The sequence below is a fragment of the Nocardia sp. NPDC059236 genome, assembly GCF_042754085.1.
In the GTDB taxonomy this organism is placed as follows: Bacteria; Actinomycetota; Actinomycetes; order Mycobacteriales; family Mycobacteriaceae; genus Nocardia.
This window is the reverse complement of record NZ_JBHZAF010000005.1, coordinates 451859-506740: the sequence shown is the minus strand read 5'-3', so window position 1 is coordinate 506740 and position 54882 is coordinate 451859. Positions and strand designations below refer to the sequence as shown.

At 69.4% G+C, this 54882-nt stretch carries 60 protein-coding genes (1 of these 60 running past the window's edge); 35 read left to right on the top strand and 25 right to left on the bottom strand.

Going from position 1 to position 54882, the window contains the following annotated elements:
* Positions 1-29 precede the first annotated feature (29 nt).
* Positions 30-650 (bottom strand): TetR/AcrR family transcriptional regulator, encoded by a 621-nt coding sequence (locus ACFXIV_RS17080; protein WP_379403219.1) that lies wholly within the window; start codon positions 648-650, stop codon positions 30-32.
* 60 nt (positions 651-710) lie between these two features.
* On the opposite strand from ACFXIV_RS17080, the gene ACFXIV_RS17075 reads away from it, so the two are divergent.
* Positions 711-1220, top strand: coding sequence for an SRPBCC family protein (locus ACFXIV_RS17075; RefSeq protein ID WP_379403218.1), 510 nt, complete (start codon positions 711-713; stop codon positions 1218-1220).
* Positions 1221-1280: 60 nt separating this feature from the next.
* Here the strand turns inward: ACFXIV_RS17075 and ACFXIV_RS17070 are convergent, their stop codons facing one another.
* Complete coding sequence (locus tag ACFXIV_RS17070; protein WP_354833038.1) at positions 1281-1907, bottom strand: TetR/AcrR family transcriptional regulator; 627 nt, start codon at positions 1905-1907, stop codon at positions 1281-1283.
* A 97-nt stretch (positions 1908-2004) separates the two neighbouring features.
* Between ACFXIV_RS17070 and ACFXIV_RS17065 the strand changes: the two genes are divergently transcribed.
* Positions 2005-2391: a DUF6221 family protein gene (locus ACFXIV_RS17065; protein ID WP_354833036.1), complete on the top strand. Its 387-nt coding sequence runs from the start codon at positions 2005-2007 to the stop codon at positions 2389-2391.
* Positions 2392-2487: 96 nt separating this feature from the next.
* Here ACFXIV_RS17065 and ACFXIV_RS17060 read toward each other — a convergent pair whose 3' ends face one another.
* A complete protein-coding gene (locus ACFXIV_RS17060; RefSeq protein ID WP_379403217.1) occupies positions 2488-2895 on the bottom strand; it encodes a hypothetical protein in 408 nt (135 codons plus the stop codon).
* 599 nt (positions 2896-3494) lie between these two features.
* Here ACFXIV_RS17060 and ACFXIV_RS17055 point away from each other — a divergent pair.
* Positions 3495-3935: a hypothetical protein gene (locus ACFXIV_RS17055; protein ID WP_379403216.1), complete on the top strand. Its 441-nt coding sequence runs from the start codon at positions 3495-3497 to the stop codon at positions 3933-3935.
* 29 nt (positions 3936-3964) lie between these two features.
* Here the strand turns inward: ACFXIV_RS17055 and ACFXIV_RS17050 are convergent, their stop codons facing one another.
* Both ACFXIV_RS17050 and ACFXIV_RS17045 read right to left on the bottom strand, forming a co-directional pair.
* Positions 3965-4279, bottom strand: a complete 315-nt coding sequence (locus ACFXIV_RS17050) for a winged helix-turn-helix domain-containing protein (protein ID WP_379403215.1) — start codon at positions 4277-4279, stop codon at positions 3965-3967.
* Positions 4276-4740 carry a hypothetical protein gene (locus tag ACFXIV_RS17045; protein WP_379403223.1) on the bottom strand — a complete coding sequence of 155 codons (465 nt, stop codon included), beginning with the start codon at positions 4738-4740 and terminating at the stop codon, positions 4276-4278. Before ACFXIV_RS17045 ends, ACFXIV_RS17050 begins: the two co-directional genes overlap by 4 nt.
* Positions 4741-4882: 142 nt before the next feature.
* Between ACFXIV_RS17045 and ACFXIV_RS17040 the strand changes: the two genes are divergently transcribed.
* Positions 4883-6139, top strand: coding sequence for an MFS transporter (locus ACFXIV_RS17040; RefSeq protein WP_379403214.1), 1257 nt, complete (start codon positions 4883-4885; stop codon positions 6137-6139).
* Here ACFXIV_RS17040 and ACFXIV_RS17035 read toward each other — a convergent pair.
* Both ACFXIV_RS17035 and ACFXIV_RS17030 read right to left on the bottom strand, forming a co-directional pair.
* Positions 6115-7983 carry a Na+/H+ antiporter gene (locus ACFXIV_RS17035; RefSeq protein WP_379403213.1) on the bottom strand — a complete coding sequence of 623 codons (1869 nt, stop codon included), beginning with the start codon at positions 7981-7983 and terminating at the stop codon, positions 6115-6117. The genes ACFXIV_RS17040 and ACFXIV_RS17035 overlap by 25 nt on opposite strands.
* Before the next feature lie 118 nt (positions 7984-8101).
* On the bottom strand, positions 8102-8419 hold the full coding sequence (locus ACFXIV_RS17030; protein ID WP_379403212.1) for a hypothetical protein: 318 nt from the start codon (positions 8417-8419) through the stop codon (positions 8102-8104).
* Between the two features lie 71 nt (positions 8420-8490).
* On the opposite strand from ACFXIV_RS17030, the gene ACFXIV_RS17025 reads away from it, so the two are divergent.
* On the top strand, positions 8491-9714 hold the full coding sequence (locus ACFXIV_RS17025; RefSeq protein WP_379403211.1) for a hypothetical protein: 1224 nt from the start codon (positions 8491-8493) through the stop codon (positions 9712-9714).
* Between the two features lies 1 nt (position 9715).
* Here the strand turns inward: ACFXIV_RS17025 and ACFXIV_RS17020 are convergent, their stop codons facing one another.
* The 5 genes from ACFXIV_RS17020 to ACFXIV_RS17000 all read right to left on the bottom strand — a co-directional run bounded on the left by ACFXIV_RS17020 (position 9716) and on the right by ACFXIV_RS17000 (position 15705).
* Positions 9716-11050 (bottom strand): pyridoxal-phosphate dependent enzyme, encoded by a 1335-nt coding sequence (locus ACFXIV_RS17020; protein ID WP_379403210.1) that lies wholly within the window; start codon positions 11048-11050, stop codon positions 9716-9718.
* The gene (locus ACFXIV_RS17015) at positions 11050-12471 is read right to left on the bottom strand and encodes a decarboxylase (protein ID WP_379403209.1); all 1422 of its coding nucleotides are present in this window, start codon (positions 12469-12471) and stop codon (positions 11050-11052) included. Before ACFXIV_RS17015 ends, ACFXIV_RS17020 begins: the two co-directional genes overlap by 1 nt.
* Entirely contained in the window at positions 12468-13718 is a 1251-nt protein-coding gene (locus tag ACFXIV_RS17010; protein WP_379403208.1) for a heavy-metal-associated domain-containing protein, read from the bottom strand. The genes ACFXIV_RS17015 and ACFXIV_RS17010 overlap by 4 nt, the downstream gene beginning before the upstream one ends.
* Positions 13719-13720: 2 nt before the next feature.
* Positions 13721-15001, bottom strand: coding sequence for an aminotransferase class V-fold PLP-dependent enzyme (locus ACFXIV_RS17005; protein ID WP_379403207.1), 1281 nt, complete (start codon positions 14999-15001; stop codon positions 13721-13723).
* Between the two features lie 128 nt (positions 15002-15129).
* Entirely contained in the window at positions 15130-15705 is a 576-nt protein-coding gene (locus tag ACFXIV_RS17000; protein WP_379403206.1) for a DUF2599 domain-containing protein, read from the bottom strand.
* 237 nt (positions 15706-15942) lie between these two features.
* On the opposite strand from ACFXIV_RS17000, the gene ACFXIV_RS16995 reads away from it, so the two are divergent.
* Positions 15943-16401 carry a hypothetical protein gene (locus tag ACFXIV_RS16995; RefSeq protein WP_379403205.1) on the top strand — a complete coding sequence of 153 codons (459 nt, stop codon included), beginning with the start codon at positions 15943-15945 and terminating at the stop codon, positions 16399-16401.
* A gap of 89 nt (positions 16402-16490) precedes the next feature.
* Here the strand turns inward: ACFXIV_RS16995 and ACFXIV_RS16990 are convergent, their stop codons facing one another.
* Complete coding sequence (locus ACFXIV_RS16990) at positions 16491-18221, bottom strand: GMC oxidoreductase (protein WP_379403204.1); 1731 nt, start codon at positions 18219-18221, stop codon at positions 16491-16493.
* A 100-nt stretch (positions 18222-18321) separates the two neighbouring features.
* Between ACFXIV_RS16990 and ACFXIV_RS16985 the strand changes: the two genes are divergently transcribed.
* Entirely contained in the window at positions 18322-18999 is a 678-nt protein-coding gene (locus ACFXIV_RS16985) for a MerR family transcriptional regulator (RefSeq protein ID WP_379403203.1), read from the top strand.
* Positions 19000-19019: 20 nt separating this feature from the next.
* Here the strand turns inward: ACFXIV_RS16985 and ACFXIV_RS16980 are convergent, their stop codons facing one another.
* From ACFXIV_RS16980 to ACFXIV_RS16970, 3 genes are all read right to left on the bottom strand, one after another.
* Positions 19020-20390, bottom strand: a complete 1371-nt coding sequence (locus tag ACFXIV_RS16980; protein ID WP_379403202.1) for a family 1 glycosylhydrolase — start codon at positions 20388-20390, stop codon at positions 19020-19022.
* A gap of 322 nt (positions 20391-20712) precedes the next feature.
* Complete coding sequence (locus ACFXIV_RS16975) at positions 20713-22035, bottom strand: glycoside hydrolase family 1 protein (RefSeq protein ID WP_379403201.1); 1323 nt, start codon at positions 22033-22035, stop codon at positions 20713-20715.
* A gap of 160 nt (positions 22036-22195) precedes the next feature.
* On the bottom strand, positions 22196-22744 hold the full coding sequence (locus tag ACFXIV_RS16970; protein WP_379403200.1) for a hypothetical protein: 549 nt from the start codon (positions 22742-22744) through the stop codon (positions 22196-22198).
* Positions 22745-22852: 108 nt separating this feature from the next.
* Here ACFXIV_RS16970 and ACFXIV_RS16965 point away from each other — a divergent pair, with 108 nt between their 5' ends.
* The 3 genes from ACFXIV_RS16965 to ACFXIV_RS16955 all read left to right on the top strand — a co-directional run bounded on the left by ACFXIV_RS16965 (position 22853) and on the right by ACFXIV_RS16955 (position 25011).
* Positions 22853-23611 carry a hypothetical protein gene (locus ACFXIV_RS16965; RefSeq protein ID WP_379403199.1) on the top strand — a complete coding sequence of 253 codons (759 nt, stop codon included), beginning with the start codon at positions 22853-22855 and terminating at the stop codon, positions 23609-23611.
* A gap of 116 nt (positions 23612-23727) precedes the next feature.
* Entirely contained in the window at positions 23728-24183 is a 456-nt protein-coding gene (locus ACFXIV_RS16960; RefSeq protein ID WP_379403222.1) for a helix-turn-helix domain-containing protein, read from the top strand.
* A gap of 84 nt (positions 24184-24267) precedes the next feature.
* Positions 24268-25011, top strand: a complete 744-nt coding sequence (locus tag ACFXIV_RS16955; RefSeq protein ID WP_379403198.1) for an aquaporin — start codon at positions 24268-24270, stop codon at positions 25009-25011.
* Here the strand turns inward: ACFXIV_RS16955 and ACFXIV_RS16950 are convergent.
* Positions 25008-25979, bottom strand: coding sequence for an aldo/keto reductase (locus ACFXIV_RS16950; protein WP_379403197.1), 972 nt, complete (start codon positions 25977-25979; stop codon positions 25008-25010). The two genes, ACFXIV_RS16955 and ACFXIV_RS16950, sit on opposite strands and share 4 nt — an antisense overlap.
* Before the next feature lie 88 nt (positions 25980-26067).
* Positions 26068-26817, bottom strand: coding sequence for an IclR family transcriptional regulator (locus ACFXIV_RS16945; protein WP_379403196.1), 750 nt, complete (start codon positions 26815-26817; stop codon positions 26068-26070).
* A 205-nt stretch (positions 26818-27022) separates the two neighbouring features.
* Here ACFXIV_RS16945 and ACFXIV_RS16940 point away from each other — a divergent pair, with 205 nt between their 5' ends.
* From ACFXIV_RS16940 to ACFXIV_RS16885, 12 genes are all read left to right on the top strand, one after another.
* On the top strand, positions 27023-28060 hold the full coding sequence (locus tag ACFXIV_RS16940) for an NrtA/SsuA/CpmA family ABC transporter substrate-binding protein (protein ID WP_379403195.1): 1038 nt from the start codon (positions 27023-27025) through the stop codon (positions 28058-28060).
* Position 28061: 1 nt separating this feature from the next.
* A complete protein-coding gene (locus ACFXIV_RS16935) occupies positions 28062-29042 on the top strand; it encodes an ABC transporter permease (protein WP_379403194.1) in 981 nt (326 codons plus the stop codon).
* Complete coding sequence (locus tag ACFXIV_RS16930; protein ID WP_379403193.1) at positions 29039-29809, top strand: ABC transporter ATP-binding protein; 771 nt, start codon at positions 29039-29041, stop codon at positions 29807-29809. The genes ACFXIV_RS16935 and ACFXIV_RS16930 overlap by 4 nt, the downstream gene beginning before the upstream one ends.
* Positions 29806-30831, top strand: a complete 1026-nt coding sequence (locus tag ACFXIV_RS16925) for an ABC transporter substrate-binding protein (RefSeq protein WP_379403192.1) — start codon at positions 29806-29808, stop codon at positions 30829-30831. Before ACFXIV_RS16930 ends, ACFXIV_RS16925 begins: the two co-directional genes overlap by 4 nt.
* A gap of 97 nt (positions 30832-30928) precedes the next feature.
* Positions 30929-32164, top strand: a complete 1236-nt coding sequence (locus ACFXIV_RS16920; protein WP_379403191.1) for an LLM class flavin-dependent oxidoreductase — start codon at positions 30929-30931, stop codon at positions 32162-32164.
* Positions 32161-33330 (top strand): LLM class flavin-dependent oxidoreductase, encoded by a 1170-nt coding sequence (locus ACFXIV_RS16915; RefSeq protein ID WP_379403190.1) that lies wholly within the window; start codon positions 32161-32163, stop codon positions 33328-33330. Before ACFXIV_RS16920 ends, ACFXIV_RS16915 begins: the two co-directional genes overlap by 4 nt.
* 46 nt (positions 33331-33376) lie before the next feature.
* Positions 33377-34324 (top strand): ABC transporter substrate-binding protein, encoded by a 948-nt coding sequence (locus ACFXIV_RS16910; protein WP_379403189.1) that lies wholly within the window; start codon positions 33377-33379, stop codon positions 34322-34324.
* A gap of 397 nt (positions 34325-34721) precedes the next feature.
* Entirely contained in the window at positions 34722-36251 is a 1530-nt protein-coding gene (locus ACFXIV_RS16905; protein WP_379403188.1) for an ATP-binding protein, read from the top strand.
* Complete coding sequence (locus ACFXIV_RS16900) at positions 36248-36682, top strand: roadblock/LC7 domain-containing protein (protein WP_354832976.1); 435 nt, start codon at positions 36248-36250, stop codon at positions 36680-36682. Before ACFXIV_RS16905 ends, ACFXIV_RS16900 begins: the two co-directional genes overlap by 4 nt.
* Entirely contained in the window at positions 36679-37026 is a 348-nt protein-coding gene (locus ACFXIV_RS16895; protein WP_354832974.1) for a DUF742 domain-containing protein, read from the top strand. The genes ACFXIV_RS16900 and ACFXIV_RS16895 overlap by 4 nt, the downstream gene beginning before the upstream one ends.
* Positions 37001-37597, top strand: a complete 597-nt coding sequence (locus tag ACFXIV_RS16890; RefSeq protein WP_379403187.1) for an ATP/GTP-binding protein — start codon at positions 37001-37003, stop codon at positions 37595-37597. The genes ACFXIV_RS16895 and ACFXIV_RS16890 overlap by 26 nt, the downstream gene beginning before the upstream one ends.
* A gap of 145 nt (positions 37598-37742) precedes the next feature.
* A complete protein-coding gene (locus tag ACFXIV_RS16885) occupies positions 37743-38534 on the top strand; it encodes an alpha/beta fold hydrolase (RefSeq protein ID WP_379403186.1) in 792 nt (263 codons plus the stop codon).
* Here ACFXIV_RS16885 and ACFXIV_RS16880 read toward each other — a convergent pair whose 3' ends face one another.
* Positions 38535-39323: a helix-turn-helix domain-containing protein gene (locus tag ACFXIV_RS16880; protein WP_379403185.1), complete on the bottom strand. Its 789-nt coding sequence runs from the start codon at positions 39321-39323 to the stop codon at positions 38535-38537.
* Between the two features lie 293 nt (positions 39324-39616).
* Here ACFXIV_RS16880 and ACFXIV_RS16875 point away from each other — a divergent pair, with 293 nt between their 5' ends.
* The 6 genes from ACFXIV_RS16875 to ACFXIV_RS16850 are packed head-to-tail and all read left to right on the top strand — an operon-like array spanning position 39617 to position 46348.
* Entirely contained in the window at positions 39617-40798 is a 1182-nt protein-coding gene (locus ACFXIV_RS16875; RefSeq protein ID WP_379403184.1) for a 2-deoxy-scyllo-inosose synthase, read from the top strand.
* A gap of 7 nt (positions 40799-40805) precedes the next feature.
* Positions 40806-42107, top strand: coding sequence for a DegT/DnrJ/EryC1/StrS family aminotransferase (locus ACFXIV_RS16870; protein ID WP_379403183.1), 1302 nt, complete (start codon positions 40806-40808; stop codon positions 42105-42107).
* Complete coding sequence (locus tag ACFXIV_RS16865; protein ID WP_379403182.1) at positions 42104-43309, top strand: GNAT family N-acetyltransferase; 1206 nt, start codon at positions 42104-42106, stop codon at positions 43307-43309. The genes ACFXIV_RS16870 and ACFXIV_RS16865 overlap by 4 nt, the downstream gene beginning before the upstream one ends.
* 27 nt (positions 43310-43336) lie before the next feature.
* Positions 43337-44476, top strand: a complete 1140-nt coding sequence (locus tag ACFXIV_RS16860; RefSeq protein ID WP_379403181.1) for a cytochrome P450 — start codon at positions 43337-43339, stop codon at positions 44474-44476.
* Positions 44477-44504: 28 nt separating this feature from the next.
* The gene (locus ACFXIV_RS16855) at positions 44505-46124 is read left to right on the top strand and encodes an MDR family MFS transporter (RefSeq protein ID WP_379403180.1); all 1620 of its coding nucleotides are present in this window, start codon (positions 44505-44507) and stop codon (positions 46122-46124) included.
* A complete protein-coding gene (locus ACFXIV_RS16850; protein ID WP_379403221.1) occupies positions 46121-46348 on the top strand; it encodes a tyrosine-type recombinase/integrase in 228 nt (75 codons plus the stop codon). Before ACFXIV_RS16855 ends, ACFXIV_RS16850 begins: the two co-directional genes overlap by 4 nt.
* A 135-nt stretch (positions 46349-46483) precedes the next feature.
* On the opposite strand, the gene ACFXIV_RS16845 is transcribed toward ACFXIV_RS16850, so the two are convergent.
* On the bottom strand, positions 46484-46768 hold the full coding sequence (locus ACFXIV_RS16845; protein ID WP_379403179.1) for a LysR family transcriptional regulator: 285 nt from the start codon (positions 46766-46768) through the stop codon (positions 46484-46486).
* 288 nt (positions 46769-47056) lie between these two features.
* On the opposite strand from ACFXIV_RS16845, the gene ACFXIV_RS16840 reads away from it, so the two are divergent.
* The 3 genes from ACFXIV_RS16840 to ACFXIV_RS16830 all read left to right on the top strand — a co-directional run bounded on the left by ACFXIV_RS16840 (position 47057) and on the right by ACFXIV_RS16830 (position 49290).
* Complete coding sequence (locus tag ACFXIV_RS16840; RefSeq protein ID WP_379403178.1) at positions 47057-48319, top strand: MFS transporter; 1263 nt, start codon at positions 47057-47059, stop codon at positions 48317-48319.
* A gap of 143 nt (positions 48320-48462) precedes the next feature.
* The gene (locus ACFXIV_RS16835; protein ID WP_379403220.1) at positions 48463-49113 is read left to right on the top strand and encodes a GNAT family N-acetyltransferase; all 651 of its coding nucleotides are present in this window, start codon (positions 48463-48465) and stop codon (positions 49111-49113) included.
* 12 nt (positions 49114-49125) lie between these two features.
* On the top strand, positions 49126-49290 hold the full coding sequence (locus tag ACFXIV_RS16830) for a hypothetical protein (RefSeq protein WP_379403177.1): 165 nt from the start codon (positions 49126-49128) through the stop codon (positions 49288-49290).
* A 484-nt stretch (positions 49291-49774) separates the two neighbouring features.
* Here the strand turns inward: ACFXIV_RS16830 and ACFXIV_RS16825 are convergent, their stop codons facing one another.
* On the bottom strand, positions 49775-50233 hold the full coding sequence (locus ACFXIV_RS16825; RefSeq protein ID WP_379403176.1) for a MarR family winged helix-turn-helix transcriptional regulator: 459 nt from the start codon (positions 50231-50233) through the stop codon (positions 49775-49777).
* A gap of 91 nt (positions 50234-50324) precedes the next feature.
* On the opposite strand from ACFXIV_RS16825, the gene ACFXIV_RS16820 reads away from it, so the two are divergent.
* Positions 50325-51116, top strand: coding sequence for a hypothetical protein (locus ACFXIV_RS16820; RefSeq protein WP_379403175.1), 792 nt, complete (start codon positions 50325-50327; stop codon positions 51114-51116).
* 50 nt (positions 51117-51166) lie between these two features.
* Here the strand turns inward: ACFXIV_RS16820 and ACFXIV_RS16815 are convergent, their stop codons facing one another.
* On the bottom strand, positions 51167-51376 hold the full coding sequence (locus ACFXIV_RS16815) for a hypothetical protein (RefSeq protein WP_379403174.1): 210 nt from the start codon (positions 51374-51376) through the stop codon (positions 51167-51169).
* A gap of 93 nt (positions 51377-51469) precedes the next feature.
* Between ACFXIV_RS16815 and ACFXIV_RS16810 the strand changes: the two genes are divergently transcribed.
* Positions 51470-51892, top strand: coding sequence for a pyridoxamine 5'-phosphate oxidase family protein (locus ACFXIV_RS16810; protein ID WP_379403173.1), 423 nt, complete (start codon positions 51470-51472; stop codon positions 51890-51892).
* Positions 51893-51940: 48 nt separating this feature from the next.
* Here the strand turns inward: ACFXIV_RS16810 and ACFXIV_RS16805 are convergent, their stop codons facing one another.
* Positions 51941-52378 (bottom strand): heme-binding protein, encoded by a 438-nt coding sequence (locus ACFXIV_RS16805; protein WP_379403172.1) that lies wholly within the window; start codon positions 52376-52378, stop codon positions 51941-51943.
* A gap of 154 nt (positions 52379-52532) precedes the next feature.
* Between ACFXIV_RS16805 and ACFXIV_RS16800 the strand changes: the two genes are divergently transcribed.
* Together ACFXIV_RS16800 and ACFXIV_RS16795 are read left to right on the top strand one after the other, a co-directional pair.
* Positions 52533-52844, top strand: a complete 312-nt coding sequence (locus ACFXIV_RS16800) for a DUF4158 domain-containing protein (RefSeq protein ID WP_379403171.1) — start codon at positions 52533-52535, stop codon at positions 52842-52844.
* 683 nt (positions 52845-53527) lie between these two features.
* Entirely contained in the window at positions 53528-53851 is a 324-nt protein-coding gene (locus ACFXIV_RS16795; protein WP_379403170.1) for an antibiotic biosynthesis monooxygenase family protein, read from the top strand.
* A 345-nt stretch (positions 53852-54196) separates the two neighbouring features.
* Here the strand turns inward: ACFXIV_RS16795 and ACFXIV_RS16790 are convergent, their stop codons facing one another.
* Together ACFXIV_RS16790 and ACFXIV_RS16785 are read right to left on the bottom strand one after the other, a co-directional pair.
* Entirely contained in the window at positions 54197-54373 is a 177-nt protein-coding gene (locus ACFXIV_RS16790) for a hypothetical protein (protein ID WP_379403169.1), read from the bottom strand.
* 225 nt (positions 54374-54598) lie between these two features.
* Positions 54599-54882 carry the final stretch of a dihydrofolate reductase family protein gene (locus tag ACFXIV_RS16785; protein WP_379403168.1) on the bottom strand. It continues 289 nt past the right edge of the window, so only the last 284 of its 573 coding nucleotides appear in the window; its start codon lies beyond the right edge, outside the window — the gene reads right to left on this strand; it ends in the stop codon at positions 54599-54601.

The following is a 54882-nucleotide window of genomic DNA, read 5'->3' as shown; positions in this document are numbered from 1 at the left end:
CGCCAGCCCTTAAGTCACTGGTATTGTGTCTAGCCCGAATCTTGCGGCGACGCCGCGCTCTCCGGCGCCGGTCCGTGCCCGGTCGGACCCGGGGCGGTCAGTACCCGCCAGATCTCGTCGACGTAGGACTCCCAGGCCGCCTGGTCGGCCGGTAGCGTGCCACGCATCGTCCGCCACAGCTGGCCCGTGCCCAGATACGCCGAATATGCCAGTGCCGCACGATGTTTCGCCACCGGGTCGGCGAAACCGAGCCGGGTGAACAGTTCGGCCAGATACTCGATGCGCCGCACGGTGACCCGGGTCAGCACCGGCTCCACCAGCGGATCCGTCGCCCCGGCCAGCAGCACCGCGAGCTTCTCCTGCGGATGCGCCAGCGCCGCGCCCAGTAGCGTCCGCAGCCCGACCGCCGGATCCGGTTCGGCCGACACCAGCGCGATCACCGCATCGGTCTCCTCGTGTTCCCAGCGCTGCAGGGCCGCCGCCAGCAACTCGTCCCGATTCGCGAAATGCCAGTAGGCGCTGCCCTTGGTCGCGCCCAGCCGCGCGGCCAGGGGTTCGATGGCGACCGCGCCCACGCCGCCCTCACCGAGCGCCGCCAACGCGGCCGCGACCCAATCGTCACGGCTGAGCCGTCGCCTCTTCTCCGCCATAGCTCCGTACGGTACCGTATGGAATCAGAACATACGGTACCGTACGGAACGGGTGAGTCGATGATCTGGAACATTCACCAGCGAGAACTGCCGGTGTCGGCGCAGCAGGCCGGTGCCCTGCTCGATGCGGTGGCCGAGCCGGGCAATCCGCTCTGGCCCGGCGAGCACTGGCCGGCCCTGATCCTGGACCGGCCGCTGCAGGTGGGCGCCGACGGCGGGCACGGCAGCATCCGCTACGTCTGCACCGCGTACGAACCCGGCCGCGCTGTCGAGTTCACCTTCGCGCCGGGCATGCCCTTCGCCGGCACGCACACCTTCGAGATCATCGATCGCGGCGAACGGGGTTGCGTGATGAGGCATCTCGTCGTCGCGCGGGCCCGCGCGCTGCGGGGCCGGCTGCTGTGGAGTCTCGCCATTCGCTGGCTGCACGACGCGGTGCTCGAGGAACTGCTCGATCGCGCGGCGACGGAAATGGGGCACCCACCCGCCGAACCGGCCCGATGGTCACCCTGGGTGCGCATACTGCGCCGATCACTGGACCGCGTCCACGCCGCGGTACCGGCCGCCTGACCAGCCCGGAACCGAACCCGCTGCGCCGCAGGCGGATCCGGGCGGGGCCAACCGCCCGGGTCAGCCGCGATACACGCCGCGATAGGCGTCGATGGTCTCCACCAGATGGTCGACGATCTGCTCGCGCGTGGCGCGCAGCGTGCCATTGAGCCATGCCGAGAACATGCCCGCATTACCGCTGGCCATGGTGACCGCCGCCAGCCGCCGCCGCACCGGATCCTCGATATGGGCGAACAGGTGATCCTGGATCAACCGGGTGAACGCGGGCATCACCGCGATCGTCGTCTGCCCCAGCCCCGTCGAGGAATACGGCTCCACCAGAAACAGCCGCGACTTGCGCGGATCCTCGAGCACCTTCGCCACCAGCGTCTCCGACAGCGCGCGATCCCGGTCCGGATCGTCGGCGACCGCGAAGGCCGTCATCGGATCCAGGAACTCCTCGGCGATCTGGCGATAGAGCACATCGAGCAGTTCGTCTCGGCTGGCGAAGGATTCGTAGAAGTAGCGGTCGGTCAGGTTGGCGCGCCGGCACACCGCGCGCATGGTCACCGCACCCGCCCCGGACTCGCCGATCAGGTCCAGTGCGGCCTCGAGCAACGCCGCCCGGCGCGCCTCACGGCGTTCGGTGAGGGTCGTTCCACCCCAGATACGGGGCTCGGCGTCGGAGGGAGGCTGCTCGGTGTGCACCGGGTCAAGAGTAATGCCCGGTGCCGGGCGGTATCGCACACCCGGCACCGGCGGGCGGATTCGCGGCGATCTCGACAGCGCCGACTACCGTGGGTGGATGGATATCAGCGCGTTCATCGCGGGCCGCCTCGACAAGCAGCAGGAAGCCGCCGAATTCGCTCTGAAACTCGAGCGCGACTTCCAGGACACCGGCCGCGAGATCAAATACGAATGGGTGCGTTACGTGCGCCGCCGCGGCAGCCGCACCGCCCCGTCGTCGGTGTTCCTGCCCGGCGCACCGACCCCGAAGGAACTGTTGCGGCACCAGGCGGCGCTGCGGCTGATCCTCGGCCAGCACACCCCCGACACGGGCGGCCATTGCTCGGTGTGCCGGCAGCCCGACTCCCGTGGCGGCCAGGAACCGGCGGCGTGGCCGTGCCCGACCGTCCGCGCGGTGGCCGGCATCTGGTCCGATCACCGTGACTACCCGCTCCCGCGTGATTGATCGGCGCACAGGGCCGAATCCATTGGCCGGGTGCCGGATGCGATCGCACACCCGGCACCGGACCACCGGGTACTCGCGCAGACGGGACCCGCGCCGCTAGCCGGTGACCACGCAGGCGCTGCCGAGGTTGATGCCGGTGTTGACCGTCACCAACGCCCACTGCGAGCCGTTGTAGGTCCAGGCCTGGATGTAGTGCACCCCGGTCGAGGTCGGCGTCCAGCTGGAGGTCCCGGTACCGCCGCTGCCGAGGCTGAACTGCTGCTGGCCGAAGGTGGCGGTGTTGCTGTCGTAGAGCCAGACGTATTCGTACGGGCTGCCGTTCACGGTGACCGTGTACGAGCAGTCGGTGCCGTAGCCACCGCCGCCGAGACCGATACTCGACCCGCTGGACACGCTGACGCTGGTGACGTACGCCGACGCCTGCGGCGCGGCGAGCACGAGCGCCGCGGCTGCGGCGGCGAAGGTGGTGAATGCGGTGAGGGCCGACTTCCGTGACCGGATCATCGTCGATCATCTCCCCAGATGAACGGAGCAATGGGATCTTTCGCGCCAATGGCGCATTCCACCAGTGTCGGCGTTCCGGACCCCCGGCACGCGCGTATCGGACTACTTGTTCCCGACCATCCGGGTGGTAGTCGCGGCCTTATGATCAGCGGTTATCGTCCAGCTGCATCCGATCGGCCCGAAAAGTCCGATGCCCCTAACGATCCCCTAATTCTCGCGCTCACCAAGCGATGCAGCTACCGTGTCGCTACCGTTCGTGTCGTCCGAATCGTGCCCGGGCGGACACGCGCAGACGCCCACGGCACCGGATGCCCGCGAGTCTCTTCCCCGAGCTCGCACCCGCGTCCCCGCATCAGGCGGCGCCGCGAAACGGCGGCGCCGAGGCCACCCCCGATCCCGGCCTCGGCGCCCCCGCACCGCAATTCGAAGCCGCGACACCTCCCCGGCATCACGACGGTGATCGACCACGATTCCGCCGCAAAACCATCGGAAACCGGCCGGTGCTGCGATGATCGACCCGGATTTGTCTTCAGTTCGGGGCGGCACCGCGAATCAACCTGTGCCCGTGGACTGTTCGAGGTGCAGAAGGATCGACCTGTATGACCGCAACCCGGTACGCCAGCAAACCCGTCGTCGCCGAGGTCCCCGAGCCTTCCAGCTGGGGACGGCATCTGGGAATCAACGAGGACGTCGCCGACGGTCTCGACGCCGGGCAACTCGGCGCACTGATCTTCGTCCGGAAATTGGTGCGCTGCTGGTACATCGCCAATGTGCTACTGGCCCTGTCGATCTGGGCCGCGATCACGCTGTGGGCGCGCCTCTACGGGCAGGCCACCTTCGGTGACTGCGCCGCGGTCAGCGGGTTCACCAGCCGCTGCGATCCCGGCTGGCAGTCGCTGATCATGGGGCTGGTCAGCGGATTCGTGGTCGCGACGGCGGTATTCGTGCTGACCTCGCTGCCCTGCTTCATGATCGGCTACGCCATCCGCTGGTCGGCGCGCGCCATGGCCGACCGCAACGAATGGCGAATCACCGACTGACCGCGCACACCCGGCCCGCCCGGTAGCGCCTAGCCGGCGGGAGTCTCCGGTGGCGTCGCCGCGGCGACGATCTCCCGCAGCGCTGCGATGTGGCCGTCGAAGGCGTCGCGCCCGGCCTGGGTCAGGCGGGCCCGAACCCGGCGGCGGCTGCCCTCGAGACGGCGTTCGGTCGCGACATACCCGGCGTCCTCCAGTGTCGCCAGCTGCTTCGACAACGCCGAATCCGACAGATTCAGCCGCTCCTTGAGGAAGGCGAACTCCGCCCAATCCGCGGCGGCCAATGTCGCGACCAGATTCAATCGCGTACTCGGATGGATCAATTCGTCGAAGCGGGCCACGCTCATGCGCGCACCCAGCGACGCCCCATCCGCAGCAGCTCCGGCCCGCCGAACCCGATGACAGCCGCGATCAACACCGCCGACCAGGTCCGCGGATGCCCGGCCCCGTCGGCGGCCAGCAGCAGGGCCGCCACCACGGTCAGCGCGACCAGGGTCAGCAGCATGGTGATCACGATCAGCGGTGTGCGCCGCCCGGCGACCTCCGCGCTGACCTGGACCCGGCCGGTGCGATGGCGCCCGTCCAGCAGTCGCGACGCCAGCGCCGAATGCCCCGCGCCGAACATCAGCGTCGCAACTGCCGTGAGCCAGCCCGGCCCGAAATCCCCGATCACCCCCAAAACCACCCAGCCGCAACCCATTCCCCACCAGTACCCCCGTGGCAGCCCGACCTCCTCGGCCACCTGCCGCCGCGCCCGCCCCGCCGCATCCAGCGCCGCCCGGGCCTGATCCGGAGTAATGCCGTCCATGCCGACCACCCACTTTCCTACTCGGAAAGTAAGCGTCCACTTTCCCGGCAGGAAAGTCAAGGGCGGCCGGTGGCCGGCCGGACACAACGACCCGCTCGCGACCACCCGGGCCGAGAGCGGCCGACAGGGGAGACTGTCGGTCATGGCGGATGGGATCGAGTGCGGGCCGGCGGATCGAGCGGCCGGGGTGAATCGGTTGTCGCCGCTGCGGTTCGTGATGGCGTTCGGTGTGGTGAGCATGCTCGCCGACGTCGTCTACGAGGGGGCGCGGTCGATCACCGGCCCGTATCTGGGCACCCTGGGCGCCTCGGCGGCACTGGTCGGCTTCGTCACCGGGGCCGGGGAGGCGGTCGCGCTGGTGTTCCGCCTGGTGACCGGCCCGTTGTCCGACCGCACCGGCCGGCACTGGGCATTGTCGATCGCCGGGTATGCGCTGACGGTGGTGTCGGTGCCGCTGCTGGCGCTGGCGACCTGGCTGTGGCCCGCCACGGGGCTGGTGGTCGCCGAACGGTTCGGCAAGGCCGTGCGCGCCCCGGCACGCGACACCATGCTCGCCCAGGCCGCCGGCTCGGGCATCGGGCGCGGAAGGGCGTTCGCGCTGCACGAGGCACTCGACCAATCCGGGGCGCTGCTGGGACCGCTGCTGGTCGCGGGCATGATCGCGCTCTCCGGCTTCCGGCTCGGATTCGCGGTACTCGCCATTCCCGGCGCGTTGGCGCTGCTCACCCTGGCCTGGCTGCGGCGCGCGGTGCCCCGGCCGGCGGCCTACGAAACCGACCATCACGACGCCGGGACCACCGTGCGAGCCGATGGCCGGTTACCGGGCCGATTCTGGCTCTACGCGGCGTTCACCGCGACCTCGATGGCCGGGTTCGCCACGTTCGGGGTGCTGTCGTTCCACTTGCAGGCCCGCCACGTGCTCCCCGACAGCGTGATCCCGGTCACTTACGCCGCCGCCATGGGTGCGGCGGCACTGGCCGCACTCGCCTCGGGACATCTCTACGACCGGATCGGGTTGCGGGGGCTGGTGATTGCGCTGCCGCTCTCGGCGGTGGTGCCGCTGCTGTCGTTCTCGAACCATGCCGGTCCGGTGTGGGCGGGAGCGGTCGTGTGGGGCGCGGCGATGGGCATCCACGAATCCACCCTGCGCGCCGCGGTCGCCGACATGGTCCCCGCCGCGCGCCGCGGCACCGGATACGGCGTGTTCACCGCCGTCTACGGTCTGGCCTGGCTGGCCGGCTCCACCCTGATCGGCGTGCTCTACGGTCATTCGGTGACCGCGGTCGTCGTGTTCACCCTCGCCACACAGGCGATCGCACTGATGTTGTTCGTGCCCTTGGCCTTCGGCCGCCCATCCCGCCGTCGACCTCGCGGTCAGCCCAGCAGCTCGTCCAGGTAGCACCAGCGCCAGGATTCACCGGGTTCGACGCTGCGCATCACCGGGTGACCGGTGCTGTCGAAGTGCTTGGTGGCGTGATTGCCGGGGGAGGAGTCGCAGCAGGCGACGTGGCCGCAGTCCAGGCACATGCGCAGGTGGACCCAGACCAGGCCCTCGTCGAGGCATTCACCGCAGGCGTCGGGGGTGTCGGGAGTGCGGACGCAGGGGGCCTCGCGCAGGTGCTCACAGGCGCCGGCGGTGACGGGGGAGCTCAGGGGGGTGCCATCGTCCTCGTCGGCCTCGGCGACCCGGTCGATGGTGGACTCCTCGATGTCGAGGGTGGCCATGACCGCCTGCAGGACCTCCTGATCGACCTGGCCCGAATCACGAATGCGCAGCACGGCTTCGCGTTCGGCGGTGAGCATGGCCAGGCGCAGGCGCCGGTACTCGCCGCTGGGGGTGACGCGCTGGGATTCGGAGCGGCCCAGCAACTCCCACGCCGCCTGGGCGCGCACCACCACGCGGTTGCGCAGGGCGTCGACCACGTCCGGCGGGGTTTCGGGGGCGATGTTCTCCTCGAGCGCCTTGAGTCCCGCGACCGTGGCCTGTTGCAGCAGATTCGCTTCCTGCAGCAGGTCTTCGGCCTTGCTGGGCCCGCGCAACCGGAGCACCCGCACCAGCCACGGCAGCGACAAGCCTTGCAGCAGAAGCGTTCCGCCCACCACCACGACCGCCAGCAGCCGCAGCGTCGCCAGCTCCGGGGTATCACCGGGCAGCAGCAGCGCCGCGGCCAGCGTCACCACCCCGCGCATGCCCGCCCACGCCACCACCGCCGGACCGGTCCACTCCGGCTTGGGTTTTCCCTGCCGCCGCCCTTCGACCCGCCAGGCCGCGTAGGTCGCCGGGAACACCCACACCGGGCGCACCACGATCACCGTCACCAGCACCGCCGCACAGGTCCACAGCAGCGTCGAATGCGACAGCCCGCTGTGCCAGGCATCCTCGACCAGATGCCGCACCTGCAGGCCGATCAGCAGGAAAACCGCGCTCTCGAGCAGGAATTGGATGGTGCGCCAGTTGGTGTGCTCGGCGATGCGCGAAGCCGCGCTCTGCCACTGCGGGGCGCCGTGACCCAGGATCAGGCCGCAGGTCACCACCGCGATCACACCCGAGGCGTGCACCCCTTCGGCGGGCAGGTACGCGATCCACGGCGCCAGCAGCGACACGCTCGTGTCCAGCACCGGATCGCTGATGCGCCGGCGCAGGAACGCCAGCACCATCGCCGCCACCCCGCCGATGAGCGCGCCACCACCAGCCGCGCCGACGAAACTCGCGCCCGCCTCCCACATCGTCACGCTGCCGGCCATGGCGGCCACCGCGGTGCGCAGGGTCACCAGCGCGGTCGCGTCGTTGAACAGCGACTCACCCTCGAGCAGCGTCACGATCCGGCGCGGCATCCCGACCCGGCGCGCCACCGCCGTGGCCGCCACCGCATCGGGCGGGGCCACGATCGCGCCGATCGCCACCGCCGCCGAGAACGGCACCGGCAACAGCCAATACACCACCCCGCCCACCGCGAACGCGGTGAACAGCACCAATCCCACCGACAGCAGGGTGATCGTGGTCTTCTTCGGCCGGAAGTCCACCAGCGACGTGCGGATCGCCGTCGTGTACAGCAGCGGCGGCAGCAACCCCAGCAACACCAGCTCGGGTGCGACATCGAACTCCGGCACCAGCGGCAGATACGAGCCGATCACCCCGGCGACGGTGAGCACGAACGGCTCACCCAGCCCCAGCCGGCGCGCACCGGCCGCCAATGCGACCGCCACCGACACCAGCAATACGAGTCCGAACGCCCACTCCACGAGATCATCGTGCCAGCCGCCATAACCGATTCCGGCATCGGCTCGCCACCAGCGAACAACCCCGCCCGCCATCGGCGTGCACGGACCCCGCCGGATCCACCGCGTCGGGCGACCGGAGCTACTCCGCGTGCCCGGACCGCGACCGGGTGATCGCGAAGACCCCGAACCGGGCGGCCAGCGCCACCAGCCACAGCACCACACCGACGAGGTTGAACACCGTCCCGGCATCGGTATAGGCACCGATCAGGATGGAGACGACACCCGCCGAGAAACACACGACGGTGGCGGCATGACAGACGGTCAGAGTGATGCGCAGGTCGGTGTCCGGACCGGCGGCTGGCTCGATGCTGATGGTGAAACTCCTGGCAACGCTGGTGAATTCGACCCCCGGCACCTTAGCGCCCCGCACGCCGAAGTGCAGATTCCACGAGTTCACCGACTTCGCACCGGCACGCGACCCGATCCCGGTTACCCTGTTGCTCAACACGATTCGCGGGCGGGGGACCGATGCACGTGGACATCGATCACTACTGGCCACTGGCGGCCGCCCTCGAGGCGGCACTGCTGGGCGGCTGGCTCGTCGTCGTCGCACGCACCGCGCGGCCCGGGGAACACACTGGGCCACACCGAGAACCCACCGGGGCACGCGGAGAAGGCACTGAGCCACGCGGAGATTGGGCGCCGGTGCTCACCCTGCTGCTGTGGGCCGCGCTCATCCCCGAGATCCTGCCGGTCCCCAGCGCCAACCTGGTCACCAAACTCCCCGGATTCATGCTGATGTACGGCGGCGCCGCGGTATTGGCGCGTGCAGCCGTGCGCACCCGCGGCCTGGGCTGGCCCGCCCTGCTGGGCCTCGCGACGGCCTGGTCGTTGCTCGAGGAGTTCGTGCTCTGCCAGACCTCCATCCATCACGTCTACTGGCCACTCACCTACGGCGGCAGCCCGTTCGGCGTCAACGCGATGTTCCTGCTGTGGGCGTTCAGCGTGGAAGCGGTCGGCGGATTCCTGGTGTCCACCCAGCTGACCGAGCTGATGTTCCCCGATCGGCGGACCAAACCCTGGCTGAGCCGGTCCGCGGCGTGGACCGGCGGCGTCGTCTGGCTCGTCGGTCTGCCCATCACCTGGTACGGCTGCGCGTATCTCGTCGAACGCGGCGTGCTCGGACGCCACATCACGCCGCCGCTGCCGCTGGTGGCGATTCCGGCCGTGCTCGCCCTCGCACTGGTCGCCGCCGCCCTCACCCGCCCGCGTGCGGGCCGGGTGCGGAACGTGCGGCGCTACGCGCCGCCGCCGTGGTCGGCCGGTGTGGTCGCCGCGGTGCTCGCGACACTGTGGCTCTCGACGCACATCCTGATTCTGGGCGGCGGCCCGGCGATCCTGTTCGGTCACCCGATCCCCGGGCTGCGCGAAATCCCGGCCTGGGCGATCTATCTCGTCGCCTTCGTCGTGGCGGTCACCGCCGTGACGTTGCTGCAGCGCTGGTCCGCAGCCCCGCGATGGACCGATATGCACCGATTCGCGGTGTGCGCGGGTGTGCTGGCCGCGGCCATGATCCAGGCCTGCGACGCGCTCGCGGGCACCGAAGCGAAAACCGGTCGATCGACCGTGGGCGACTGGGCCGTGCAGCTCGAGGTCAACGCCCTCGTCATCGCCGTCCTCGTCGCCCTCGGCTTGCGAATACGGCGCTCGTCCGCACCGGTCGGGACCGCCCGAGAAGCGGCTGCCCCGTAGCTCATTCGGGTCGCGGCGCGGATTCCATGGGTTTGCCCGCATCCCGCCACGCGGTGATGCCGCCCGCGAGGCTGTGCGCGTCGTACCCGGCGCGGCGGGCCAGGGCCGCGAAGCGCCGCGACACCTCACCGACCGGGCAGACGAAAACCACGGGGCGCGAACGCGAGAACGGGACTCCCTGGATGAGCATGTCGTCGAGGTGATCGTCGCGGATGTTCACCGCGCCCGGCACATGCGCGATCCGGTAGGCCATCGCGCCCCGGGTATCGACGACGGTCGGGCGGGCCGTGCGGTCGAGCTGCTCGAGCTCATCGGGGGACAGCACCGGGGTGGCCGACAATTCGGCCGCGGTCGGGGCCGGTGCGCGCCCGGGTTTGCCGAACAGTTCCGGGCGGCGTTTGCGGATGTAGGACAGATACGGTTCCAGGCGGTCGCAGACGATGACCACCGCGACGAGCGGATCGGCCTGGGCGGCGGGCTGTTCCAGGGTCCCGAGGAACTCGAGGGCCGCGGCGTAGGTCGCGCCGCTGGTGGGTCCGGCGAGCACACCGTGGGCCGTGGCCAGTTCGAGCGTCGCGTCGACCGCGCGCCCGGCCTCGACAGCCATGATGCGGTCGTAGAAATCGGGCTGGAACAGGCCCACATCCCACATCTCGGTCTCCGAGCGGATACCGGGAATGAAATCGGAGCGCTCCGACACCACCGCGATCGTCTTCAACTCCGGATTGTGTTTGCGCAGAAACGTCGCCGTGCCGCGCGTCGACCCGGTCGTGCCCAGCCCGCCGACCAGATAGTCGACCCGGGTGATGCCGTCACGCGCCAGATCCTCGTGGATCTCCCGCCCGGTCCCGTGATGGTGCGCTTCGATGTTCTTCTCGCTCGTGTACTGCGACGGGTGATACCAGCCCCCGGGCGTGCGCGCCATGGTCGATTCGATGACCGAGTACACGTCGTTGGGCGCGGTCGGATCCGGGCACTCCGACAAACCGGGCAGCTCCTCGATGTCGGTGCCCAGCAACTGCAACAGCTCCCGCACCTCGGCGACCCTGATCCGATTGGTCACCGCCCGCAACCCGATCCCGTGCATGGCCGCCAGAATGCGCAGCGCCTTGGCGGTATTGCCGCTCGAGGCCTCGATCAACGTCTTCTTCTGCGCGACGATGTCGTCCAGGTCGTCGCGGATCATGCCCCACGCCACCCGGTCCTTCACCGACCCGAACGGGTTGTAGAACTCCAGTTTCGCGTACAGCTCCACGTGCGCGAGCCCGTGCACGGCCGGATCCAGTCGCAGCAGTGGGGTATTGCCGATCAGCTCGGTGATGTGGTCGTAGCGCATCAGTGCACCTCGTGCCAGTCGACGTCGCGGCCCACCGAAAACGTCCCGGACCGCTGCACCACCGCCAGTTTCGGCGGCACCGGATGCATGGATGCACGCGCTGCCGACAAATCCATGTGGTAGGCAGCAGTATTGGGGAAGACGACGAAATCCCCGGGAGCGGGCAGCCGCGGCAGCCAGACCTTGTGATTGGTGATCAGATCCCGCTCGAGGCACAAACGCCCGGCCAGGAACACCCCCACCGCACCGGAATTCGTGCCGGCCGAATCGCGGGCGGGGACCAGGATCGGGTCCACCATCACCTCCTGATCGGCCGGGGTGACGGTGTCGCGACTCAGATCCAGATTCACCAGCGTGCTGCCGTCCGCGGTCTCCTTCACGAATTCCACCCGCGCCACCGTGATTCCGGCATGATCGACCAGCGCCTTGCCCGGCTCCAGCCAGATCTCGATCGAGTTCTCCCCAGCCAGCTGTGCAAAAGTGCGGCCCCCGTGGGATTCCAGCCCCGTATCCAGCAGATCTGCCAGCATCCGGTCGGCACTCACAATGTTGGCGTATTTGTGAAAAACCGGTGTCCCGTGCACCGCGCCGTCCTCGAGATGGAACCCGAAGGTGTTGCCGCCCCACGTCATCGGCTCACCACGCCCCACCAGCGATTCCCGCAACGCGTGCACATACGCATCGAACGCATCCGCGTCCGCGGTGAACACCTGCCGGAACCCGCCCCCGATATTCAGCACCGACGGCGCGAGCCCGTACCCGTAGGCGCGTTCGGTCAATGCCAGGCAGCTCTCCACCGCCCGCACCCGCTCGGCCGGTTCCCCCGAATCCAGGTGAAAGGCGAACCCGCGGAAATCGATCCGCTCCCGCTGCGCCGCCAGCAGCGCCAGCACGGCATCGACGCGATGCAGCGGCACCCCGAACCGGCTGACCGGCGTCCCCGCGAACCCGCACACCCGCACCTGCACCAGCACCCGCGCCGGCGCCAGCGCCGCAATGCGTTCCAGCTCCCACGCATTGTCCACGTTGATCGTCACCCCGCTGCCCACCAGCTCCCGCACGAACCCCTCACCCTTGGGTCCGGTCACCTCGATCCGCTCCGGCTCGAACCCCGCCTTCAACGCACTGTCGAGTTCCGCCGCCGAGGCCACATCGATCCCGGCGCCCGCCGCCCGCGCCGCCTCCACGAATGTCCGCGACTGATTCACCTTGTGCGCGTAGCAGATCCGGAAACCCGGCACCCGGGCGGCCAGCTCCGCGCGCAGCCGCTCCAGGTTCTCCGCGAACACCTGCGGAAACACCAGATGCGCAGGCGACCCGAACTCGGCCACCGCGTCGGCCACCGCGTGCGGCGCGGCCACGAACTCCCGCACCAGCGCATGCATCTTCGCCGGCAGTCCCGGCGATGCGGCAGCCGTCATACGGCGGATTCGGTGGTCGCGGGTGTGACCGCGGTCGGGTTGTAGCCGCTGTCGCGCAAGGCCTCGAACACCCGATGGCGGTTGCGGGGACTGCGGAACTCCGCGACCACCCGCTTGCTGTTCAGGTCGATGTCCTGCACGCCCACGCTCATCGACTCCAGCACTCCGGTGACGGTGCGGATGCAGTGCTTGCAGGTCATGTCGGGCACATAGAACACCTGGTCCTCGGCGGCGAGTTCCGCGGTGTCCGAACCGGTGTCGGCCGCCACCTCGGCGACGGTGACCCGGTCCACGATGCGGGTGAACACATCGGTGAACGTGTCGATCACCACCGGCAGGATGCTGTAGTGCTCCCCGTCGAGCTGATGCGGCATGGCCGCCAGGCACGCCGGGCGCGTCCCGGGCGGCAGCAGCGCGTACTGGCGCGAGATCAGATCCAACTCGTCGTGGTATTTCGTGATGGCCTCGGCCACGCTCAAACCCTCGGTGTGGGTGGCGCGGCGTATGACCCGGTGCGCGTCCTCGATGGTCATGTCCTTCATCGCGCGCAGCGTCGCCACCGTCTCGGCCGAATACCGTACGGTCCCATCGGGTTGGGTGGTCAGCGTCACCGCGATCATGCCGCGCCGGTAGCTCGAGGCCTGCAGCTCCCAGTACCAGCGTGTCGCCACCGCGCCGTAGATCCCCGAATCCCGCATGCCGACCGCGAATTCGGCCGGCGTCCGATACGGCGTCCACCGCGCCAGCAGCGCGTGCTGTGCCAGCGCTCGCCCCGCCGCCTCGATACCCACCCGGAAGATCTCGAACGGCTCGTGGTCGGTGGTGGTGCCCTCGAGTACCGCCTCGTCGCGCGGCGTCAGCTCCGAGATGCGCCGGGCCAGTGCGGTATCGGCCTGCAGCGCGTGCCACAGCGTCAGCACCGTCTCGCGCATGGCGATGGGCACGATCGCGCCCAGACCGCCCACCCGGTAGTGCCCGGTATTGGGGATCCCGTCGCTGTCGGTCCAGGCGATGCGATGGGTCGCGCTGGTCACCTGGTCGGCGCGGCACGGGCGCATGAACCGTTCCAGGTACAGCCGCTGCGACAGCGTCAGGTGCGAGCCCGGCTCCGATTGCAGTGCCGCGCACGTGTATTCGACGCGCCGCGGCGGCGGCAGCACCGGGGGCGCGCCCAGGCCGGGCCGGGCCAGCGCGGCCAGCACCCGGGAGGCGGCACGCCGGTCGTAGCGGGGTTCGGGGCCGGACATGGTCAAGAGACCTCCTCGGCAATCGTGGCGACACACTCGATGAACCGGTCGATCTCGTCGACGGTGTTGTAGACGTGGGTGCTGACCCGCACCGAGTCCTCGTCCATCGGCACATCGTCGGCGGGCACACAGTGCGCACCGGTGCGCACCAGGAACCCGAGCTCGCTCAGCACGAACCCGAGATCGGTGGCGCTGATCCCGTCCAGGGTGAAAGACACGATCCCGTAGCCGGTTTCGCACGGCGCGTGCGCCGGACCCGGCAGGAACTCCACGCCCGGTATCGGGCGCAGGCCCGCGATCAGCCGCTGCGTCAGCGCCCGATTGTGGGCCGCGACGGCATCCAGGCCCAGGTCGTCGAGCACCTCGAGGGCCGCGCCGAGCGCGAGGATGCCGGGGATATTGTGGGTGCCGCCCTCCAGCAACTGCGGCATCGAACCGGCCAGCAACCCCGAATCACCCAGCGACACCGCCGAATTGCCGCCCGGTAGAAACGGTGTCAGTTCATCGTGGCGCCGGCGGCGGCAGTACAGCACGCCGGTCCCGGGCGCCCCGAACATCTTGTGCGCGGAGAACACCGCGAAATCCGCGTCCAGCTCCGCCACCCGCACCGGCAGATGCCCGCCGGACTGGCTGCAGTCGAAACACAGCGCGATCGCCGGATCGATGCGCCCGCGCAACTCCTCGAGGGTGCTCAGCGCCCCGAACACGTGATGCAGATGCCCCACGGTGATCAGCCGGGTGCGCGGGGTGATCCGGGCGGCCACATCCTCGACATCGGCCTCGCCCAGCTCGGTGACCCGGTAGGGCACCAGCCGGATGGTGCGCCCGAACCCGGCCAGTATGCGCCGCAGGTGGTGCCACGGATACACGTTCGAGGCGTGATCGCGTGGGCTGTAGAGGATTTCGTCGCCGTCGCGCAGCGTGGTCAGCCCCCATGACAGCGCCACCGCATTGAGACCGGCCGTGGACCCGCCGGTGAACACCACCTCATCCGGTGCGGCCCCGATGAATTCGGCCATCCGCTCGCGCACCGTCTCGATGCGATGGGTCAGGCTGCTCGCCCACGGGTAGGTGCCGCGTCCGGCATTGGCGGTGCGCTCACTGTGATAGCGGTGCACCGCGCGGATCACCGGCAGTGGCTTCTGGGTGGTGGACGCCGAATCGAGGTAGACGTCGGAGGTTTCGGTCAGCGCGGGGAAGAGCCTGCGCAGGGGCGGGCGCGCCGGTCCCCGGGCGGCGGCGGGCGGCGTGGGCGTAGAGGTCGCGGCTGCGGAGGCGCGCACCGGAACCCTCCCTCCCAGGAGTTCGCGCTGGACGTCACCAACGATACGCACATTTGCCGGTGCGCTCGAAGGTTCTCGCGGGCAACCGCTTTCGTCGGTACGGCTTCGTTACCGCATCGAACGACCGCTCAGCGGTCGGGTCCGCCCGGATTGCACAGGGCCGCCACGGTCGCGTCATACCCCACCGCCGGACGCCACGGTTCGAGATTCCAGCTGGTCTTGTCCGGTTGGACCACCCGTGCCCACTCCCAGTGGCAGCGGAACTGGTCGTACATGCCGGGGGAATCGGCGTCGGGCACGGAGGAGAGCACCTCCTGCCAGGCCCGCCCGAGCGCGGCGGGGAAGGTGTCGGAGCGCCCGGCCTGGGTCGGATAGACCCGCAACCGGCGGCCGTCGGAATCGTCGGACCATTGGGTGTGGTCGATGAGCGGCTGATCCGGGAACGGATCCACCGCCGGCACCCCGGGCGTGGTCGGCGACGGATTCGCGATCGGCGCGGACGAACCGGTGGGCTGGGGTGTGTCGGTGGCCTGGGAGGAGGCGGTGGGCGGGGAACCGGCGACCGTGGAGGGGTGCGGCGCCAGCGTCAGCGAACTCACCACCACCGGCGGCGAATCCTCGGCCGCCCCGCAACCGGTCAGTACCAGTGCCAGCGCGAGCACAGGTGGGCCACCCGCGAGCTTCCAGCGCCGCCGCATGGGCATTCGCCCCTTTCTTCCGATCCGTCGGGCCTGGATCCGACGCTACCAGCGGTGATTACGCACATACCGTACTCGCGAGTAGATAGGAACTTCGGCGTTCCGAATCCGCCCGCGCTGGTGCATTGGCCCAGACAGCACCTACGATGTCACGCGCGGGGCGGTTCGTGAAAGAGAGGACCGTCCGGCACCCTTGGTACCGGATGGTTGCTGACTGGCAGGGGAACAATGAACGCCGCGACTGTGAAATTGCTTGTGTGGGAGTGCGACAACACCCTGTGGGACGGGGTGGTCTCCGACTCCACCGCAGGCGCGCTGCGCGCCGAGGCCGCGCGCTCGCTGCGCATCCTCAACGAGCGCGGCGTCATGCACGCCGTCGCCTCCCGCGGCGAATGGGCCTGGACGGTAGAGCAATTGCGCCGCCACGGCGTGGCCGAGCGTTTCGCCGCCGTCGAGGTCGGCTGGGGCCGCAAGTCCGCGGCCATCACCCGCATCGCCGAAACCCTGGGCGTGGGCCTGGACCAGGTCGGCTACATCGACGCCGAGCCGCTCGAGCGCAGCGAGGTCGCCCACGCTCTGCCGCAGGTGCGCTGCTACGCCGCCCGCCACGTGGATGTGCTTGCCGCGCTGCAGGAATTCCGCGCCCCCGTCGGCGACGTCCCGCCACCCACCTCCCCGATGGCCCACATCCACGCCCGCTGACCAGCGCGGTTTCATAGCGCTGACCAGCGCAACGTCACAGGCCCGCCGATCGGAAACGATCGACGGGCCTGCGCTGTAGCCGGTGTGGATCAGGCGGGGGTGGATTCGGTCCCGCCGCTGCGGATCTCGACGATGGGCAGCACCAGCGCCGCCGGGGCGGTCGCCGGGACCATCGGCTGCACCGGTGCAACGGGTGCAATACGGGCGTAGCCCGCGGCCTGCGACGGGCGGGTGTCGGCCTCGCCCTTGTTGGGCCACAGCGCCGCCGCGCGCTCGGCCTGCGCGGTGATGGTCAGCGACGGGTTCACGCCCAGGTTCGCCGAGACCGCCGCACCGTCGACCACGCTCAGGGTCGGATAGCCGTAGACGCGGTGGTAGGGGTCGATGACACCGTGGTCGGCGTCCGCGCCGATCGCCGCGCCGCCCAGGAAGTGGGCGGTCAGCGGGATATTGAACACCTCGCCCCAGGAACCGCCGGCGACACCGCCGATCTTGTCCGCGACGGCGCGGGTGACCTGGTTGCCGACCGGGATCCAGGTCGGATTCGGTTCGCCGTGGCCCTGTTTGGAGGTCAGCTTGCGCCCGAACACCCCGCGCTTGGTGTAGGTGGTGATGGAGTTGTCCAGATGCTGCATGACCAGTGAGATGATGGTGCGCTCGCTCCAGTTGCGCACCGACAGGAACTGCAGCAGCGTCAGCGGGTGCAGCAGCACCGTCCACAGGAACCGCAGCCAGCGCGGGATCTTGCCGCCGCCGTCGACCATGAGCGTCTGCAGCAGGCCCATCGAGTTCGAGCCCTTGCCGTAGCGGACCGGCTCGATGTGGGTGTCGGGGGTGGGGTGGATCGAGGAGGTGATGGCCACGCCGCGGGTGAAGTCCACATCCGGGTTCACCTTGCGGGTGGCCGCGCCCACGATGGACTCGGAGTTGGTGCGGGTCAGCACGCCCAGCCGCGGCGAGAGCTGCGGCAGCACGCCCTTGTCCCGCATGGCGAACAGCAGCTGCTGGGTGCCGCGGGTGCCGGCGGCCAGCACCACGTGCTTGGCGGTGTAGGTCCTGGGCTGTTTGCGCAGCCAGGCGCCGGTGCGCTCGGTCTCCACGTCCCAGGTGCCGTCGGGCAGCGGGCGCACGGTGGTGACCGTGGTCATCGGGAAGACCTGGGCGCCACCCTTTTCCGCCAGGTACAGGTAGTTCTTGACCAGGGTGTTCTTGGCGTTGTGGCGGCAGCCGGTCATGCACTCGCCGCATTCGATGCAGCCGGTGCGGTCCGGGCCCGCGCCGCCGAAGAACGGGTCGGGCACGGTCTTGCCCGCCTCGCCGAAGAACACGCCGACCGGGGTCTGGACGAAGGTGTCGCCAACGCCCATGTCCTCGGCGACCTGCTTGAAAACCTCGTCGGCGGGGGTCATGTGCGGGTTGGTGACCACGCCGAGCATCTTGCGGGCCTGGTCGTAGTAGGGCATGAGTTCGTCGTGCCAGTCGGTGATCTCGCGCCACTGCTGGTCCTGGAAGAACGGGGCCGGGGGCACGTAGAGAGTGTTGGCGTAGTTCAGTGAGCCCCCGCCCACGCCCGCGCCCGCGAGGATGAGGACATCGCGCAGCGGGTGGATGCGCTGAATCCCGAAGCAGCCCAGCTTCGGCGCCCACAGGAACTTGCGCAGGTCCCAGCTGGTGTCGGGGAGCTGGTCGTCGGCGAATCGCTGACCGGCCTCGAGTACACCGACGGTGTAACCCTTCTCGGTGAGGCGCAGTGCGCTCACACTGCCGCCGAATCCTGACCCGACGATGAGCACGTCGAAATCGGTGTCGCGTTGGGTCATGGATTCTCCCTTGTCGTCGTCGACAGTGTGGCGGCGGTTACGCTAATGCGGACAGTTGTAACTGTCAACGTTCGCCGGTAGCGGTATCTATGCTGTTCGGGTGGATCGATACAGCCGTCTGCAACTCGCCGAACTCAGCGGAGTGGCCGCCCGCACCATCCGGTACTACCACTCGGTCGGCGTGCTGCCCAGGCCCGGCCGGGCCGGCAAGGAAGCGGTCTACGGTCCCGAACACCTCGAACGGCTGCACGCCATCACCGCCATGCAGGCGCGCGGGCTGCGCCTGGACGCGATCCGCGAGGTGTTCGAAGCCGAGGTACCCGGCGACGGCGACTGGCGTGAGGTCTTCGATCCGCGCTACAGCGCCGAGGCCGACACCGGCACGATCCTCGACGACGAGGCCCTGACCGAATTGCTCGGCGATCGCCGCCCCGAGATCCTCGACGATCTGCTCGCCGCGGGCTACCTCGAGCGCGTCGGCGAGCGCTGGCGGGTGCCCGAACCGGCCATGCTCACCGGAGCGCTCATCCTCTACGACGTCGGCACCGACATCGCCCTGTCGGGCGTGCTGCGCAAGCTGATCCGCACCCATATCGCCGCCCTGGCCGACGAGATGGTCCGCGTCATCCGCGAGGCCGCGGGCGCGGAGTACAGCGGCGAGGGCGTGGACCTGGATCTCGATCGCTTCCGCGATCGGTTCCGGGCCGCGGCCCGGGAGGTCGGCGGGGTCACCCTGGTGGAGGAGATCGAACGCGCGGTGGGTGAACTCGACCGCTGAACCCCGCCGCGGCGGCTGTGTCAGGGCGCGGGGGCCGGGGCCACGCTCGGGACGGTGACGGGGGAGTCGCAGCTGGCGGGCGGATCCACCAGGTGGCAGTCCGAGGGGAAGCGCACCGGCTCGTAGCCGGCGGGCACGCCGCCCGCGGTGATGATCTGGCGGTAGGTGCCCACGGCGTCGGTGGGCTTGCGGGTCAGGCTCGGATCGGTGAGCACGTCGACGGTGTAGAGGCCGAAACGTGGTGTGTAGGAACCCCACTCGTAGTTGTCGGTGAGACTCCAGTAGTTGTAGCCGATGAGGTTCATGCCGTCGGCCTTGGCACGCTGCAGCCAGTAGACGGTGTCGCGCAGGTGATCCGAGCGGGTGTAGCCGTCGGCGCGGGGTTTGCCGTTCTCGGTGGGCATCCCGTTCTCCACCACCCACAGCGGCTTGCCCGGGAATTTCTGCGAATAGTGTTGCAGCGCATAGTAGATGCCCTCGGGCCGGATGGGCAGCTCCCACATCCCGGGCGGCGGGGCGGCCGAACCGTCGGGCAGGTTGACGGCATTGGTCTTGGGCGGCTCGAGGCCGAAGTAGTAGTCCACGCCGATGAAGTCGAGCTTGTCGCCGATGCGGTCCATGAGCGGGCCGTTGACCTGCGACTCCGAACCGGCCACGTACCCGACATTGCTGGTGACCAGCGCCTTGGGCTGCACCTGGTGGATGTAGTCGTAGATCTGGTTGTGCACCTGGGCGACCTTGTCGAGCATCTGGTCGGCGTCGGTGTCGTTCTGGCGCACCTCGTGCATGATGTAGGCGACCGGCTCGTTCACCGTGACCCACACCGGATTTCGCGAGGCGTAGCGGTCGACCACCTTGCGGGCATTGGCCAGCCAGTCGTCCACCATGCCCGGATTGCGCCAGCCGCCGCGCTCGGCCTCCCAGCCCGGATACACCCAATGGTCCAGTGTCAGCATGGGTTCCATGCCGTTGGCCACGATGTCGTCGACGAGCCGGTCGTAGAAGGCGAACCCGTCCTCGTCCCAGACCCCGGGCTCGGGCTGCAGCCGCGCCCATTCGATGCCGATGCGGAACACCTTCGACCCCAGGCTCGCGGCCAGGGCGACGTCGCCGGGGTAGCGGGAGCGGAAGTCGATGGAGTCGCGGTAGCGGTCCCAGCCGGGATTGGCGTCGATGTAGTGCATCCAGTTGCTGTCGGGCGCATGCCCCTCGGACTGGAATCCCGATGCGGCCACGCCCCACAGGAAGTCCGGGCCCAGGCTGCCGCGCGTGCCGGCCGCGGCCGCGGGCGGGGGCGTGGCCGGGGTGGCGTGGGCGACGCTCGCCACCGGGAGCAGCATCGCGGCGGCCGCGAGCCCGGCCAGGACGAGGCGGTGCAGTCGTCTGCGCATCGGGGCTCCTCCTCGGGGACGGGTGGTCGGAATGTCCCGAATCGGAGCGTAGCTGCCGGTTAACTGAATTTCGGGGCAGCGGCGGGCGTGTCGCGCTGTGCGACCGGTCTCCCCGAGCCCCGGTCGGTGTCCGGTTTTCCGGTCCGGAAAACCCGTTCGGGGCCGTCACCAGCCACTTTACCTGCCTGCGCGCGATCTGCGGTGTGGGTGCCGGTCGGTGGACGGCTACCGTTTCGAGTCGTACCGGCCTGTGGCCCAAGCAGTTCCACGAGGGGGAGTCACAGTCCGGTGCAACCAGCCGGCTGTCGAGCGTGTTGCGGAGTCAACGGGGCAGGGTGACCGGGTCGGCGCAGCTGTCGAGGGCGTCCACCAGCGAGCAGGTCGCGGGCGGGCGGGTCGGCAGGTAGCCGGCGGGCACGCCGGAGTCGTGGGTGATGGCGCGGTAGGCGTCGACGGCGTCGGTGGGCTTGCGGGTCAGGCTCGGATCGGTGAGCACGTCGACGGTGTAGAGGCCGAAACGTGGTGTGTAGGAACCCCACTCGTAGTTGTCGGTGAGACTCCAGTAGTTGTAGCCGATGACGTTCGTGCCGTCGGCCCTGGCCCGCTGCAGCCAGTAGACGGTGTCGCGCAGGTCGTCGGCGCGGGTGTAGCCGTCGGCCCGGGGCGCACCGTTCTCGGTGGGCATCCCGTTCTCCACGATGTAGAGCGGCTTGCCGGGGAAGCGGTGGGCGAAGTGGCGCAGCGTGTAGTACAGGCCGTCGGCTTGCAGCGGCAGCTTCCACAGCGCCGAGGAGGCGAAGTTGGTGTACTCGGCGGCCGTGTCGGGCGACAGACCGTAGTAGTAGTCGATGCCGACGAAATCCAGCTTGGCGGCGATCGCATCGAGCATGGCGCCGTTGACGATCGGGTCCGCGGCGGGCACGTAGGCGACATTGCTGGTCACCATGGCGTCGGCCTGACGGGCATGGATGTAGTCGTAGATGCTGTTGTGCGCCTGCGCGAGTCGGGCCTGCATGGCCGGCACGTCGGCGGCGGGCAGCCCGCCGTTGCGGACCTCGTTCATGATGTAGGCGAAGGGCTCGTTGATGGTGACCCACATCGGATCGGCGCCGGCGTAGCGGTCGACCACCGTGCGCATGTTCGCCAGCCAGTCCTCGACCATGCCCGGATTCGCCCACCCGCCGCGATCGGCTTCCCATCCTGGATACACCCAGTGGTCGAGGGTGATCATCGGCCGCATCCCGGCGGCCCGGATGGCCGCGATCACCCTGTCGTAGAAGGCGAATCCGTCCGCGTCCCACACCCCCGGCTGCGGCTGCACCCGCGCCCATTCGATGCTGAGCCGGTAGGTGTCGACGCCCAGATTCGCGGCCAGCGCGATATCGGAGGCATACCGGTCGTAGAAGTCGACGCTGTCGCCGTAGCGGTCGTAATCCGGGTGGGTGTCCACGAACCGGCGCCAATTGCTGTCGGGCGCATGGCCTTCGTTCTGGAACCCCGCCGCGGCCACACCCCAGTGGAAGTCGGCGCCCAGTGCGGGCAGGTCCGCTGCCGCGGGCACCGCACCGGCCGGAGCGCCGGTCGCGAACAAGGCGGTGGCGGCGGCCAGGATGGCGACGGCATGGCGGCGGGAGTGCGTGCGCATGGGCTCCTCATTCGGCGGGCAGCGAATCGGGCAGGCGTCCGGCATTATTGCCGATGCGCGCCCACACAACCCGGGGTTCGACCGAATAGTCCGGTCCGGATCCGCGCGGACGATGACGAACGCGGACTGCTCGGGACGGAATCCCGGTGTGTGTCGACGCTCACTCGGCGGGCTGGTCGCCGTGCGGATTCGGGCCCCAGCCCGGCCGGCCGGGGCCGCGGTGCCGCGGGTGGTCCGGACCGCCCGGTTGTCCGGGTCCGCCGAAGGGCCGGCCCGGAATCTTCGGCATGCCGGGCATTTTCGCCCAGTCGGGCGGCTCCGGCATGGGAGGCAGATGTGGCATCTCGGGCATGGGAGGGACCGGCGGCACCGGCGGGATCTGGATGCCCGCGGGCGGGACGGGCGGGATCTGGATGCCCGCGGCGGGCCCGCCGAAGCGCTGGAACGCGGCTTGGCGTGAGGTGCCGAAGATTTCGCCGATCTCGGCCCAGGTGCGGCCCTCCTCGCGGGCCTGGCGGACCAGGGAGCGCAGCACGTCGTCGACGACGCCGTCGAGGCTGCGGGCCGCGCGCAGCGCCGCCATGACCGACGGCGCGGGCTTGCCGTCGCCGGGCCGCAGCACCTCGGCGACGAATTCGGCATTGGTGGACAACAGTTTTGCCAGGACCGCGCGTTCGTCGGCGGGGTCTCTGTGTCGGGGATCAGTCATATGTAAATGCTGCCTTTACGTGAAAGCCTGTGTCAAGGAACGATTTACACGCTCGCGGATACTGGTCATTAGCTGAAAGAGGGGCGGCGGGTTTGCCACACCTATAACGTGTTCGTCAGAGATCAGGAGGTGCTGGGTGAGGACACCGACGACATGACCGATCCCGAGAGATGCGCGGCCGAGCACGAGCTGTTCGAGCTGGTCCGGAAGGCCGGATTCGAGGGGCCGGCCTGGAAACTGCTGGCGGACAGTCTGGTTCGCCACGCATTGGCGGTGCTGGGGCCATGGGTGCGCACCGGCTGGATTTTCTCGGTGGCCGAGCAGAAGCGCATGCCGCTGCGCCCGACCGCGCAGGAACGACTGCTGGTGGAGACCCGCTTCGCCGAGGACTTCGTGCAGGTGACCATCACCCGCGCGCTCGAGCGCTTCCGCCGCAATGCCCGCGACGGGGACGGCTGGAATGCCGACGGCGGCCTCAGTCTGGGCAGCTACTTCATCGGCGCATGTGTACTGGCCTTCGTCGAGCACTTCCGCCGCAGCCGCCGCACCGGCGACCTCTATCAGTTCCAGGCCGCGGCCTCGGTGGCCATCGTGACCGAGGACGGCCCGGACCTGATGGAGGTGCTGGCCTCCACCGAGGACGTGGCCGGTGCGGTGGTGGACCGGCTGGCCTTCCGCAGCCGCCTGGCCGGGCTCGGCGACCGCGACCGCGGGCTGGTGTGGGGCAAGGCCATGGGCCTGACCGGCCGTGAAATCCAGCACCTGTTCGACTTCCCGTCCGTGAAGGCGGTCGAACAGCGCTGGGCCCGATTGAAAGGCGACCACGGCTGGATGACCGGCCTCGACCGCAAGGAGGCGGCCGAATGAGCCCCGACCACGCCCCGGACCCGGTGGCCCGCGTCGCCGAACTGCTCGAGCGGTCCTCGCTGAACGAGCCCGCGCTGCAACGGCTCTACGCCCGCATCCCGCACCGTGCCGCCGAACTGCACGTCACCCCGACCACCGTCCCCGCGCCCGCGTCCGCGTCCGGATTCGCGGCCCGCCTCAACAGGCTCTTCGAGGTCGTGCCCGCCCCGGGCGAGCGCCCGCACACCAACGCCGAGGTGGCCGCCCAGCTGACCGCGTGGGGCCACCCCATCTCCAAGCCCTATCTGAGCCAGCTGCGCTCGGGTGTGCGCACCGATCCCTCCCGCGAGACGATCGCCGCCCTGGCCCGCTTCTTCCGGGTCCGGTCGGCCTATTTCGCCGACGACGCCTATACCACCGCTGCCGACCGGGACTCCGAATTGATCGGCCGGCTGCAGTTCCACGGCCTGCGCAAACTGTCCACGCGGGCCTTCGATCTGAGCGAGGAGTCCCAGAACCTGCTGACCGCCATGGCCGATCGCCTGCGCGTCACCGAGGGTCTGCCCGAGGTGGGCGGCGGCGGGGTCGATTGATCGCCGAACCCGGCCGCGCCTGATATACGAGATATGTTGCGGCGACGCGGTCCTGCGCGAGCGCCGGTCTGTCACTGTGTGCGGGTGCCGAACCACGAACGTCCGCTGATCGATCCCGCCCTCGACACCGTGCCCGCCGAGGCCGGACTGTCGCTGGCGCGGCGGTCGGTGGCCGAGTTCGCCGGAACCGCGGCGCTGGCGGCGGTCGTGATCGGCTCCGGGATCGCGGCCGAACAGCTCTCACCCGGCGATCTCGGACTGCAGCTGCTGGAGAACTCCACCGCCAGCGCCTTCGGCCTGGCCGTGCTGATCCTGGCGTTCGGCCCGATCTCGGGCGCCCACTTCAATCCCGTGGTGTCACTGGCGGATTGGCTGGGCGGACGGCGGCAGCGCACCGGGCTCGGCACCCGGGAACTGGGAGCCTATGTGGCCGCACAGTGCGCGGGCGCGATCGTCGGCGCCTTGCTGGCCAACGCCATGTTCGACCGCACTCCACTGCAGATCGCGACCCACCATCGCGTCACCGGCGGCCACCTGCTCGGCGAAATCCTCGCCGCCGCCGGCCTGATCGCCGTGGGCTTCGGGGCCGCCCGCCACGGCCGCGGTGCGAGCGCCGCAGCCGTGGCCGCCTACCTCGGCTCGGCCATCTGGTTCACCAGTTCGGGTTCCTTCGCCAACCCCGCACTCACCGTGGGCCGCATGCTCTCCGACTCCTTCACCGGCATCGCCCCGGCCTCGGTCACCGCGTTCGCCGCGGCCCAGATCCTCGGCGGCCTGGCCGGTTTGAGCTTGATGACCCTGCTGTACCGGCCGGCCGGAGCCGACTAGGGGTTACGCGTGGTCGAGGGGACCGCGAAGGAGGTGCGGTCACCCGACCAGCCTTCGGGCGGGACCAGCTTGTCGAGCTCAGCGAGATCCTCGGCACTGAGCTCGACCGCGGCGGCCGCGGCGTTCTCCAGAATGCGCGCCGCACGGCGGCTGCCGGGAATCGGCACGATGTCCGGTCCCTGGGCCAGCAGCCAGGCCAGCGCCAGCTGCCCGGCCGAGATGCCCAGGCGCGCGGCCAGGTCCCGCAGCGCCGCCACCTGTGCGAGGTTCTCGTCGAGATGCTCGCCCTGGAAGCGCGGGTCGTTGCGCCGGAAGTCGCTGTCGGCGACCGTGGCCGAATCCAGTGTGGCAGTGAGCAATCCGCGCCCGAGTGGGCTGTAGGGCACGATCCCGACCCCGAGTTCGCGTGCCACCGGGACGATATCGCGCTCGGGCGCGCGCCACAGCATCGACCATTCGAACTGCACCGCCGCGATCGGATGCTCGGCCACCGCCTCCCGCAGTTGCTGCGGGGTGGCCTCGGAGATGCCCAGGTGCCGCACCTTGCCTGCGTTCACCAATTCCGCCATGGCTCCGACGGTCTCGGCCACCGGCACCTCCGGGTCGATCCGGTGCAGGTAGTACAGGTCGATCGCGTCGCGCCCGAGCCGCTGCAGCGATTCTTCGCAGTACCCGCGCACATGCTCGGGCCTGCCGTCGAGTCCCACGCCGGTCTCGGTCCGCACGATCCCGAACTTGGTGGCCACCAGGGCGTCCGTCCCCGCCAGCGCCTGCCCGACCAGCCGCTCGTTGTGCCCGCGCCCATAGCTCATCGCCGTATCGAACACGGTGATTCCCGCCTCCACCGCGTCCCGGATGGCCGCGGCGGACTCCGCGTCGTCGGCTGCCCCGTACCCCTGGGAGAACCCCATGCACCCCAGGCCGATCGCCGACACCGTCAAACCATTCCCGAGCCGCTGTGCACGCATGCCGCCCATCGTGTCAGCCGCGCCCGCCGTCGACCAATCGGAACTCGAATGAAATCCATTGATTGCCAGATGAATCGGTGTATCCGGGTCAGTCGGCGGCGGCGAACCGGGCGGCGATGTCGGCGGCGGTGATCTTGGCCAGATCGACCAGGAACGGGAGCCGTTCGGGAATCATCAGCGTGGTCGTTCCACGCAGCCCCAGCGCGAACCGGCAGGGCGCGCCGGGCGTCAGGATGGGGACGGCCAGCGTGCGGAAGCCCGGATCGAGCTCCTCGTCGTTGTAGGCGTAGCCGCGTTCGCGGGTGCGGACCAGCTCGCGCCGGAGTTCGGCCGGGGTGGAGACGGATCGGGCGGTGCCCTCGTCGTAGGGCAGCGCGGCCAGCTCGTCGTCGCCGGCGTCGTTCCATGCCAGCAGGGTCTTGCCGAGCGCGCTGGCATGCAGCGGCAGCCGGACGCCCTGGAGCCGATGGCCGTCGGTGTCGCGCCAGCGGCTGGTGGCCAGCAGCACGGCGTGGATGCTGTGGCGCAAGGCGATCGAGACGCTGGCGCCGGTGGTGGCGGCGAGCTGTTCGAGCGCGGGTTCGGCCAGATAGATGCGGTGCTGGCGATAGGCGATCTGACCGTACCCGGCCAGTGCGCCGCCCATGCGGTAGCGGCCGGAATCCTCGCTCTTGTCCAGGAATCCGGCCTGCACCAGCGCGGTGAGCAGCCGGTGGGTGGTGCTGACCGCCAGTCCCTGCTGTCGTGCGACCTCCGAGACGCCGCGCTCCGCACCGTCGCGGAAGCAGTCGAGGACCGACAGGGCACGGGCGACGGTCTGCACTCCGGAGGCTTCCACGGTTGGGACGGTAGCACGGCGTGCCGGTCCGGTAGACCCGAGCTTTCCAGTATTTGGAAAGCCGAAAGGCAAATGGCCATAAGGCCTTCGGTGGAGGCCTGTCAACCCTTCCAATCCTCGGAATGGATTACCTCGCTCCGGTCGCGTGGGATCCCTACTGTCCCAGGGCATCGCTGGACCGTTCCGAATCGAAGAGGTGCCCACCATGTTCCGCACGCGCCGGCCACACCGTTGGCGTCACGCCCTCGTCCTGGCTCCCGTCGTCGCCCTGCTCGCCGCGTGTGGCTCCGGCTCGACCGACACCGGTTCCGGTGAGGTGGTGCTCAAGGTCGTCGACCCGGGCAATGCCGGGCCACTGGCCGTCGGCAAACGCGACGGCACCTTCGACAAGGCGCTCGCGCCACTACGCGCCCGCGTCGAATGGGTCACCACCACACCGGGTTTCAGCTCCATGCTGAAGCTGTTCAACACCAGGGAGCTCGACGTCTCCGACGCCGCCTTCAGTCCGGTGGTGGGCGCGCTGTCCAAGGATGTCGCCGTGCGCATCGTGTCGGTCTCCGATCCGGCGGGCAAGGATCAGAGCGGCATCCTGGCCGCCCCGAACTCGGGCATCCACTCCGTCGCCGATCTGGCCGGCAAGCGGGTCGCGGTGAATCCGGCGGGCAAGGGCGAATACATCCTGCTGCAGGCCCTCGCACAGGCCGGGGTGCCCGCCGACAAGGTGACGCGAGTCCCCTTGCAGCAGAAGGACGCCGCCACCGCCTTCGCCACCGGCAAGGTCGACGCGTGGGCCTCGTTCCTGGTGCCCTATCAGGAGGCCAAGGCCAACGGTGGCGTCGAGATCGCCACCGAGCAGTCCATCGGATCCAAGGACAACACGGTGTTCGTGTTCCGCACCGAGGTCGCCGACAAGCACCCCGACATCGCCGCGAAATTCCTGCAGACGGTGCAGCAGCTCACCACCCGGCAGCGTGGCAATCCCGCCGACTTCCAGAACGTCTTCGACAAGACCGGTCCCCGTGCGCTGAGCGGCCCGCGCCTGACCGACGCCATCCGCCTGGGCGGCGATGCGACCGTGCCCCATCTCCCGACCGACAGCGACGCCGCCGACCTCGCCACCATCGTCAAGCTCTTCCGCGACAACGGCGTCATCTCCCGCGACATCACCGCCGCCGACATCTTCTACGACCTGAAGTCCAAACTCACCCCGGACCAGCTGGCCGGGCTGCAGCCGGGACGCTGACATGGCCACTTCCGCCGCGCCCGCCCCGCAGCAGGTCTCGGGTATCGACGACGATCCACCCAGCACGACCGAAAACGAGAACCTTTCGGCCGCAGCCGATCCCGCCTCGGACGCGATCGATGACAACGCGGCCGGGCGTGCGACCGCGGCCGCCCCGGATCCGGGCGCGGATATATCCGGATTGGCCCCGCCCCGGGCACGGATCGAACGGCGCAGGCCCGCATGGGTTTCGCTGCCGCTGCGATTCGTGCTGCCCGCGCTGATCATCGCCGCCTGGTGGATCGGGTCGGCCACCGGGGCATTGTCGCCGCAGGTACTCGCCGGTCCGCCCAAGGTGTGGTCGGCGCTGCTCGAGCTGGCCCGCAACGGCCAGCTGACCGACTTCGCGCTGGCGTCGTTCACGCGCGCCGCGCTCGGCGTCGCGCTCGGTGTGACAGTCGGCATGGCGCTGGGCCTGCTGGCCGGATTGTCGAGTCTCGGTGAGGAACTGGTGGATTCGACCCTGCAGATCGTGCGCGCGGTGCCGTTCCTGGCACTGGTGCCCTTGTTCATCGCCTGGTTCGGCATCGACGAGCTGTACAAGGTACTGCTGATCGCCGTCGCGACGGTCGCCCCGATGTACGCCTACACCTACCTCGGCGTCCGCAACGTGGACCGCAAGATGGTGGAGGCCGCGCGCGGCTTCGGGCTCACCGGAGTCCGGCTGGTTGCCGAGGTGATCCTGCCCGCCGCGCTGCCGGGGGTGCTCATGGCCCTGCGAGTGTGCCTGTCCATCAGCATCACCGGCCTCATCGCCGCCGAACAGGTGGGCACCACCGAGGGCGTCGGCTATCTGGTGACCCTCGCCCAGGAATACAACCGCACCGACTACATGGTGCTGTGCGTGGTCCTGTACGCGCTGCTCGGACTGGTTTTCGACGGCGCGGTGCGGCTGGTCGAACGGCTGGCCATGCCGTGGCGGCGACAGGTGGCCATGCGATGACGACCCCGCACGCGACGACCATCCCGCCCGACACCGCGTCGCCACTGGCGGTCTCGATCACCGGACTGCGGAAAGCCTTCGGCGAGAAGGTGATCCTCGCCGGTGTCGACCTGACCATCCGCCGCGGCGAGTTCGTGGTGCTGCTGGGCCCCAGCGGCACCGGCAAGACCACCCTGCTGCGCCTGCTGACCGGACTCGAGCAGCCCGGCGCGGGCGAGGTGCTGGTCCCGTCCGCCCGCACCACCGTCTACCAGGAGCCGCGCCTGGTTCCGTCCAAGCGGGTGCTGGCGAATGTGACCATCGGGCAGCGCCGTTCGCGTGCGACCCGCGAAGCCGGGCTGCGCGCGCTGGCCGAGGTCCAGCTCGCCGGCAGGGCCCGCCAATGGCCCGCCACGCTCTCCGGCGGGGAGGCACAGCGGGCCGCCCTGGCCCGGGCGCTCGTCCGCGAGCCCGATCTGCTGCTGCTCGACGAGCCGTTCGCCGCACTCGACGCCCTCACCCGCCTGCGCATGCAGGACCTGGTCGGCGACCTGGTGGCCCGCCACCGCCCGGCGGTGCTCATGGTCACCCACGACGTGGACGAGGCGGTACGGCTGGCCGATCGGGTGCTCATCCTCGACCGCGGCCGCTTCGCCGTGGATCAGGCCATCGACCTGCCGCGACCGCGCGACCGCACAGATCCGGCCGCCCTGCGCTACCGGGCCGCCTTCCTCGCCCAGCTCGGCGTCGACCGTCCGGACACCGAAAACCCCAGGAGCACTCCATGACCGACACCCTCTGGTACACCCGCTGCCCGGTCCCCACCGCCAGCGGCCTCGCCCACAGCCTCGGCTGGCTCGGCGACACCGCCGAACACAACGGACTGGCCTTCGGCGTCCTCCAGGACGCCGCACCCGAACTCGCGATCCGCCACTTCGACCACGATCTGCCCGGCCTCATCCGCGAGGGCGGCAATGTGCCCGCCCTGGCCGCCCGCGCCCAGGGCTCGCCGACCCGGCTCATCGGCCTGACCTGGATCGACGAGGCACAAGCCATTGTGGTGGGCCCGGATTCGCCGGTCACCTCCGCCGCCGAGCTGGCCGGGCTGCGCGTCGGCATTCCGGCCTGGGCGCGGGACCGGGCGCGCAGCTTCCCGCGCGCGATGGCGCTGCACGGCTTCGCCAGTGCCCTGCGCCTGGGCGGCCTGACGCTGGCCGACGTGCGCGTCATCGAATTCGGCGTGGAATCGAATCCCCAGGTGCGCACCGAGATCCAGCAGCGCGACCGGAGCCTCACCTGGGGCGTGGCGGAGCTGCTCGACGGCACCGTGGACGCCATCTACGTCAAAGGCGCACGCGCACAGGAGGTCGCCCAGCAACACGGGCTGCGGATCGCGGTCGACCTCGACGCCACCGAGTCCAAGCGGCTACGCGTCAACAACGGCACACCCCGCCCGCTGACCGTCCACCAGTATCTGCTCGACACCCGCCCCGACGTGGTGATCGGCTTCCTCGCCCAGACTCTGCGCGCCGCCGACTGGGCCACCACCCACCGCGACGACGCCGCCGAGGTCCTGCAACGCGAAACCCTGTCCGGCCCCGAGGGTGTCACCGCCGCCTACGGCACGGACTTCAACATCGGCCTGCACCCCTCGCTGTCCGACGAGCGCCTCGAGCTGCTCGCCGTCCAGCAGCAGTTCCTCTACACCCACGGCTTCCTGGCCGCCGACTTCGACCTCGGCTCCTGGATCGCCCCCGAACCCCTCGAGCAGGCGCGCGCCCTCGTCGCCGCCGGACAGGCCGCGGCATGACCGAACCCCATTGGCGCTCAACGGCTCCCGCCGACCTCGCCGCGCGCCACAAGCGCGGCGCGCGCAGATCGACCAGCGCGGCCGCGGAGGTGCGGGCATGACCGAATACCTGTGGCGGCTGCCCAGCCGTGGTGATGGCCGCCGCGCCGATGCGGGGCTGCGGCACCGCGGCCGGGGCGGCAGTCCGATCCCCGCCGTCGATGCCGAGCGGAATCGTGCCGGGCGCAACGGTATCGGCGGCGTGCCCGACAACGGCCGAGAACCCGCTCTCGGTGTGGTCGGCGCGGATCCGGCCGAGGTGGGCGGCTCGGCGAGCGTCGAGGCCCACACGGTGGATCGTGCCGTGACCGATGTCCGGGCCGGGCGGTTCGGGCCGTTCGACGACCTGCACCAGGTGGTGCACGCCGCCGAGTTGTCCGGTCTGGACGGGGTACTCGCGCCCTACGACCCGGCAGGCGAAGAGTCGTGGATCGTGGCGGGTGCGGCGCTGCGGGCCACGCGGCACGCGCGCGTCGTCGTCGACTTCCATCCCGGCTTCGGGACACCGGTTTACGCGGCGAAGGTTTCGGCGTCCCTGCAACGGTTCTCGGCGGGGCGACTGGGCTGGCGGCTGGCGGTGGACGCCGACGCCGACGACGCGCGACAGCGTGGTGACCGCGTCACCGGGGACGATCGGTACGCGCGCGCAGCGGAATTTCTCACCGTGGCGCGCGGTGTCTGGAACGAGAACCCGGTGCCCGCGGCCGGATTCCGCGGCACCGGGTTCGACTACGCGGGGGAGTACTACGACGTCATCGACGGCGGATTCCGGGGGATCCTGTCCGGCCTGCCCTTCCCGGCGGTGTACCTGAGCGGGGATTCGACCGCGGCGCTGGAACTTTCGGCACGTCACGGCGATGTGCACGTGTTCACCGAGACGCCACAGGGCCTCGATGCGTCCCTCGCCGAACTGCGGGCGCTGTCCGCCGCGGCCGGGCGCACCGTGCGCGCGGGCGTCGAGGTGCCCGTCATCGCCCGCGAGACCGAGACCGAGGCGTGGGCCCGGGTCGAAAGGCAATGGCGCGAACTGTATCCGGACGGGCCGGGTGCGGAGGCGCTGGACCTCGGCGACGGGCGCTGGGCGGGCTTCACCCAGTTGGGATATCCGCAGGCCATCGGCTTGGTCGGCAGCTACGAGCAGGTGGCGCGGCGATTGCGGGCGTACGCCACGGCCGGCGTCGACACCGTGGTGCTGTCCGGGCATCCGCACCTCGAGGAGGTCTACCGCGCCGGCGAACACCTGCTGTTCCTGGCCGACCCGACCGGCCGCACCCTGAAGGAGGCCACCGCATGACCATTGACATCTATTGGCGCATCGGCATGGAGGGCGATCACGCCTCGCTGCGCACCCCGCGCCGCTACAACCGCGGCCACGCGGGCGGCTACGGTCCCGGCAATATCGCTCCGGCCGTGCGCGCGGGCGAACTCGACGGCTACAGCTACCTCGATCACGCCGCGGCCGTCGCCCGCGCCTCGGAATCGGCCGGGTTCCTCGGTGGCCTGCTGCCGTCGTTCCCCATCACCGAGGACCCGTGGGCGGTGGCCGCCGCCCTGGCCCGCGAGACCACCACCTACCGGTTCATGGTCGCCTTCCAGCCCGGATTCCTGCACCCGGTGCAGGCCGCGCGGATGTCGGCCAGCCTGCAGCGCGCCACCGGCGGGCGGCTGGTCTACAACATCATCAGCGGCGGCGGGGGACCGGCCCAACTGTGGTGGGGCGACAAGGTTTCCCACGACGACCGCTACGCCCGCACCAGCGAATTCCTCGAGGTGCTGCGCGGAGTATGGGACGGCGAACCCCTCGACCACGAGGGCCGCTTCTTCCGCACCGAGGGCGCGGCACTGCCGCCCGCCCTGGCCGGGCAACCGTTCCCGGAGGTGTACTTCTCCGGCTCCTCACCCGCCGCCGTGCAGGCCGCGGGCCGCCACGCCGACTACTACCTGTCCTGGCTCGAGCCCTTCGCCGACCTGCGCGCCAAATTCGACGGCGTGCGCGCACACGCCGAACGCACCGGCCGCACACCGAAGTTCGCCGTCCGCATCGACATCGTGGCCCGCCACACCGCGGAGGCCGCCTGGGCCGAGATCGAGGAGGGCTGGGCCTTCGTCGATCGGGACGCCGCCAACCGCGCCGCCCAGGGCGATTCGGTGGGTGCGGCCCGCATCCAGGGCTGGGTCCCCGAAACCATTGCCGGCTACCGGGATCTGGAGGTCCAGCCCAATGTCTGGTGCGGGTTCAGCCTGATTCGCGGCGGCCCGGCCTTCGGCCTGGTCGGCAGTTACGAGCAGGTCGCCCAGCGCCTCGACGAACTCATCGACCTGGGCGTGGATGCGTTCATCCTGGCCGGGAACCCGCACCTGGAGGAGGCGTACCGGGTCGGTGAGGAGGTGCTGCCGCTGCTCGGCCGCTCCCGCCTCACCGTACCCGGCCCGGCCGCCACTCTCGCCGCCACCCGCTGACCACCGCGACCACATCCCCGAAAACCCGCATTCACCAGGAGATTTCATGAGCATCCGCGTCGGGTACTTCCCGCACAACAACTCCCTGTTCGTCCTGCGCCACCGCGGCATCCTCGAACACGCTCTGCCCGAGGTGGAATGGGTCGATCTGCGAGCACTGCCCAAGCCCGCACCTGTCGACGTGAAAGCCGCCCTGCCGTCCCAGCATTCGGACTGGCTGTTCGCCGAGGGCGGCTACGACTTCATCGGCACCGGCTTCACCCCGCCGATCACCGCCCTGGGCAACGATCGCGACATCGTCTACGTCGGCATTTCCGGCCCGCGCATCGAGAACGGCCGCCTGGTCGCCCCGGCCGGGAGCGGCATCGAGACCGTCGCGGACCTGAAGGGCAAGCGGGTGGGCATCGCCCACGGCTCCTGGCAGACCACCCTGCTGCTGTTCGCCCTGGACCGCGCCGGCCTCGGCTGGGCCGATATCGAACCGGTCGACACCGATATCCACGATGGTGGAAACCTGCTGCGCACCGGTGAACTCGACGCCTGGGTCGGCGCCTACCCCGCGCTGGCGGCGCTCGAGGCCACCACCGGACTGCACACTCTCGTCGACACCGAGTCGGTGTTCAGCCACCCGTCACTGTGGTTCACCCGCCGCGGGTTCGCCGAGCAGCACCGTGCGGAACTGGAGGCGATCATCGCAGCCCTGCAGGAATCCGACGCGTGGATCGCCGAGAACCCGCGCGCGGCCGCACAGTACTTCGTCGACGATATCGTCGCCCGCGGCGGCACCGCCGACCTCGATGCCTGGGAGGCCGCCCTGCGTGGCCGGCCCTTCGGCGTCGGTCCGGTGACCGCGGAGTTCCTCGATGAGCAACAGCGCGCGGCGGACCTGCTGACCGCCAACGGCTTGCTGCCCCGGCGGATCGATGTGCGCGCGGCGGTCGTTCCCTGGATCGCCGATGCGGTCACTGCCACGACGGTGGCCACCGCCGGCTGAGGCCCGCGCGAGCAGTGCCGGTTGCCGCGTGGCATCGGGTGGAGACGATTTGCTGGAGCGGTCTCCACCGGGTGCCACGCGGTGTTTTGCTGCGGGAACCGGGAGGTTGCCGGCGTGCAGGCAGGGGCGGGGGCGCAGGTGAGGGGCGGGGACAGCATGGAATCCGGGTTGGTGGTCGAGTGACCAATTGTCGGGCCGTGGACCTCGGGTTCGGATCGCCCGGGTGACCGGGTCCTTCCGCATCGGGGCTTCGGGGGGCAAATCGCGGTGAAATGCTGTGAGCTGCATGGGCTCCGGGTTGCGGTTTGCCCGGAGATACCGAAAGGTTAGGGGAGACAGAGGATTCTGCTATGGTGGCTCCGCCGATTTCAGGATCGGCCGGACGACAAGAGAATTGATGAATCAAGACAACGCCGTGCTGCTTTCCTGGGTTCTCGCTGCCGCGCTAGTATTCGCCGTGGTCGGGCTGCTGTTTCTGTGGCGTGCCATGCGCGCCGAACGCGGGCGGGTTGCTGCCCTGCGCGCCGAGCAGGCCAACCGTGACGTCGCGGTCGAGGACATGATCGTGAACCTGACCGAGAACGTCGTGCCCGCCATCGGTGCCGCCGTGCGACGCTCGGACCCCGACAACCCCACCGTGGATCTGCCGATCGTGCTCGAGCAGTCGCGCATCGCGGAGCTGGTGTGGCAGTGGACCGCCCGCTGCGGCGAGGAGCTGCAGAAGGTGGCCGTCGAGACCCGCGACCGGGTCCGGCGCGAAGCCGAGACCGAAACGCAGCTCGCGGTGGCGCAGGCCGAATCCGAGCGGGAGACCGCGGTGGCCCAGGCCGAGGAGGTGGCCCAGCTGGCCATCGCCCAGGCCGAGGAGGCCGCCCGCGTCGCCGTTGCGCAGGCCGGGGAGGCCTCGCGCAGCGCGGTCGCCGAGGCCGCCGACACCGCCCGCGCCCAGGTGGAGGGCTCCGCCCGCGAGGCCACCTCGGCCGCGGTGCGCGCCTTCGGCGCCTCGGTGGTGAGCCTGGGCGCGGACGTCAGCCAGGTGCTCAGCGCCGCGCTGCGTCAGCACCGCAACGACGAGACCTTCGAAACGCTCACCCGCATCGACCATTCCGTGCAGCAGATGATCCGCCAGGCGCAGTCCTATGTGATCGTCTGTGGTGGTCTGCCCGGCCGTCGCTGGCCGCAGCAGACTCTCACCGACGTGGTGGGCGGCGCCACCGGCCGAGTCCGCGACTACACCCGGGTGCGCGCCACCGAGCTGGACCGCCCGGTCGTGAGCCGCGCGGTGGAACCGCTGGTGCACACCGTCGCGACCCTGCTCGACAACGCGCTGCGCTACTCGCCGCCGACCTCGTACGTGGACATCGGTTTCCAGGAGGGTCACCACGGCATCACGGTGATCATCGACGACGCCGGTGTGCGGATGAACCCCGAGCAGCTCGAGGAGACCCGCCGCGTCCTCGCGGGCGACCAGCTCGTCGACATCCACGCGCTGGGCCCGACCCCGCGCGTCGGGTTCCCCGGCGTGGCCGCACTCGCGCGCCGCTACGGCTTCTCCGTCTACATCGACGGCCCGAATATGTACGGCGGCATGCGCGCCATGGTCTTCATTCCGGAGACCCTGCTGGCCGCGCCCGCCCCGACACCCGTGGCCGTTGCCGCCCCGACCCCCGTGCCGGCGCCCGCCCGGATTCCGGCACCCGACCCGGAACCCACGGTGGTGGCCATGGATTCGGTGCCTCAGGAACTCACTCCCGGCGGCCTGCCCAAGCGGCGCCGTCGCTCGGCGTCGGTGTCGGTGGCGGCACCCGTGCGCCCGGTCGTCGTGGATGAGACATCCGCGCGACCCGATATCGCCGCTGCCTGGCACAGCGGCTCCCAGCGCGGTCGAGCGGCCGCGTTCGAGCACTCCGAAGGGATGACATCGTGACCGGTACGCCCGCGACCGCCGTCAGTGACACCAACCGGCTGGCCTGGTTGCTCGACGATCTCGAAGCGCCGGGGGTCCGGTTCGCCGTCCTGCTATCGGAGGATGGCCTGCGCATCGCGCACACCGGGGGCGTGAGCATCGACGACGCCGAGCGTTTCGCCGCGGCCGCCTCCGGCCTGCGGGCCCTGGGCAAGGCGCTCGCCGAGTTCTGCGGCGGCACCTCCGACAATGCGGTGCGCCAGAACATGACCGAGTACGCCGACGGTATGATCTTCATCACCGCCGCCGGAGCCGGTGCGCTCCTGGGTGTTTCGACCACCCAGGACGTGGATGTCAGCCTGGTCGCGCACCGGATGAACGAACTGGCCCTGCGGGTCGGGCGTGAGCTCGGCAGTATGTCGCGGACCAGGGCGGATCTGCCGCGCTCATGAGCCGGCCGCGGCGCGACCCCGATCTGGTCCGGGCGTATGTGCGCACCGGCGGCCGATCGCGCCCCACGCGGGTGCTGGATCTGGTCAGTCTGGTTGTCGCGGTGGCCGATCCGGCCCCCGGCGCGTCGGCCGACGCCCGCCGCATCATCCAGCTCGCCCGCCGCGGCGTGCTGACGCTGGCCGAGTTGGCGGCCTATCTGGACCTGCCGCCCTCGGTCGTGAAGATCCTGGTGGCGGACCTACTGGACAGCGGTCATCTGGCCGTCCCGACCCCGGTGGAAGCGCTGCCGGGCAAAGCCCTCTTGGAGGAGGTACTCGATGGACTCCGCGCTCTCTCCGCATGAGCGCGTCGTCGACTATGTGCCGGAGACCGTCACCCGCACCGTAAAGTTGCTGGTGGCGGGGAACTTCGGCGTCGGGAAGACCACGTTCGTGGGCAGCGTGTCGGAGATCCGGCCGCTGCGCACCGAGGAGACGATCACCGAGGCCAGCGTCGGCGTCGACGATATGGCCGGGCTGCCGGGCAAGACCACCACCACGGTGGCCATGGACTTCGGCCGCATCACCCTGAATCCGCGGCTGGCGCTGTACCTGTTCGGCACGCCCGGCCAGCGCCGGTTCGTGCCGATCTGGGAGGACCTGGCCGTCGGTGCGCTGGGCGCGCTGGTGCTGGTCGATACGCGCCGGCTGGAGAAGGCCGACGAATCGCTGTCCATTCTCGAGGAGCGCGGTGTGCCGTTCGCGGTGGCCGTCAACGACTTCGAGGGCGCGCCCAAGCATCCGCTCGACGAGGTCCGCGATGCGCTCGACCTCGACCAGGGCACGCCGCTGCTGCGGCTCGACGCCCGGGACCGCAATCCGTGCCTGCAATCGCTCATCACCCTGGTCGAGTACCTGTTGGAGCCGCGCGTCTAGCCGTATTTTCCACGGGCAGAACATCATTCGTGGTGAAAGGCCCGGCCGGGCCGCTCGCGTGACGCATCTCGCAACGCCATCCATCCGAGCTGGAATCTGCGCTACGGTGAGCGCTTCCTGCCGGGTGAAGCGAAAGAGTTTCGGAATGCCGTTTGCGAGCCGCGGATCGGTCAAGATCCACTACACCGATACCGGCGGGCCGGGGCCGGCGGTGGTGTTCGGACACAGCCTGTTCATGGACCAGGAGATGTTCGCCCCGCAGATGGACGCGCTCGCGCCCGACTACCGGATCATCGCCATCGACTCGCGCGGGCACGGGGCCGGCGAGGACGATGAAACCCCGTTCAGCTACTGGGATCTCGCCCGTGACGCCTGGGTGGTGGTGGACGAGCTGGGTCTGGAGCGTGTCGTGGTGGGCGGGGTCGCGCACGGCGGGTTCACGGCCGTGCGCATGGCGCTGCTGGCGCGGCCGCGGGTGGCGGGGCTGATCGTGATCGGGTCGAGCGCGGCGGCCATGACGCCGCAGCGGCGTGCCGGGTACCGCGAGGTGCTCGACATGTGGGCGAGCAGCGCGACCCCGGGGCCCACCATCAGAATGGTGTGCTCGCTCATGATCGGGGGCACCGCCGCCGATCAGCAGCCGTGGCGGGCGAAGTGGGCCGCCGCCCCGCGCAATCGGATGCGGTTGGCGGGCGAATGCCTGGTCAACCGTGACTCGGTGCACGAGCTGCTCGGTGACATCGACTGTCCGGCGCTGGTGATCCGCGGGCTGGCCGATCAGGCCACCAGCGCCGAGGAGGTCGCGGAACTGGCTGCGGCGCTGGGCAGTCCGGCCCCGGTGCACACCATCGCCGGGGCCGCCATGACACCGAACCTCACCCACCCCGGCGAGGTCAACGCGCTGCTGCGGGAGTTCCTCGCCGCCCTGCCGTCCTGATCAGGTCTCGATCAGTCCGAGGAACAGCTGGTGCGCCGGACCCGGCGCGGTCCCGCGATAGCGCTGCACCCGCACGTCGAACACGGTGGCGGTGCGCGGATCGCGCAGCGTGAAGGTGGGGTCGTGGCGGCCGATGTGCACATGTCCCGCGGTCCACAGCCGCCGGAAGTCGGGTTGCTCGCCCAGTTCCCGTAGCAGCTGGTCGATCTCGTCGCGGTCGCGGGACCCGGCGGCGTAGGCGCGGAAACGCCCGACCATCAACTGGGCCTCGCGCTCCCACTCCTCGACCACGAGGCGTGCCCGCGGGTCGGTGAACATCCACCGCAGCACGTGGCCGTGTCGCGACAATCCCGGCAGCGCCGCGTCGAAGGCACTGTTGCACGCCACCACATGCCAGCCGTCGTCGAGGGCCGCCGCCAGATGCGGCAGCAGCGCGTCCAGAATGGTGCGCACCGCGCCCACCGCCGGATCCCCGACGCGCAGCGCCCGCGCGGCCGAGGCGGCCGGGCGCTGCTGGGCCAGGTGGTAGAGGTGGATGCGCTCGGCCACATCCAGCTCCAGCACCGCCGCCAGCGAATCCAGAATGGCCGGGCCGGGATTGAGCGCCTCACCCTGTTCGATCTTGGCGATATAGCCCAGGCTGGCGTGGGTGGCCTCGGCCAGCTGCTTCCGGGTCAGGCCCGCTGGATGCCGGCCGGTGGCCCGTGCGCGCCGCTCGCGCACGAACTCGGCCAGTGTGGGCGCGCGCAGCCCCTCGGCGGTCGGCAGCCCGAATTCGTTGTCGGCCAACGGCATCCCCTCGAACAGATCAGCGTGCCTCCACCCTAGGTGCCCGCCCGCCGCCGGGTGCGGTGGAACGACGAGCCGGGGTGCCCGGATGCGGCGGTACCACCGCCGGTGGTCGCGCTGCGGAAGCCTGTTTCGCGCAGTGGTGCTCGCGAATTCGCCTGCTCATGACTGGGGTATCCGAGCGGTTGCCAAGCGGGGAGCTCGCATTCGATATTGGCCGTGCGAGGGACGGCAGCGGCGCCGGCCGGGGAGACGATGGGGGTATCGGCGAATAGCGAGGAGCGGCACCGGAAATGGCCAGTAATTCATTGTCGGGCGACGAATCGGGGCTGCGGTCGCGCCCGATAGTGATCGGGGAACGATCGTTTCCCTATTATTTCGGTCGCCACTGCATCACCGAGATCGGTGCGGCCATCGCCGCGCTGGGCGCGGACCGGCTGGTATTCGTCACCGACGACGAGGTGCTGTCCCGCTACCGCCGTGATATCGACCGGCTGGCCGGATCGATTCCGTCCCTGATCCTTTCGCATCCCTCCGGCGAGTCCATGAAAACGCTGACCTGCTTGTCCGGCCACCTGGAAACCGCTTTGCGCGCGGGCATCACGCGACGGTCGATGGTGGTGTCCTTCGGGGGTGGCGTGCCCGGCAATCTGGCGGGGCTGATGGCGAATCTGCTGTTCCGGGGTGTGCGGCTGGTGCACGTGCCGACCACGACCATCGCGGCGATGGATTCGGTGCTCTCGCTCAAGCAGGCCATCAACAGCGGAGTGGGCAAGAACCATCTGGGCACCTATTACGCGCCCGAGGCGGTATTCACCGACGTCGAGTTCTTCACCACCCTGCCCGAGCGTGAATTGCGTTCGGGCCTTTGCGAAATGGCGAAGAACTGCCTCGCGATCGACCCGTCCGCATTGGCCGGGTTGCGGGCGGTGATCGGGAACATGACCGCACCGGATTCGCTGCTGTGGCTGCTGGACGCCAGCATTGCCGCGAAATCCGTGGTCACCCGGGACGACACGTACGAGCGCGGCGGGGGGCTGGTCCTCGAATACGGTCACACCGTCGGCCACGCCATCGAGATCTGCGATCATCGCGTGCGCGGCGCGGCGGGTCTGCCGCACGGCACCGCGATTGCGCTGGGAATGCTGGTGGCCGCGCACATCTCGCATGCGCGCGGGTGGCTGTCCGACGACGAGGTGAGCGTCCACTACGAGATCGTCACCGGTCTTGGGGTGGAACCAGCGCTGCCGGATTCGGTGCGCATCGACGATGTGCTCGCGGTGGTCGCCGACGACAACAAGAGGGGCTATCTGCCGCCTCGGCCCGATGCGGTGCCGTTCGTGCTGCTGCGCGCCCTCGGCCGCCCGGAGTACACCGGCGATCTGCCGCTGGTGCCGGTGGCGGTGCGCGAGATCCGCGCCGCCCTCGACGTGATCGCTCAGCCGTCGGCGTCCGCGCCGGTCGTGGTCGGGTAGGCCCGCGGTGCTCGCGATACTCGGCGGCACGCCGGTGCGCTCGGCGCGTGCGTGGCCACGCTGGCCCCGGTACGACAATCGCACCGCCGCGGAACTGCTTGCGGCACTGCACTCCTCGCGCTGGTCGGTCACCTGGTACAGCCCGAACGGCGGCAAGTCCCGGGAGCGGATGTTCGGGGAGGCGTTCGCCCGCTACAACGGCGCGGACTACGGGGTCAGCGTCGACCACGGCTCGAGCGCCCTGGTCATCGCGCTCGAAGCGCTCGGCATCGGCCCCGGCGACGAGGTGATCGTGCCCGCCATGACCTGGGTCGCCCCGGCCACCGCGGTGCTGCGGGTGGGCGCGGTCCCGGTGCTCGTCGACGTCGATCCCGCCACCGGCTGCCTCACCGCCGACCACCTCGGCGCCGCGATCTCACCACGTACCAGAGCGGTCATCGTGGTGCACCTGGCCTGTACCGCAGCCGAACTCGACCTAATCACCGCGGTCACCGACGCCGCGGGGCTTGAGCTGATCGAGGACTGCTCGCAGGCCCACGGCACCCGATGGGCCGGACGCGCGGTCGGCACCTTCGGCCAGATCGGCGTCTTCAGCCTCGGGGCCGCCAAATCCCTCGCCGCCGGGGAGGCGGGGGCCGCGATCACGGGCAGCCACGAGCTCTACCGGCGAATGCTGATGCTGCGCGCCGACTCCCGCGGATACACCGACGATGGTCCCAGGCCCGGGGAGTACGAGCTCGTCGAGGACGGCACGGTCATGGGCGCGAACTATTGCATGTCCGAGCTGACCGCGGCGCTGCTGCTCGACCAGCTGCCGCGCCTGGACGACCAGCACACGATCCGCGAGACGCGCGCCAAGGAACTCGAAACGGGGCTACCCGGAATCCCCGGCCTGGCGCCCATCCCCGTGCCCGCCCCGGTGGATCGCCGCGCGGTCTACGAATACGGAATCCGCTTCGAGCCAGGCACTTTCGGTGATGCCACCGTCGACCAGGTGGCCGCGGCCCTCACCGCCGAACTGGGCACCAGGGTCTACCCGCCGCGCGTGCCCCTGCACCGCAGCGCCCTGCTGCGCCCGCACACCAAACCCCGCTTCGCGCGCTGGTGGGCCGACGCCGTCGAACGCGCCGCCGGTCGCCCCTTCCCCGGAGCCGACCACTACCGCGACCACACCCTGCTGCTGCACCACAGCGTGCTGCTGGGCCGGCGCGGCGACGTCGACGACATCCTGACCGCGCTCGACAAGGTGCGCACCCACGCCGCCGACCTGCCCGCGCACCCCGTCCCCGAACCGAAAGGCATGGCATGACATCGGAACTCATGGCGGACTGGGAGAGCCGCATCATCGACGGCATCATCACCCGCCGGGCCGTCGAATCGGACTGGGACGAGCTGCGCGGGCGGTATGCCCGCGCATTCGGCGGGGTGAAGACTCACGACTTCGAGGCGTGGAAGCGGCAGTTCCGGCTCGAGGACATTGCGGTGGTCGAGGACGTCTCGATCGCGCGGCAACCGCGCATCGTGGGGACCGCCGCGATCATCCGCACCACGGTGACCGTGCCCGGCGGCGCGCAGTTGTCGGTCGCGGCGTGCGCGCAGGGCATGGTCGCCACCACCCACCAGAAGCGCGGCATCTACGCCAAGGTCCAGGCCGAGCTCATGACCATCGCCATGGAGACCGAGGCGGACGTGCTGGCCGCCATGCCCGGCCCGGGCGGCAGCTACGCCTATGTCGGGGTCACGACGCACACCCGGCACCTGCGCATCGACCGGGGGCACGCGAAACTGCGGGTCTCCGAGCGGGATTCGGCGTCGGTGCGGGAGGCCGGGCTGGCGGAATCGGTGGGGGAGCTGCGGCAGATCTACGCGCTGTGGCAGCAGGCCACCCCGGGCGCACTGGATCGCGGCGAATCCTGGTGGGCGAGTGCCATCAGCCCGCAGTCCTTCATCATCGTGCACCCGGACGGCTACGTGATCTACGACCTGGCCGGGAATACGGTGCTGGTCAAGGACTTCTGCGCGCTCACCGTGGCCGCGCACCGGGAACTGCTGCGGTGCCTGCTCGGGCAGGGCGAGTACACGGAGATCCGGATGGACACCGCGCTCGACGACCCCACCCCGCTGCTGCTCGAGGACTCCCGTGCGGCCGCGGTGACCGGAATCGACGCGGGCATGTGGATGTGGATCCTGAACCTGCCCAAGGCCATCGCGTCGCGGGAGTTCCGCGGCGACTTCCACGGGGTGGTCGAGGTCGCCGATCCGTGGGGCCTCAGTTCCGGCGCCTACCTGCTCGATATCGCGGGTGGTCGCGGCAGCTGGGCGCCCGTCGAGGAGGCCGTGGCCGATGTCCGCATCGGCCCGCTGGAACTCACCACCGCTTACTTCGGCGCCCACACCCTCGGCGAGCTCGCGCGCGCCGACCGCGTGGAGGAGATCGCCACCGGTGCCCTCGAGGCGCTGGACCGCGCCTTCACCCCCGCGCGGAAACCGTTCAACACCACCCCGTTCTGATCGAACTCCCCTGAGGACAGCACCGCCATGACAATGCCGCTCCCTCCGTCCATCTGCCCGGTGACCGGGGTCGTCGGATCCGGGGTCACCCGGGTCACCACGCCCACGGGCGATCCGGCCTGGCTGGCCACCGGTTACGAGCTGGTGCGCGACCTGTTCACCGATCTGCGGCTGGGCCGCGCGCATCGCACGCCGGAAACCGCGGCGCGGCTGGGGGAGTCGGCCTTCTCGGGCGGGCCGATCGGCAATTTCGACACCGAGTTCGAGGATCACGCGCGCATGCGCACCCTGCTGCAGCCGCACTTCTCGCCCAGACGGATGCGGGAGTTGCGGCCGCGGGTCGAGCAACTCACCTCGGAGCTGCTCGACGCGATGGCCGATCAGGGCTCGCCCGCCGATCTGCAGGCCGCGCTCGCCCTGCCGCTGCCGCTGCTGGTGATCTGCGAGCTGCTCGGGGTGCCGTACACCGACCGGAACCTGTTCCGGGACTGGGTCGACGCGGTCGGCAATGTCACCGACCGTGCCAAGGTCGAGCAAGGTGTGGCCGAGCTGTTCGCCTACTGCCTGGAGCTGGTCGGGGAGAAGCGGCGCGATCCCGGCGACGACGTCGTGTCCCGGCTGTGCGCGATCGACGGCGTCGCCGACACCGAAATCGCCACGCACGCCATGGTTCTGCTGTTCGCCGGGCACGAGACCTCGGCGGTGCAGATCGGGGTCGGGGTGCGCATGCTGCTGGAGAATCCCGGCCAGTGGCGGCTGCTGCACGAACGGCCCGAACTGGTGGCCTCGGCCGCCGAGGAACTGCTGCGCGCCTGCGACGCCAGCAGCCTGCCCCGGTACGCGCGCAGTGCGCTCGAGGTCGCCGATGTGGAGATCGCGGCCGGTGATCTGGTGCTGCTGGGCATCGCCTCCGCCAATCACGACCGGGCGCTGTTCACCGATCCGGAGCGCGTGGACATCACCCGGCAGGAGGCCGCGCACTTCCTGTTCGGCTACGGCCCCCGCTACTGCCTCGGTGCGCCGCTGGCCCGGCTCGAATTGCAGGTCGCCTTCGGGCAACTCGTGCGCCGATTCCCCACCCTGACCCTCGCCGTCGACCCGGCCACCCTCGCCGAGCGGGACGAGGTCTTCACCGGCGGACTGACCGCGCTGCCCGTGCACTGGTGACCACCCTTCAGCACCGAGGACTCACGAAATGGCTCTCGCCACCACCGATTCCGCGCCCCTCGTCATGACACAGCGGCGCATCTGGCTCATCTTCGCGGCCCTGTCCGCCGGACTGCTGCTCGCCAGCCTCGATCAGATGATCACCGGCGCGGCCATGCCCACCATCGTCGGTCAGCTCGGCGGCGTCCCGCACATGGCCTGGACCACCACCGCCTACCTGCTGGCCACCACCCTCGTCATGCCGCTGTACGGCAAGTTCGGCGACCTGTTCGGGCGGCGCCGGCTTTTCCTGTTCGCCATCACCGTGTTCACGGCGGCCTCGTTCGGGGCGGCGGTGTCGACCGGGTTCTGGGAGTTCATCGTCTTCCGGGCGCTGCAGGGCGTGGGCGGCGGCGGGCTGATGATTCTCGCCCAGGCCACCATGGCCGATGTGGTGCCCGCCCGGGAACTCGGCAAGTACGGTGCGCCGATGGGCGCGATCTACGGGCTCACGGCGGTCGGCGGACCCATCCTCGGGGGCGAGTTCGCCGATCACCTCGGGTGGCGGTGGTGCTTCTGGATCAATGTGCCGATCGGGTTGGCGGCCTTGATCATTGCCGCACGGTATCTGACCTTGCCCAGCAAGCGGCCGGCCGTGCGCCCGGACTATCTCGGGGCGGCGCTGATGAGCGCGGGCACCACGCTGCTCATCTTGATCAGCGACTGGGGTGGCAAACGCTACGGGTGGGGCTCGCCGACGATACTCGCCATGATGTTGACCGTGACGGTGGTGATCTCGGTGTTCATCGGCGTGGAATCGCGAGCCGGCGAACCGATGCTGCCGCTGCGACTGTTCCGCAACCGCACCTTCGCGACCACGTCGCTGCTCGGGTTCACCATGGGGCTGATCATGTTCGCGTCGGTGGCGTTCGTGCCGACGTTTCTCCAAATGGCCACGGGCGTCTCGGCGTCGGCGTCCGGGCTGCTGTCGATCCCCATGACCATCGGCATGTTCCTGACCGTGTCCGTCACCCTGGGCGCGGTGACCCGCACCGGCCGCTACCGGGTCTACCCGCCACTGGGCGTGGTCATCATCGCCGCCGGCATGATCTGGATGACGCGCCTGGACGCACACACCCCGGCGTGGGTGGTGTCGGCGATGTTGTTCGTCATCGGACTGGGACTCGGCATGGTCATGCAGCTGCTGGTGCTGCTGGTCCAGAATGCCGTTCCCGCAACGGATGTCGGGACCGCGACGAGTGCGAACAACTACTTCCGTGAGATGGGCGGCGCGCTGGGCGTCGCCATCTTCGGCTCCATCTTCACCCACCGCCTCACCGGCAATCTCGACGCCGCCTTCCGGGCGCACCCCGGCGAGGTGCTGTCCACCGGGGCCACCCCGGCGGCCCTGCCGCCGGCGGTCGTCAACCACCTTCCGGCGCCCCTGCGCGATGCCATCGTCGGGTCCTACGCCCATGCGCTGGTTCCGGTATTCGCATACCTGCTCCCCGGCCTGGCGATCGCCTTGATTGTGGCCCTGCTGATTCCACACATCCCGCTGGCGGACGTATCCGGTCTGGTGGCCCGCAAGGAGGCGATCCACGACGCCGACCGCGATCCGCGCGATGAGAAGGAACCCACGACGATCCTGGGCACCCCGCCCGCCTGACCCTCTCCCGCGCCGCAGAATTCACCCGCGGCCCGTTCACGCTGCACCAGCTGCGGCATTCGAAGCTGACCCACTCCGCCGAGGACGGGGCGTCCACGCCGATGCTGATGCGCATGAGCGGGCATTCCTCGGTGCGATCGCTGGCCAAATACGCCATGCCCTCGGCGGAATCGCTGATGGCATGGCAGTCCAAGACCGACCCCGCCGCTCGGCGACGCCGCTGATGCTGCGTTGTCGGCGCTGGGTTGCGGGCAGCCGCACAGGTGCGGCCGTTGAGTTCGCGGGTGGTGTGTCGAACTCAGTGGTGCTGCGACACCACTGACCGACAGCTGGTCGGTCCTGTCGAGGGGACTCGTGCCTCACGGCTGGAAGATCGTGCGATCCGACTCCGGAATCCAGCAGTCGGCCAGGATGTCGGCGCTGTAGTTCTGCCGGACGTGATCGATCAGGTCCGGCAGCGCAGGGTGGGGATCGGCGGTCGACCAGAGCAGAGCGTAGGGATAGGCGGGCTGGCCCTCCAGCTTCGCAATGCGCTTGGACACGGCCTGCTGCGTGAGCCCCAGCACCGCCGCCGCATATCCGAACTGCCCCTCGTCGACCGCCGTCACGAAGGCTCGTACGGCCGCTAGGTCCAGGTCTGTCACTCCACCTCCCTACACCGCATCCGTGCACAGTTGGTTGTGGAGGGTATCGCACCCAAAGCTCCGGCACAGGATCGGGAGCCCCTGCGCATCGAAAGGTTGCGGGCCAGATTTCGCACCGAACACCCTTGGCTCTCAGGAAATTTCGACCCGGACCGCGACACGCCCGGACGCATCACCCGCTCCGGCCACGCTGCCCCGCACCTCGGCCTCGCCGGACAACTATTGGTTGTGCAACCGAGACGGCCGGTTGTTTGTCCGACGGTCCGGCATCCGCTTTGATCACCTCCCGTGGCATGGGGAACGAATACGCTGCGGGCGGCCGCGCGAGGACCAGCGTTGGGCCGGGAGTTCTGGTGGCTGTGGGTTGCGTATGCGGCCAGCGCTTACGGATCCGGGTTCGGGCTCGGGGCATTTTCGATCGTCGCCGTACTCGCGCTGCACGCGGGACCCTCAGCGGTGTCGGCCCTGTCGGCGGCGGGGCTGGCCGTGGGTGCGGTGCTGGCGGTGCCGCTGGCCCCCTGGGTGGAGGCGCGTCCCAAGCGTCCGGTGATGATCGCGATGGACGTGGGCCGCTTCGCCGCGCTGCTGAGCATCCCGGCCGCCTACCTCCTGGGCATCCTGACCTATACCCACCTGCTGCTCGTGGTGGTGCTGGTGGCCACCGCCAAGATCGCCTTCAACGCGGCCAGCGGCGCCTATCTGAAAACGCTTGTGCCCAAACAGAATCTGATCGTCGCCACCGGACGGTTCGAAGCAACGACCTGGACCTCGGTGATCATCGGTCCGCCGCTCGGCGGCGCGGCGATCGGGATCTTCGGCCCGGTCGTCACCATGGCGGTCGACGCGATCAGCTATCTGCTCTCTGCGCTCGGCATCTCCGCGATCGGCAGAGGTGAACCGCACCCCGGCCATCCGACCACGCCGGGCATGCGCGTCGCTGATCTGCTCGACGGCTGGCGGCACATCCTGTCTCATCCGTCGCTGCGACCGCTGCTGTTCAACACGAATCTGTGCAACGGGCTCATCATGGCCGGCGAACCGCTGATAGCGGTGCTCATGCTCCGCCAGCTCGGCTTCGCGCCGTGGCAGTTCAGCCTGGCCTTCGCCGCACCGTGCGTCGGCGGACTGATCGGTGCCCGCAGCGCGGCACCGCTCGCGCAGCGGTTCGGGCGGCATAGGGTCATGATCGCCTCCGGCATGCTGCGCGCGTTCTGGATAATCGGCCTGGCCTTCGTGCCTCGCGGCGTGCCCGGCCTCGCGCTCGTCATCGCCGTGCAGTTCGGATTGGTCACCAGCTGCGGTGTCTTCAATCCGATCTTCGCCGCCTACCGCCTCGAACAGACCCCCAAGGCACTCACGGCGCGCACCCTGTCCTCGTGGTCGGTGACCAGCAACCTGTCCATAGCGGCCCTGACGATGGTGTTCGGCGTACTCGCCTCCTCGACCGGCGTGCGCACGGCGCTGGCGGTTGCCGGGGTCGCCATGCTGGCCACTCCTCTGCTGCTGCGCGGTGTGCGAGCGACCCCGACGCCGCAGCCGGTGAGCGCGTGAGGCGAGTGACATCGACGCAGTCGGGATCGATTTGCCCGATCGTCCGGACCCGTGACCAGAGACGAGCGGTGAAGGGGTCGTAAAGTTGGGTTGAGCGGCGAAAGGTCGTGTGGGGCAATCGTGCAGGGGCGGGCGTGGCGTTGATGCTGTCGGGGAAGATCGTCGAGTTGACCGAGCTGACGGTGGCCGATGTCGCGCCGCTGACAGCGGCGGCCTGCGAATCGCGCACCTCCTACACCCACGCCCATGTCCCCGCCGACAGCGCGGGCATGCAGCGCTGGGTGGACCAGGCGCTGGCCGCCCGCGCGGCCGATCGGCAACTGCCGCTCGTGATCCGCCGGGCAGGCTCCGCTGACGTCCTCGGCACCAGCAGCTTCCACCTCGAACAGTGGCCCTGGCCCGCCCACGCCACCGCGCGACCCGACACCCCCGACGCCGTCGAGATCGGCTCCACCTGGCTGGCGCAGTCCGCCCAGCGCACCGGCGCCAACCGCGAAGCCAAACTCCTGATGCTCGACCACGCCTTCACCAGCTGGCAGGTCCACCGGGTCCGCTTCCGCACCGACGTCCGGAACGCCCGTTCCCGCCAGGCCATCGAACGCCTCGGCGCCACCCTGGACGGCATCCTCCGCGCCGACTTCGCCGGCGCCGACGCCACCATCCGCGACTCCGCGTACTACTCCATCCTCGCCACCGAATGGCCCGCCCTCCGCCCGCAACTTCTGGCCGCAACCCGGACACGAGAATTCGCCGATCCGGACCTCGGCCTCCACCCCCACAGCGGCAGTGCGTAGTACAACTACAACATGGGAAGAGCGCCAACAGTCGTTCTCTACGTCCTCGCACTGATTGTCGTAGTCGTCGGCGTGGACATCCTCTTCTTCCGAAACCATTTCTGGGAACGCCTGATGGTGAACATCGGCATCGTCCTGATCTTCGCAGCCTTCTACCTGAGGTTCCTGAAGAGCTAGCGCCGGTGAGACGCTTGGTCATCCAGTCGTAGACCTCGTACGCGGTCCGCAGTCGCCGGACACGGGCGGTGTCGGTCCCCGCCAATTCCATTCCGGCGGCGGTGACATCGCGGAATGCGGCCAGGCCGGCCACGCGCCGCCGAACCACGGTCTCCCACGCGTCGTCGTCCATCCGGTAATAGTGGGTGCGCTCACCGGGTTTGGTGCGTCGCCGCAGGAAACCGGCGTCGGTCAGTACCCGCATATTGGTCGCAAGCGACGCCCGGCTCGCACCGACCGCCGCCGCAATCTCCTCAGCCGACTGCTCTGCGGGATCGCAGATCATCAACCACCCCAGGATCCGACCCGCAATGGGCGGCACCCCCGTACTCCGCGGTGCAGAACATCGCCACCTGCTCGACCCACTCCAACACTCGCGTCCTCGACTACCGCCGCACCGGAGGCCGTTGAGCTGATCGCCGGCAATCGAACCGACGAAACTCGGTCAGTCCGCCTGCGGGCCGAGTTCCTTGTCGAAGCCTTCCTCGACGCGGGTCAGGAAGCCGGTGATCAGAGTGAGTTCCTCGACCGTGTAGGCGGACAGGGCGCGCCGCCAGGTGCCGAGGAGGGGACCGTAGAGGGGGGCGATGTCGGCCCGAGCGCGGGCATCGTTCAGGTGGATCAGGACACGCCGCCGGTCGGCGGCATGCCGGACGCGAGTGACGAATCCGGCTTTCTCGAGCCGGTCCACCAGACCGGTCATGGAGGCCGTGGTGAGACCGGTGAGTTTCGCCAGTTCACTGGATGTGCACGGGCCCGACTGCAGCAGTTGCAGTACCTGCATGTCGGTGGCGTTGATACCCAGGCGCGCGGCGGCGCTCTGATTCATTCGCATGCCGCGTTCGGCCGTGCGGCCGATTCCGGCCAGGGCGGCGTCGATCAAATCCGTTTTCCTCGTTGACATCTCGCAAGCCTCTCGTCATCCTTATTACTAGGTAACCTAGTAATCAAATTTCCGTGTATTCAGGATAGTCAATCGAAGGACCGTGCGAGTCATGTCCCGATCACCGTTCCCTGCCCTTGCCCTCCTGGGCGTCACATTCGTCGTCGTCACCGCACCCGCGGCGGTGGCCGAGCCCGACTCCGGCGCGGCCTATCTCGGGCGCTGGAACTACGACTTCCCCGACCACTCGACCATGGTCAACTACGCGACCGAGAACATCCCCGGCGTCCCGGACGGGCCGCAGATCGGCGACATCATCTTCACCTCGTCCGCCCCCGGGCGGGTCACCGGGCGCACCGACGTGGGCTGCACCTGGGAATTCAAGTCCGTAGCCGACGGACTGGCCCTCGACCCGCCCAACCAGACCTGCCACAACCCCACCTTCGGCTACTCCTACACCACCACCGCCTGGACCGTACGGGTACACGGCGACAAGGAAACCGAATCCATTACCGCCCTCAGTCATCACCAGGACGCCGACTACACCTTCACCCTGCAACACGGGGCGCGTACCAGGGTCCGCGAGGACGACCCGGACGCTGCGAAAGCCTTCGAGGGAAACTGGTCGGCCGACAACGCACCACAGGGAAACGTCACGCTCGCAAGGAATTACGGCGACCGGCTGGTCGCCCGCACCGGCGATGGCTGTACCTGGACGCTCGTCTCCCGCGGCGACACCGCCAAACTCGATCCCCCCGCCCAAACCTGCACTCAGGGCGATTCCGCTGTGACACTACGTTTCTGGACCATTGCCGACTCGGGCGATCACCAGATCTCGACCATGACCGGCACCGACGCCAAGGGCGACCCCATCATGATCAACAGCGAACTCACCCGGCACTGAGAGATGTTTCCACCCTCCCACGGCCCGACCGACCGGCCGCCACCCACAGGTCAGACGAGTTCGACCTCGTCGAACCGGACAGTGAAGCTGTGGCGGCGTTCGCTCAGGACGCCGCCCTCCCGGTGGACCAGGCCCTCGCTGAAGTCGATGCGTAGCTCTTCCCGGTGCTTGTCGACGGTGCGCACGACGCCGCAGATTCCGATGAACGGCCCCTCCGGGAAGTACACGACGTCGCCCGGACCATATTCGGTAAAGCCCACGCGGCCACAGTAATCCACACCGCTGTTCTTTGCCTGTGGGCGCGCTGGCGTGGTCGCCACCGTTCCGGCCGATCGATATGACATGGTGGACCGATGGCCACCTGGAGAGAGTTCGAGCATGCCGCGCCCGAACTGGCCGCCGCCGTGCGGGCCAGGTTCGAGGCGACCAAACACCACGTGCTGGCGACCATCCGCCGCGACGGCGCACCCCGGGTCAGCGGCACCGAGGTCGAGTTCACCGAGAAGGATCTGAAATTCGGATCGATGGCCGATGCCGTGAAGGTCCGCGACCTGCAACGCGACGGCCGCTGCGCCCTGCACGCCAACCCCGGCGACGGTTCCATGGACGGCGGCGACGGCAAAGTTTCGGGCGTCGCGGTCGAAATCCCGGTGCGGGACGGCAATTCGTTCCGGCTCGATATCCGAGAAGCCGTGCACACCACGGTCGACGGCGACGAACTGGTCATTCGATGGTGGACACCGAACAACGGATTGCGCGAGATCCGCCGGAAATAGTCGGTCGGGCCCGCGCCGACTCACCCTCGGTGCGGGCTCGACACCCGGTCATGCCGTATGAGAACGGTCTTCGTGCCACTGCTCGACAGCAGTTTGCACAGCCAACTCATCTTCCTTGGCATGCGCACCCGAGGCCCCCGCTGCGCCGAGAATCACTCCGTTCTCGGTAACGAGAACGCCGCCGGCGTACGGCACGAAATCACCGCCATACAGATGCTGGATACTGCCGGTGATCGCCCCTGGCAATTCGACGCCCCCGGATGCCTGCAGCGTCAGCAACGCCGTGCGGGCCTTGGCCACCGCAATCCGGCTCGTCATCGGCATCCCGCCATCCGCACGCCGCAACACGATCACCGATCCGGTGACATCGACAACGGCCACCGCAAGTGGTGGAAACCCATGCTCGGCCCCAACCCGCAGTGCGGCCGCCACCAACCAATCAGCATCAACCAAAGCCAAACCCGGCAACCGGGCAGTCTCACCCATCCACACACCCTAACCCCGCGCTCGTGAACAGCCGTCCACCCGGTGGCTCGAATTCGCCTCGTAGTCAGTATCTTCGGCGAAAGTCGAGGGGGTAGTGGCGCAACCGGCCGAACTCCGGCGCTCGGCCTGACCAGGCCTTGAAACCGGTTGACCTGTGCGCTACCTGGGGATGTTCCTGCCCGACCCGCTCGACGTCCCCGCGGAACTGGTCGACTACCTCGCCGAACAGCTCGATATCGCGGATCCGGCGTGCGTGAAGTCCTCCACCGACCGGGAGAAAACCAAGCTCGAGCATGCGTGGGAGATCCAGCGCGAGTACGGGTTACGCCCGTTTGCGGAGGTCGAGGCCGAGTTGGTGACGTCGATCGGTGACCAGAGGTGGATGACAGGCGACGGCCCGAAAGCGATCTTCGAGAGGCGGTGGCGTGGCCTCGGAACCGTCGCGGGCTGCTGCCCCAGGGTGTGACGACGCTGGAACGTCTTGTCACGCAAGGCCGTCAAGCGGCTGACCAGTGGTTGTGGGCGCGGCTGGCGGGACCGCTGGCGCTGGTCGATACCGGCTGCTGCTCGGGATGCTGGAGCCACGCCTGGAGGATCGTCGGAAGGTGAGACAGGACGGAGACCCTGATCTTGGAGTGGCGAGTAGCGAAGGAGGTAGCGCGATGTCGAAGTCCGGCAGCAAAGGCGGTAGCCACAGCGGCGGCAAGATGACCGGCGGCAGGGCCTCCGCGATCCAGAGCGCCAGAGCCCGCAACCCGTGCAGGTGAGGGAACACTACCGCGATCAGCCCGATATCGGAGCACCGGCAATACACTCGGTCATCGGGCACCCGAACAGCAAGCGCCCCTGCGGATTACGGGCCGGCAGATCACGAACAGTGGGCCAGAACCAGGATTCGTGGGTCGTCGATATTCCGGCCCGGTCGCAGGCGCGATACCGCGATGGCTCGGTTATGCTGGCGATGTCGGAAAGGACCTGGGTCGGCATCGGTAAGCCCGACCCCCTCCGCGAGAGGCTCCGTGTCGCCACGTCAGTGGTGACCCCGCGGCAAGCAATCGGCGAGACGCCGAGGGCTTGACGTGGCTGCCTGTCTGAGGTCTTGTCGGTCTCTCGATCGTCCTCGCCTCCTATCGAGTTCGAGGAGCACGCATGCCCATCATCCGCGTCGACGGAACCGTCACCCAGATCAACGTGTTCACCGTCGATCCTGGTCAGCAGCAACCGCTGATCGACTATCTGGCCCGCGCCGCACAGGTCGCCAGCGAGGTTCCCGGCTGGATCTCGGCCAGCCTGCACCGGAGTCTCGACGGCACCAGGGTCGTCAATTACGCCCAGAGCGAGGACATCGACGCCGCCCGGCGCGTCATCGAGCACCTGACAAACGAGGGATTGATCCAGGGCAACAAGGCCTTCGGCAATGCCGGCCCAGGTCTGTACCAGGTGAAGTTCACCCTTGACCACGATCGCCATTAGCCGTCTCGGCTGAGTACGGTTCAGGCACACAATCACCAAATGTGTGCCTGAACCTACGGATTGACCCCGCCTTCGCCTGCCTATCAGTAGCCCGAGTACTACCGGGACCCCGGTATACCAATAATTGGTATTCTCGGGGTCGACGCGGTCGCGGATCGCAGCGGTGCGTTGACCGGGGCTCGACCGCATCACGGATCGGGCGACGGTCACATGCCAGAGGACCGCGGTATCCACAACTTGTCTTGGTGAGTCATTGAGCCCCATCGCCTCTCACGCCGAGGATGGAACAGGCGCATTATGGGGCAACGGTTGTAGTCGTGTCGGGCGGTTCGTTGTGTCCGCGAGTCAGCTTTCGTACTGCTCTCGGATGTTGACGACCTTCCCGTCGGCGATGTGAATGGTGGCGATCGGGACCAATGAGCTCCGGTGGTCGGCTTGGGCCAGTGCCCGCAACCCGGGCAGCCGCACGGCCACAACAGGGTTCGCCAGCCGAGCCCAGTCCGCGGACGCGACCAACGCCAACAGTGGCAGCGGATCCGTCAAGAAATAGCAACAGCCACAACCGATTTCGTGATTCCTTGGACCCCGCCCGGGGCATCACTGCGTTAGCGGCGGATTCCGGCCGGTTGCGCCACTACCCCCGTCGACCCCACGTCCGAGCAACGGTGGAGTGAGGCCGGTTGGCCTGTATATCCACGGGCCAACCGGCGAGTCCTCCAGGGAACTGCCGGATCCGGGCCGGATGCCTCAGCGGACGACGTCGAAGATGATCTTCTGGATTCCGTTGGAGTAGGTGGCGGCCTCGACCAGCTTCAGCTTCTGGGCGTCCTTGTCGGACTCGGAGAACAGGCGCTTGCCCGCGCCGAGCAGGACCGGGAAGACCAGCAGGTGATAGCGGTCGATCAGGCCCGCGTCGGAGAGGGCGCGGTTGAGCGAGGCGCTGCCGTGGATGATGATCGGGCCGCCGTCGGTGTCCTTCAGGGCGGCCACCTCGTCGACGGAGCGCAGGATGGTGGTCTCGCCCCAGTTCG

Bases quoted from the DNA above. Each gene is read 5' to 3' on its own strand.
- ACFXIV_RS17080 (WP_379403219.1), bottom strand. From the start codon at position 650: ATGGCGGAGAAGAGGCGACGGCTCAGCCGTGACGATTGGGTCGCGGCC.
- ACFXIV_RS17075 (WP_379403218.1), top strand. From the start codon at position 711: ATGATCTGGAACATTCACCAGCGAGAACTGCCGGTGTCGGCGCAGCAG.
- ACFXIV_RS17065 (WP_354833036.1), top strand. From the start codon at position 2,005: ATGGATATCAGCGCGTTCATCGCGGGCCGCCTCGACAAGCAGCAGGAA.
- ACFXIV_RS17060 (WP_379403217.1), bottom strand. From the start codon at position 2,895: ATGATCCGGTCACGGAAGTCGGCCCTCACCGCATTCACCACCTTCGCC.
- ACFXIV_RS17055 (WP_379403216.1), top strand. From the start codon at position 3,495: ATGACCGCAACCCGGTACGCCAGCAAACCCGTCGTCGCCGAGGTCCCC.
- ACFXIV_RS17050 (WP_379403215.1), bottom strand. From the start codon at position 4,279: ATGAGCGTGGCCCGCTTCGACGAATTGATCCATCCGAGTACGCGATTG.
- ACFXIV_RS17045 (WP_379403223.1), bottom strand. From the start codon at position 4,740: ATGGACGGCATTACTCCGGATCAGGCCCGGGCGGCGCTGGATGCGGCG.
- ACFXIV_RS17040 (WP_379403214.1), top strand. From the start codon at position 4,883: ATGGCGGATGGGATCGAGTGCGGGCCGGCGGATCGAGCGGCCGGGGTG.
- ACFXIV_RS17025 (WP_379403211.1), top strand. From the start codon at position 8,491: ATGCACGTGGACATCGATCACTACTGGCCACTGGCGGCCGCCCTCGAG.
- ACFXIV_RS17020 (WP_379403210.1), bottom strand. From the start codon at position 11,050: ATGCGCTACGACCACATCACCGAGCTGATCGGCAATACCCCACTGCTG.
- ACFXIV_RS17015 (WP_379403209.1), bottom strand. From the start codon at position 12,471: ATGACGGCTGCCGCATCGCCGGGACTGCCGGCGAAGATGCATGCGCTG.
- ACFXIV_RS17010 (WP_379403208.1), bottom strand. From the start codon at position 13,718: ATGTCCGGCCCCGAACCCCGCTACGACCGGCGTGCCGCCTCCCGGGTG.
- ACFXIV_RS17000 (WP_379403206.1), bottom strand. From the start codon at position 15,705: ATGCCCATGCGGCGGCGCTGGAAGCTCGCGGGTGGCCCACCTGTGCTC.
- ACFXIV_RS16990 (WP_379403204.1), bottom strand. From the start codon at position 18,221: ATGACCCAACGCGACACCGATTTCGACGTGCTCATCGTCGGGTCAGGA.
- ACFXIV_RS16980 (WP_379403202.1), bottom strand. From the start codon at position 20,390: ATGCGCAGACGACTGCACCGCCTCGTCCTGGCCGGGCTCGCGGCCGCC.
- ACFXIV_RS16975 (WP_379403201.1), bottom strand. From the start codon at position 22,035: ATGCGCACGCACTCCCGCCGCCATGCCGTCGCCATCCTGGCCGCCGCC.
- ACFXIV_RS16970 (WP_379403200.1), bottom strand. From the start codon at position 22,744: ATGACTGATCCCCGACACAGAGACCCCGCCGACGAACGCGCGGTCCTG.
- ACFXIV_RS16950 (WP_379403197.1), bottom strand. From the start codon at position 25,979: ATGCGTGCACAGCGGCTCGGGAATGGTTTGACGGTGTCGGCGATCGGC.
- ACFXIV_RS16940 (WP_379403195.1), top strand. From the start codon at position 27,023: ATGTTCCGCACGCGCCGGCCACACCGTTGGCGTCACGCCCTCGTCCTG.
- ACFXIV_RS16935 (WP_379403194.1), top strand. From the start codon at position 28,062: ATGGCCACTTCCGCCGCGCCCGCCCCGCAGCAGGTCTCGGGTATCGAC.
- ACFXIV_RS16930 (WP_379403193.1), top strand. From the start codon at position 29,039: ATGACGACCCCGCACGCGACGACCATCCCGCCCGACACCGCGTCGCCA.
- ACFXIV_RS16925 (WP_379403192.1), top strand. From the start codon at position 29,806: ATGACCGACACCCTCTGGTACACCCGCTGCCCGGTCCCCACCGCCAGC.
- ACFXIV_RS16920 (WP_379403191.1), top strand. From the start codon at position 30,929: ATGACCGAATACCTGTGGCGGCTGCCCAGCCGTGGTGATGGCCGCCGC.
- ACFXIV_RS16915 (WP_379403190.1), top strand. From the start codon at position 32,161: ATGACCATTGACATCTATTGGCGCATCGGCATGGAGGGCGATCACGCC.
- ACFXIV_RS16910 (WP_379403189.1), top strand. From the start codon at position 33,377: ATGAGCATCCGCGTCGGGTACTTCCCGCACAACAACTCCCTGTTCGTC.
- ACFXIV_RS16905 (WP_379403188.1), top strand. From the start codon at position 34,722: ATGAATCAAGACAACGCCGTGCTGCTTTCCTGGGTTCTCGCTGCCGCG.
- ACFXIV_RS16895 (WP_354832974.1), top strand. From the start codon at position 36,679: ATGAGCCGGCCGCGGCGCGACCCCGATCTGGTCCGGGCGTATGTGCGC.
- ACFXIV_RS16890 (WP_379403187.1), top strand. From the start codon at position 37,001: ATGGACTCCGCGCTCTCTCCGCATGAGCGCGTCGTCGACTATGTGCCG.
- ACFXIV_RS16885 (WP_379403186.1), top strand. From the start codon at position 37,743: ATGCCGTTTGCGAGCCGCGGATCGGTCAAGATCCACTACACCGATACC.
- ACFXIV_RS16875 (WP_379403184.1), top strand. From the start codon at position 39,617: ATGGCCAGTAATTCATTGTCGGGCGACGAATCGGGGCTGCGGTCGCGC.
- ACFXIV_RS16865 (WP_379403182.1), top strand. From the start codon at position 42,104: ATGACATCGGAACTCATGGCGGACTGGGAGAGCCGCATCATCGACGGC.
- ACFXIV_RS16860 (WP_379403181.1), top strand. From the start codon at position 43,337: ATGACAATGCCGCTCCCTCCGTCCATCTGCCCGGTGACCGGGGTCGTC.
- ACFXIV_RS16855 (WP_379403180.1), top strand. From the start codon at position 44,505: ATGGCTCTCGCCACCACCGATTCCGCGCCCCTCGTCATGACACAGCGG.
- ACFXIV_RS16835 (WP_379403220.1), top strand. From the start codon at position 48,463: ATGCTGTCGGGGAAGATCGTCGAGTTGACCGAGCTGACGGTGGCCGAT.
- ACFXIV_RS16830 (WP_379403177.1), top strand. From the start codon at position 49,126: ATGGGAAGAGCGCCAACAGTCGTTCTCTACGTCCTCGCACTGATTGTC.
- ACFXIV_RS16825 (WP_379403176.1), bottom strand. From the start codon at position 50,233: ATGTCAACGAGGAAAACGGATTTGATCGACGCCGCCCTGGCCGGAATC.
- ACFXIV_RS16820 (WP_379403175.1), top strand. From the start codon at position 50,325: ATGTCCCGATCACCGTTCCCTGCCCTTGCCCTCCTGGGCGTCACATTC.
- ACFXIV_RS16810 (WP_379403173.1), top strand. From the start codon at position 51,470: ATGGCCACCTGGAGAGAGTTCGAGCATGCCGCGCCCGAACTGGCCGCC.
- ACFXIV_RS16805 (WP_379403172.1), bottom strand. From the start codon at position 52,378: ATGGGTGAGACTGCCCGGTTGCCGGGTTTGGCTTTGGTTGATGCTGAT.
- ACFXIV_RS16795 (WP_379403170.1), top strand. From the start codon at position 53,528: ATGCCCATCATCCGCGTCGACGGAACCGTCACCCAGATCAACGTGTTC.